51 protein-coding genes and 3 pseudogenes (1 of these 54 running past the window's edge) are annotated in these 56,345 nt (G+C 69.1%); 29 read left to right on the forward strand and 25 right to left on the reverse strand.

Going from position 1 to position 56,345, the window contains the following annotated elements; genetic code table 11:
• The 5 genes from HKK74_RS14485 to HKK74_RS14505 form a co-directional block, all read left to right on the forward strand.
• Positions 1-634, forward strand: partial view of an ABC transporter ATP-binding protein gene (locus HKK74_RS14485; protein ID WP_187243717.1) — the 3' portion only. Its footprint begins 98 nt before the window's first position; 634 of the gene's 732 nt are visible here — the last part of the coding sequence; its start codon lies off the left edge, out of view; its stop codon occupies positions 632-634.
• On the forward strand, positions 631-1,863 hold the full coding sequence (locus tag HKK74_RS14490) for an ABC transporter permease (RefSeq protein WP_187243718.1): 1,233 nt from the start codon (positions 631-633) through the stop codon (positions 1,861-1,863). Before HKK74_RS14485 ends, HKK74_RS14490 begins: the two co-directional genes overlap by 4 nt.
• 185 nt (positions 1,864-2,048) lie before the next feature.
• Complete coding sequence (locus HKK74_RS14495; RefSeq protein WP_187243719.1) at positions 2,049-5,390, forward strand: DUF4132 domain-containing protein; 3,342 nt, start codon at positions 2,049-2,051, stop codon at positions 5,388-5,390.
• A 1,414-nt stretch (positions 5,391-6,804) separates the two neighbouring features.
• Positions 6,805-7,797 carry a helix-turn-helix domain-containing protein gene (locus HKK74_RS14500; protein ID WP_187243720.1) on the forward strand — a complete coding sequence of 331 codons (993 nt, stop codon included), beginning with the start codon at positions 6,805-6,807 and terminating at the stop codon, positions 7,795-7,797.
• 164 nt (positions 7,798-7,961) lie between these two features.
• Positions 7,962-8,426: a hypothetical protein gene (locus tag HKK74_RS14505; RefSeq protein WP_187243721.1), complete on the forward strand. Its 465-nt coding sequence runs from the start codon at positions 7,962-7,964 to the stop codon at positions 8,424-8,426.
• 117 nt (positions 8,427-8,543) lie between these two features.
• On the opposite strand, the gene HKK74_RS14510 is transcribed toward HKK74_RS14505, so the two are convergent.
• Together HKK74_RS14510 and HKK74_RS14515 are read right to left on the reverse strand one after the other, a co-directional pair.
• Positions 8,544-9,308, reverse strand: coding sequence for a translation initiation factor IF-2 (locus tag HKK74_RS14510; protein WP_187243722.1), 765 nt, complete (start codon positions 9,306-9,308; stop codon positions 8,544-8,546).
• Between the two features lie 34 nt (positions 9,309-9,342).
• Positions 9,343-9,606, reverse strand: coding sequence for a hypothetical protein (locus HKK74_RS14515; RefSeq protein ID WP_187243723.1), 264 nt, complete (start codon positions 9,604-9,606; stop codon positions 9,343-9,345).
• Positions 9,607-10,577: 971 nt separating this feature from the next.
• Between HKK74_RS14515 and HKK74_RS40820 the strand changes: the two are divergent.
• From HKK74_RS40820 to HKK74_RS39035, 3 genes and pseudogenes are all read left to right on the forward strand, one after another.
• Positions 10,578-10,715 (forward strand): annotated as a pseudogene (locus HKK74_RS40820) (helix-turn-helix domain-containing protein); the annotation flags it as partial.
• A gap of 12 nt (positions 10,716-10,727) precedes the next feature.
• Complete coding sequence (locus HKK74_RS14520) at positions 10,728-11,309, forward strand: hypothetical protein (RefSeq protein WP_246491592.1); 582 nt, start codon at positions 10,728-10,730, stop codon at positions 11,307-11,309.
• 13 nt (positions 11,310-11,322) lie between these two features.
• Positions 11,323-11,589 (forward strand): ASCH domain-containing protein, encoded by a 267-nt coding sequence (locus HKK74_RS39035; RefSeq protein WP_222722263.1) that lies wholly within the window; start codon positions 11,323-11,325, stop codon positions 11,587-11,589.
• A 13-nt stretch (positions 11,590-11,602) separates the two neighbouring features.
• Here the strand turns inward: HKK74_RS39035 and HKK74_RS14530 are convergent, their stop codons facing one another.
• Positions 11,603-11,854, reverse strand: a complete 252-nt coding sequence (locus tag HKK74_RS14530; RefSeq protein WP_187243724.1) for an rRNA adenine N-6-methyltransferase family protein — start codon at positions 11,852-11,854, stop codon at positions 11,603-11,605.
• Between HKK74_RS14530 and HKK74_RS41885 the strand changes: the two are divergent.
• The 3 genes and pseudogenes from HKK74_RS41885 (at position 11,853) to HKK74_RS14540 (ending at position 13,388) form a co-directional block, all read left to right on the forward strand.
• Positions 11,853-12,262: pseudogene (locus tag HKK74_RS41885) on the forward strand (ester cyclase). The gene HKK74_RS14530 and the pseudogene HKK74_RS41885 overlap by 2 nt on opposite strands.
• 118 nt (positions 12,263-12,380) lie before the next feature.
• The gene (locus tag HKK74_RS40825; RefSeq protein ID WP_281397768.1) at positions 12,381-12,503 is read left to right on the forward strand and encodes a hypothetical protein; all 123 of its coding nucleotides are present in this window, start codon (positions 12,381-12,383) and stop codon (positions 12,501-12,503) included.
• 141 nt (positions 12,504-12,644) lie between these two features.
• Positions 12,645-13,388, forward strand: a complete 744-nt coding sequence (locus HKK74_RS14540) for a hypothetical protein (protein ID WP_187243726.1) — start codon at positions 12,645-12,647, stop codon at positions 13,386-13,388.
• 115 nt (positions 13,389-13,503) lie between these two features.
• On the opposite strand, the gene HKK74_RS14545 is transcribed toward HKK74_RS14540, so the two are convergent.
• The 5 genes from HKK74_RS14545 to HKK74_RS14565 form a co-directional block, all read right to left on the reverse strand.
• Positions 13,504-14,466, reverse strand: coding sequence for a DUF4380 domain-containing protein (locus tag HKK74_RS14545; protein WP_187243727.1), 963 nt, complete (start codon positions 14,464-14,466; stop codon positions 13,504-13,506).
• Entirely contained in the window at positions 14,466-15,530 is a 1,065-nt protein-coding gene (locus HKK74_RS14550; RefSeq protein WP_222722264.1) for a zinc-dependent alcohol dehydrogenase family protein, read from the reverse strand. The genes HKK74_RS14545 and HKK74_RS14550 overlap by 1 nt, the downstream gene beginning before the upstream one ends.
• On the reverse strand, positions 15,527-16,543 hold the full coding sequence (locus tag HKK74_RS14555; RefSeq protein WP_187243728.1) for an ABC transporter permease: 1,017 nt from the start codon (positions 16,541-16,543) through the stop codon (positions 15,527-15,529). Before HKK74_RS14555 ends, HKK74_RS14550 begins: the two co-directional genes overlap by 4 nt.
• Positions 16,544-16,551: 8 nt before the next feature.
• Positions 16,552-18,045: a sugar ABC transporter ATP-binding protein gene (locus HKK74_RS14560; protein ID WP_187243729.1), complete on the reverse strand. Its 1,494-nt coding sequence runs from the start codon at positions 18,043-18,045 to the stop codon at positions 16,552-16,554.
• Between the two features lie 77 nt (positions 18,046-18,122).
• On the reverse strand, positions 18,123-19,118 hold the full coding sequence (locus tag HKK74_RS14565; protein ID WP_187243730.1) for a substrate-binding domain-containing protein: 996 nt from the start codon (positions 19,116-19,118) through the stop codon (positions 18,123-18,125).
• Positions 19,119-19,251: 133 nt separating this feature from the next.
• Between HKK74_RS14565 and HKK74_RS14570 the strand changes: the two genes are divergently transcribed.
• Genes HKK74_RS14570 through HKK74_RS14595 form a run of 6 tightly spaced genes read left to right on the forward strand, consistent with a single transcriptional unit; the run spans position 19,252 to position 24,337 of the window.
• Positions 19,252-20,019, forward strand: a complete 768-nt coding sequence (locus tag HKK74_RS14570; protein ID WP_187243731.1) for an SDR family NAD(P)-dependent oxidoreductase — start codon at positions 19,252-19,254, stop codon at positions 20,017-20,019.
• Between the two features lie 17 nt (positions 20,020-20,036).
• Positions 20,037-20,741: a FadR/GntR family transcriptional regulator gene (locus HKK74_RS14575; protein WP_187243732.1), complete on the forward strand. Its 705-nt coding sequence runs from the start codon at positions 20,037-20,039 to the stop codon at positions 20,739-20,741.
• On the forward strand, positions 20,738-21,883 hold the full coding sequence (gene dgoD, locus HKK74_RS14580; protein WP_187243733.1) for a galactonate dehydratase: 1,146 nt from the start codon (positions 20,738-20,740) through the stop codon (positions 21,881-21,883). The genes HKK74_RS14575 and dgoD overlap by 4 nt, the downstream gene beginning before the upstream one ends.
• 5 nt (positions 21,884-21,888) lie before the next feature.
• Complete coding sequence (locus HKK74_RS14585) at positions 21,889-22,530, forward strand: bifunctional 4-hydroxy-2-oxoglutarate aldolase/2-dehydro-3-deoxy-phosphogluconate aldolase (RefSeq protein WP_222722265.1); 642 nt, start codon at positions 21,889-21,891, stop codon at positions 22,528-22,530.
• Entirely contained in the window at positions 22,527-23,471 is a 945-nt protein-coding gene (locus HKK74_RS14590; protein ID WP_222722266.1) for a sugar kinase, read from the forward strand. The genes HKK74_RS14585 and HKK74_RS14590 overlap by 4 nt, the downstream gene beginning before the upstream one ends.
• The gene (locus HKK74_RS14595; protein ID WP_187243735.1) at positions 23,468-24,337 is read left to right on the forward strand and encodes an SMP-30/gluconolactonase/LRE family protein; all 870 of its coding nucleotides are present in this window, start codon (positions 23,468-23,470) and stop codon (positions 24,335-24,337) included. The genes HKK74_RS14590 and HKK74_RS14595 overlap by 4 nt, the downstream gene beginning before the upstream one ends.
• 153 nt (positions 24,338-24,490) lie before the next feature.
• Here HKK74_RS14595 and HKK74_RS14600 read toward each other — a convergent pair whose 3' ends face one another.
• The 5 genes and pseudogenes from HKK74_RS14600 to HKK74_RS14620 form a co-directional block, all read right to left on the reverse strand.
• Positions 24,491-25,975: an FG-GAP repeat protein gene (locus HKK74_RS14600; protein WP_187243736.1), complete on the reverse strand. Its 1,485-nt coding sequence runs from the start codon at positions 25,973-25,975 to the stop codon at positions 24,491-24,493.
• A gap of 377 nt (positions 25,976-26,352) precedes the next feature.
• Complete coding sequence (locus HKK74_RS41890) at positions 26,353-26,529, reverse strand: DUF6924 domain-containing protein (RefSeq protein ID WP_376771528.1); 177 nt, start codon at positions 26,527-26,529, stop codon at positions 26,353-26,355.
• Positions 26,475-26,597: pseudogene (locus HKK74_RS41895) on the reverse strand (DUF6924 domain-containing protein); the annotation flags it as partial. The gene HKK74_RS41890 and the pseudogene HKK74_RS41895, both read right to left, overlap by 55 nt.
• Positions 26,598-26,892: 295 nt before the next feature.
• Positions 26,893-27,288 (reverse strand): PIN domain-containing protein, encoded by a 396-nt coding sequence (locus HKK74_RS14615; protein WP_187243737.1) that lies wholly within the window; start codon positions 27,286-27,288, stop codon positions 26,893-26,895.
• Positions 27,281-27,517, reverse strand: a complete 237-nt coding sequence (locus tag HKK74_RS14620) for a plasmid mobilization protein (protein ID WP_187243738.1) — start codon at positions 27,515-27,517, stop codon at positions 27,281-27,283. The genes HKK74_RS14615 and HKK74_RS14620 overlap by 8 nt, the downstream gene beginning before the upstream one ends.
• Before the next feature lie 222 nt (positions 27,518-27,739).
• Between HKK74_RS14620 and HKK74_RS14625 the strand changes: the two genes are divergently transcribed.
• The 5 genes from HKK74_RS14625 (at position 27,740) to HKK74_RS14645 (ending at position 36,771) form a co-directional block, all read left to right on the forward strand.
• On the forward strand, positions 27,740-29,254 hold the full coding sequence (locus tag HKK74_RS14625) for a TIGR02677 family protein (protein ID WP_187243739.1): 1,515 nt from the start codon (positions 27,740-27,742) through the stop codon (positions 29,252-29,254).
• A complete protein-coding gene (locus HKK74_RS14630; RefSeq protein WP_187243740.1) occupies positions 29,251-30,489 on the forward strand; it encodes a TIGR02678 family protein in 1,239 nt (412 codons plus the stop codon). The genes HKK74_RS14625 and HKK74_RS14630 overlap by 4 nt, the downstream gene beginning before the upstream one ends.
• Entirely contained in the window at positions 30,486-34,709 is a 4,224-nt protein-coding gene (locus HKK74_RS14635) for a TIGR02680 family protein (RefSeq protein WP_187243741.1), read from the forward strand. The genes HKK74_RS14630 and HKK74_RS14635 overlap by 4 nt, the downstream gene beginning before the upstream one ends.
• On the forward strand, positions 34,709-35,956 hold the full coding sequence (locus HKK74_RS14640) for a TIGR02679 family protein (RefSeq protein ID WP_187243742.1): 1,248 nt from the start codon (positions 34,709-34,711) through the stop codon (positions 35,954-35,956). Before HKK74_RS14635 ends, HKK74_RS14640 begins: the two co-directional genes overlap by 1 nt.
• An 83-nt stretch (positions 35,957-36,039) precedes the next feature.
• Entirely contained in the window at positions 36,040-36,771 is a 732-nt protein-coding gene (locus HKK74_RS14645) for a DUF7873 family protein (protein ID WP_187243743.1), read from the forward strand.
• Positions 36,772-37,278: 507 nt separating this feature from the next.
• On the opposite strand, the gene HKK74_RS14650 is transcribed toward HKK74_RS14645, so the two are convergent.
• Entirely contained in the window at positions 37,279-37,881 is a 603-nt protein-coding gene (locus HKK74_RS14650) for a CGNR zinc finger domain-containing protein (RefSeq protein ID WP_187243744.1), read from the reverse strand.
• A gap of 68 nt (positions 37,882-37,949) precedes the next feature.
• On the opposite strand from HKK74_RS14650, the gene HKK74_RS14655 reads away from it, so the two are divergent.
• Positions 37,950-38,339, forward strand: a complete 390-nt coding sequence (locus HKK74_RS14655; RefSeq protein WP_187243745.1) for a RidA family protein — start codon at positions 37,950-37,952, stop codon at positions 38,337-38,339.
• A gap of 84 nt (positions 38,340-38,423) precedes the next feature.
• Here the strand turns inward: HKK74_RS14655 and HKK74_RS14660 are convergent, their stop codons facing one another.
• From HKK74_RS14660 to HKK74_RS14670, 3 genes are read right to left on the reverse strand one after another with little or no spacing between them, the layout of a single operon-like run.
• Positions 38,424-39,575, reverse strand: a complete 1,152-nt coding sequence (locus HKK74_RS14660; protein ID WP_187243746.1) for an oxygenase MpaB family protein — start codon at positions 39,573-39,575, stop codon at positions 38,424-38,426.
• Positions 39,568-40,557 carry a polyprenyl synthetase family protein gene (locus tag HKK74_RS14665; RefSeq protein WP_187243747.1) on the reverse strand — a complete coding sequence of 330 codons (990 nt, stop codon included), beginning with the start codon at positions 40,555-40,557 and terminating at the stop codon, positions 39,568-39,570. The genes HKK74_RS14660 and HKK74_RS14665 overlap by 8 nt, the downstream gene beginning before the upstream one ends.
• A complete protein-coding gene (locus tag HKK74_RS14670) occupies positions 40,550-40,783 on the reverse strand; it encodes a hypothetical protein (protein ID WP_187243748.1) in 234 nt (77 codons plus the stop codon). The genes HKK74_RS14665 and HKK74_RS14670 overlap by 8 nt, the downstream gene beginning before the upstream one ends.
• A 265-nt stretch (positions 40,784-41,048) precedes the next feature.
• On the opposite strand from HKK74_RS14670, the gene HKK74_RS14675 reads away from it, so the two are divergent.
• The gene (locus HKK74_RS14675; protein ID WP_187243749.1) at positions 41,049-41,894 is read left to right on the forward strand and encodes an AfsR/SARP family transcriptional regulator; all 846 of its coding nucleotides are present in this window, start codon (positions 41,049-41,051) and stop codon (positions 41,892-41,894) included.
• 50 nt (positions 41,895-41,944) lie between these two features.
• On the opposite strand, the gene HKK74_RS14680 is transcribed toward HKK74_RS14675, so the two are convergent.
• Positions 41,945-42,361, reverse strand: a complete 417-nt coding sequence (locus tag HKK74_RS14680; RefSeq protein ID WP_222722268.1) for a GNAT family N-acetyltransferase — start codon at positions 42,359-42,361, stop codon at positions 41,945-41,947.
• 279 nt (positions 42,362-42,640) lie between these two features.
• Between HKK74_RS14680 and HKK74_RS14685 the strand changes: the two genes are divergently transcribed.
• Positions 42,641-43,051, forward strand: coding sequence for a hypothetical protein (locus tag HKK74_RS14685; protein ID WP_187243750.1), 411 nt, complete (start codon positions 42,641-42,643; stop codon positions 43,049-43,051).
• 85 nt (positions 43,052-43,136) lie between these two features.
• Here HKK74_RS14685 and HKK74_RS14690 read toward each other — a convergent pair whose 3' ends face one another.
• Entirely contained in the window at positions 43,137-43,595 is a 459-nt protein-coding gene (locus HKK74_RS14690; RefSeq protein WP_222722269.1) for a hypothetical protein, read from the reverse strand.
• Between the two features lie 190 nt (positions 43,596-43,785).
• Between HKK74_RS14690 and HKK74_RS14695 the strand changes: the two genes are divergently transcribed.
• Positions 43,786-44,208 carry a hypothetical protein gene (locus HKK74_RS14695; RefSeq protein ID WP_187243751.1) on the forward strand — a complete coding sequence of 141 codons (423 nt, stop codon included), beginning with the start codon at positions 43,786-43,788 and terminating at the stop codon, positions 44,206-44,208.
• Between the two features lie 38 nt (positions 44,209-44,246).
• Here the strand turns inward: HKK74_RS14695 and HKK74_RS14700 are convergent, their stop codons facing one another.
• Together HKK74_RS14700 and HKK74_RS14705 are read right to left on the reverse strand one after the other, a co-directional pair.
• A complete protein-coding gene (locus tag HKK74_RS14700) occupies positions 44,247-45,071 on the reverse strand; it encodes a YceI family protein (RefSeq protein ID WP_187243752.1) in 825 nt (274 codons plus the stop codon).
• 16 nt (positions 45,072-45,087) lie between these two features.
• The gene (locus HKK74_RS14705; RefSeq protein WP_187243753.1) at positions 45,088-47,538 is read right to left on the reverse strand and encodes an MFS transporter; all 2,451 of its coding nucleotides are present in this window, start codon (positions 47,536-47,538) and stop codon (positions 45,088-45,090) included.
• Between the two features lie 415 nt (positions 47,539-47,953).
• On the opposite strand from HKK74_RS14705, the gene HKK74_RS14710 reads away from it, so the two are divergent.
• Together HKK74_RS14710 and HKK74_RS14715 are read left to right on the forward strand one after the other, a co-directional pair.
• Positions 47,954-48,493 carry an ArsR/SmtB family transcription factor gene (locus HKK74_RS14710; RefSeq protein WP_187243754.1) on the forward strand — a complete coding sequence of 180 codons (540 nt, stop codon included), beginning with the start codon at positions 47,954-47,956 and terminating at the stop codon, positions 48,491-48,493.
• Entirely contained in the window at positions 48,490-49,761 is a 1,272-nt protein-coding gene (locus tag HKK74_RS14715) for an MFS transporter (protein WP_187243755.1), read from the forward strand. The genes HKK74_RS14710 and HKK74_RS14715 overlap by 4 nt, the downstream gene beginning before the upstream one ends.
• A gap of 78 nt (positions 49,762-49,839) precedes the next feature.
• On the opposite strand, the gene HKK74_RS14720 is transcribed toward HKK74_RS14715, so the two are convergent.
• Positions 49,840-51,108, reverse strand: a complete 1,269-nt coding sequence (locus tag HKK74_RS14720) for a glycosyltransferase (protein ID WP_187243756.1) — start codon at positions 51,106-51,108, stop codon at positions 49,840-49,842.
• 503 nt (positions 51,109-51,611) lie between these two features.
• Positions 51,612-51,923 carry a PGPGW domain-containing protein gene (locus HKK74_RS40830; RefSeq protein ID WP_222722270.1) on the reverse strand — a complete coding sequence of 104 codons (312 nt, stop codon included), beginning with the start codon at positions 51,921-51,923 and terminating at the stop codon, positions 51,612-51,614.
• Between the two features lie 340 nt (positions 51,924-52,263).
• Between HKK74_RS40830 and HKK74_RS14730 the strand changes: the two genes are divergently transcribed.
• Positions 52,264-54,714 carry a metallophosphoesterase gene (locus tag HKK74_RS14730; RefSeq protein ID WP_187243758.1) on the forward strand — a complete coding sequence of 817 codons (2,451 nt, stop codon included), beginning with the start codon at positions 52,264-52,266 and terminating at the stop codon, positions 54,712-54,714.
• 139 nt (positions 54,715-54,853) lie between these two features.
• Here HKK74_RS14730 and HKK74_RS14735 read toward each other — a convergent pair whose 3' ends face one another.
• Entirely contained in the window at positions 54,854-55,735 is an 882-nt protein-coding gene (locus tag HKK74_RS14735; protein ID WP_222722271.1) for a trypsin-like serine protease, read from the reverse strand.
• Between the two features lie 145 nt (positions 55,736-55,880).
• Positions 55,881-56,330, reverse strand: a complete 450-nt coding sequence (locus HKK74_RS14740) for a hypothetical protein (RefSeq protein ID WP_187243759.1) — start codon at positions 56,328-56,330, stop codon at positions 55,881-55,883.
• Between the last annotated feature and the right edge of the window lie 15 nt (positions 56,331-56,345).

A 56,345-nucleotide genomic window follows, 5' to 3' on the forward strand; every position in this document is an offset into this window, starting at 1 on the left:
GTCGCTGGCGATCGTCGGGCCGTCCGGCTCGGGCAAGTCCACCTTGCTGCATCTCATGGGCACACTCGACCGGCCCAGCTCCGGGCTGGTCACGGTGCACGGGCATGACATCGCCGGGTTGCGCGACGAGCGGCTGGCCGCGATCAGAGCGCACTGGATCGGCTTCGTGTTCCAGCAGTTCTTCATGACCGGTCACCTGTCGGCGCTGGACAACGTTGCGAACGGGCTGCTCTACCGCGGCCTGTCGCCGCGTCGACGGCGCGCCCTGGCGAGCGACTGGCTCGTACGGGTCGGCCTCGGCCATCGCCGGCACCACCTGCCCCACCAGCTGTCCGGCGGGGAGCGGCAGCGGGTGGCCATCGCCAGGGCGGTCGTCGGGCGGCCCTCGCTGCTCTTGGCCGATGAGCCGACCGGCAATCTCGACTCGGCCACCGGCGCCCAGATCATCGAGCTGCTGCGTGACCTGCACCGGGACGGCACCGCCGTAGCGGTCATCACCCACGACATCGCGGTGGCCGCCGCCATGCCGCGCCAGGTGGAGATCCTGGACGGTCAGATCCGTTCCGATTCGGGCCCCACCGCGGACGACCCGACCTGCCCCGGCGCAGGACTGGACCTGGAGGCCCATTCATGACGGTCATCACCCGTACCACCGGCGCCGTGCCGCTGCCCGAGCCGGCGCGGCTGCGCTCCGGCGATCTCCTGCGGGTCGGGCTCGGCGGGCTGCGCGGCCGGCCGCTGCGCGCGACGCTGTCGGCGCTCGGCATCGCCATCGGGATCGCGGCGGTGGCCGCCGTCCTCGGCATCAGCACGGTCAGCCGGGCCGGACTGATGCAGCAGATCCAGAGCCTGGGCACGAACATGCTCACCGTCGCGCCGGGTCAGACACTGCGTGGCCAGACCTCGTCTCTTCCCCGGGACGCCATCGCGATGGTGCGCCGGATCCCCGGGGTGACGTCCGCGTCGGGCGTGGGCATGGTGCCCGGCGCCACCGTGCGCCGTACCGACAAAATTCCCGTATCGGAGACCAACGGGATCGCGGTCCAGGCCACCAGGCTCGACCTGCTCGGCACCCTCGGCACCGGCGATGGCCCCGCGCTGAAGACCGGCAGGTTCCTCAACGAGGCGACGGCCCGTTACCCCGTCGTCGTGCTGGGGGCGGTCGCGGCGGATCGGCTCGGCATCCGGCACGTGGGCGACCAGGTCTTCATCGCCGGTCGCTGGTTCACCGTCAGCGGCATCCTCAGCGTGCTCCCCCTGGCCCCCGAGATCGACCGATCGGCGCTCATCGGCTGGCCGTACGCCCTCAGTCTCGGCTTCGACGGGCACCCGACCAGCATCTACGAGCGCTCGACGGACTCCACCGTCACCGCGGTCGGCGCCGTGCTCGCCGAGACCGTCTCCCCCGAACACCCCGAGGAGGTCGCCGTGAGCAGACCCTCCGAGGCGCTCACCGCCCAACTGGCCGCCGAGTCCGCCTTCAACGGGCTGCTCCTCGGGCTGGGGGCCGTCGCCCTCCTGGTCGGCGGGGTGGGCATCGCCAACATCATGGTCATCTCGGTGCTCGAACGCCGCCAGGAGATCGGGCTGCGCCGGGCCCTCGGCGCCACCCGCCGCCAGATCCGCCGGCAGTTCCTGGCCGAGTCGGTGACGCTCTCGGTCCTGGGCGGGTCGATCGGGCTCCTGCTGGGCGTGGGCGCCACCCTGGGCTACGCGGTCTACCGCTCCTGGCCGCTCGTCCTTCCCCTGGAAGCCATCGCCGCCGGTACGGCCGCCTCGGTCATCATCGGAGCCCTCGCCGGCCTCTACCCCGCCCGCCGAGCAGCCCTGCTCCCCCCGACCCAGGCCCTATCATCCCCCTGAGCGCCGCGGCACCTCAGTTTGAGCCGTCAGAACAGGGCCCCGCAGAACCGGGGCAGCGCGATCGGCAGGGCGGGCGCGCGCGTGGCGCTGCGTAAGCCTGAATGACGGCCGCTTGTCATATGCCTGCCCTACGGTGTGGCGTCATGGGTGATCAACGCCCCCCGGCGCGGGATGAGGATGTTCTGATGCTTCCCACCGAGCTGCGGCGGCAGCTGCATCCGCGGCGAGGCGGTCACCCTGGTCCGGCCATCAAGATCGACAAGACCGCCGCGGCGTCGCTGCGGGAGCAGCGCGAACAGAAGTGGCCGGACCCCGAATCGCTGATCGCCAGGGTGGCGCCAGGTCCGGAGTGGGTGAACGCCGCGCGACGGTACCTCTCCTGCGCCGCCGACCCGGCGGGTGCGGCGGTGGTCGCCTTGATCCCGTGGAAGGTCGAGCGGACGGTGCCCGGCAGCGGGTCGCCGTCCGACTGGGACTGGCGGAACGGCGTTTGGGTCAGGAAGCACGGCGTCCCCGACGAGCGGCAGGACGGGGACGACCGCGACTGGGTCCGGAGCCGCTACGGCGGCTGGTCCAAGGGTGGCATCCCCGACGATCTGCCGGAGTTGCAGAGCAGGCTCGTCGACGCCTGGAGCGTGGAGCACGGCTTGGCGTTCGCGGCGTGCGCGCTGGTCGAACTGAGCACAGCCGCGGCGACCTGGATCGACGGCGCGACGATCCGCTTTCGGGCCGGAAAGAACCTCTGGCTCGGCCAGGAGGCCGCACGGCGTCTGCGCACCCTCCTGGCGGCGGCCGGTGACAGCGACTACCGGGAGGCGGTCGAAAGGCTGGCGGAGCACCGCCGGACCCTCCAGCAGAAGGTCGTCGTGTCGTATCTGGTGCCGACACGGCAGGACTGGCTGGAGGAATGCCAGGACTGGCTGGACGATAGCTCGTACGGGCTGGAGTGGTTGCAACTCGCGATCGGCACGCCGGAGCGGCTTGCCAAGGGCAACCTGACCTGGGAGGGCTACCCCATGGGCGCTCTCGTCACGCTGGCCGACACTGCCGGAGCGGACGCCCTCCCGCTGTTCGTCCAGGGTCTGGACGGCCGCGGAACCCTTGATGACGACGAGCGTAGACGGCTGCTCAAGGTGATCGCCCTGATGCCTTTCGACGAGGCGTTCCAGGTGCTGGTCGACCGAGCCGGTGATCGGCTCGTCGAGCCCGCGCTGACCAAGGCGATGACGAGGTTCCCGGCGCGGGCGCTGCGGCTGCTGGCCGCGGCCGGAGCCACCGAGCTGCTCGCCGGTCACGTCCGGGCCCACCCGGAATTGACCGCGACGATGCTGCCCGATCTGCCGGCCGGGTCCCGTGCGGCCGTCGAGGGGGTCGTCGCGACCGACGTGCGGCTACCGGAAGCGGAGCCGGACGACCTGCCCGGGTTGCTGGTCGACCCGCCGTGGACCCGCGAGCGTGCGGTGCGGAAGCCGGTCGTCATCGCGGGCCTGGAACCCCCCGGCGAGCAGAAGATGACATGGGCGCCCGGCGAGCGGGAGACCTGGTCCGTCTTCGCCCTCCACACGTCAGAGTTCGACCCGGCCGACACCGATTGGGAGGCGGCGGCCGAACAATTCAGATCCGGGCGCTTGGCCTGGCGCAAGAAGGTCGAACTGCTGGTGCTGGGGCCCGAAGAGGTGGCCCGGCCCTTGCTCGCCGACTGTGACGGCGATTTCTGGTGGGAACCGCGTTGGATGAAGCGCGTAGCGGGCCGGTTCGGTGGAGACGCCCTGGGAGTGGTGTTGAAGGGCGCCAAGGAGGACCCCGCCGAATGCGGGGAAACTCTCCTCCCGTACCTGAACGCCGAGATCGCGGCGCTGATGGCCGACTGGCTCGCTCGCAAGAAGCCAGCCCGGCAGGCGGCGCTCACCTGGTTCGACCGGCACGGCGCCGACGCCGCACGAATGCTGTTCCCCGCCGCGCTCGGCAAGGCCGGACGGGACCGGAGGCAGGCCGAGAGGGCGCTGCGGCTGCTGGCCGGCCGGACCGGTGCCAACGAGATCGTGGCGGCCGCACGTGACCTCGGCGACGAGGCGGCGAGCGCGATCGAGGCGCTGGTGGCCGACCCGCTGGAGTTCCTGCCGGACCGGATGCCGGCCGTGGGCGACTGGGCCAATCCCGGCGCGCTTCCGCAGATCCTGCTGCGGGGCCGCGAACGGGCGCTGCCGTTCGCGGCGGCCGATCACGTGATCACGATGCTGGCGATTTCCAAGCCGGGCGAGATTTACGCAGGTGTCGGCGTGGTCCGCGAGTTGTGCGACAGCCGCTCCCTGGCCGAATTCGCGTGGGCGCTGTTCCAACGCTGGGAGCAGCACGGCGCACCGGCCAAGGAAGGCTGGGCGCTGGATCAACTCGGCCGGCTCGGCGACGACGAGACCGTGTGCAAGCTGGCCGCCGCGATCGTTGTCTGGCCCGGCGAGGCGGGCCACCACAAGGCGGTGAAAGGGCTGGACGTGCTCGCCGCGATCGGCACTGACCTGGCGCTCATGCACCTGCACGGCATCTCCCAGCGGGTGAAGTTCAAAGGGCTCAAGGCTCAGGCCAAGGACAAGATCGCGGAGATCGCTGAGAGCCGCGGGCTGACGACCGAGCAGCTCGCCGACCGCACGGTGCCGGACTTCGGGCTGGACGATGACGGGAGCATGACGCTCGACTACGGGCCGCGCCGCTTCACCGTGGGCTTCGACGAGGCGCTCGTCCCGTTCGTCCTCGACGAGGACGGGCGGCGGCGCAAAACGCTGCCCCGGCCGGGCGCAAGCGACGACCCCGACCTGGCCCCGGCCGCCTACCAGCGCTTCTCCTCGATGAAGAAGGTGGCGCGGACCGCGTCCGCCGACCAGATCCGGCGGCTGGAGCGGGCCATGGTCACGCAACGGCGGTGGACCGCGGCCGAGTTCCGGGACCTGTTCGTCGTGCACCCCCTGGTCTGGCACATCGCCCGCCGCCTTGTCTGGCTGGCCGAGGAGGACGGCGTGACGACGGCGTTCCGGGTCGCCGAGGACCGCACGTTCGCGGACGTGCACGATGCCCCGTTCACGCTTCCCGGCACGGCGGCCGTCGGCATCGCGCACCCGCTGCATCTGGGCGACGATCTCGCCGCGTGGCGGGAGGCGCTGGAGGACTACGAGATCCTGCAACCGTTCCCCCAGATCGAGAGGGGAACATACGCGTTCACCGAGGAGGAGCGTCGCAGCGAGCACCTCGCCCGCTTCGAGCGTCTCACGGTGCGCACCGTGCGGGTTCTCGCCCTGCGCCACCGCGGCTGGGAGCGCGCCGACTATTCCGGGATCTCCCGCGTGCTGCCCGCTGGCCGGCGCGTCCTGGTCGACCTGGAACCGGGCCTGCCCTTCGGCGGCCCGGACGATGAGCCGGAGCAACGGATCGAGACCGTTCAGCTGACCGATGGGGAAGCCCGCTTCGGTGAGCTGGATCCGGTGACCGCCTCGGAGATCATCGCCGACCTCACCTCGCTGGCCGGCACCGTGTGATCGCCGGGTTCGTTCCAGCGAACACGTTGCGATGAGCGTCTTCGCCTTCGACGATCAGATGCTCGTCACACCGCACCCGGCTCGCAGATCGACATCTGACTCCGAGCCCTCACCACGCCGAACATGCCGTCTCTTCCGGACGCGGCCTTTGCTACGAGTGGGCGAAACTGCGCTCGCGGCAAGGGCCGCTCATCGAATCACGCACGCCCGGCCTGGTGATCACTCCGCACGCGGCCTGAGTGTCGGATCAGTCGGTGCGCCGACCCATCCGGCAGTTCGCCGACGCCCTTCGCGAACTCGACTGATACGGCAACTCGCCGGGTCCAGCGGCACCGGGTGCAACGGGTCATCGGTCTTGTCGGGCAAGACCTCCCGTTAGAGGCCCGCCCTATCGTGCCGCGTCCACAGCGGAACTCCGGCCCCAGGAGCACCGGGACGCGAGGCTTGGCCAGACCAGCGAGACGGAATCGTGGCCAAAAGATCCCGCCCGCCCGCGATCGCGTCCTTCACCACCGCCTCCAGCATCGAGCACTTCCAGCTCGCGGGGCTTCCAGGCTTGAAGTCAGGATGACGGTGGTGACCAGCACAGGTGTGGGGGGACTCCCTCAGTCAGGAAGCTCTCCCGAAACTGTGCCCACTGCCCGGGGTGGTCGAGGAGCAATACCCGGCGGCCTGCCGGCTCGCCTCGGCCTGGGGGCAGTTCCGGCCGTACGGAACCCGGTGTGAGCCCGGCGCGCTCGGCGACCGTTCCATACCGTCGCTACACCATCGCCCAGGCATGCATAGCCCCAGTGGCAGACGCTATTGAGGAACCTCTGGCTATGAAGTTGATCTCTAGGCAAGACCACTTCTGCCAGGGGTTTCACGCATGTCAGCCCCCCGGGCCCCTCCGGCCAGCACCCACGCGCCGCTACACAGCTTCGAGATCTTGCTCGGAAAGGCTCAGTAGTCCGCCCGTACGGGCGGACTCGGGCGCAGCGCAATCATCGGCCGACTCACACGCACTGGTCGATATGCGCACCGTCTTGCTCGACGCCGCTTTGAACGAGCCCAGCTCCACCAAAGGACTCCGGCCGTCGACACCACGCTGACCAAGGCGATTCGCGCGTCGCCGAGGAGGGCTGAGATGCACAGGAGCTTGTTGAAATCCTGGGGCGTCGGACGGTGGCCATATGCGGTCGACAGGGTTGTACTTTAGTCCTCTCACAATCGATGATCATAGGAATGACTCCCTGCTAGCCCAAGGTAGTACTCAAATGAACCTTGAGTGTAGTCAGGTCACGCAGGGCATGTCCGGATTCCCTAGTCTCTGCCGAAGTATCGCCTGATTCGAGACACAACGCCAGGTCGTCCGAGGTGTTACGCGCAACGCATTCCAGACACATCTCCTTGGTATTGGCCCGATGGGGGATCGATGATCGAGACAGTGTTCAACAGTGACGACCTGCCCAAGGCGGAGCGGTTCGCCTACTGGCATGAGATTACTTGCCGCACGCTCATGCCGACACGGGTAAATGTTGACGACGAAGGCAGCTTTCGGGCATCAGTCCGCATACTAGGTTCGGATGCCCTACAGGTGTCTACCGAAACCGTGCAGTCGCTGATGCGCGCCGAGCGCACCCCGAAACTCATCCGCCGATCAGATCCGGAGCAGTACCTGCTCGGAGTCGTCCAGAACGGTAGCTACGAATTCAGCCAGCTAGACCGGGAATCAACCTTCGGCGTCCGCGATTTGATCCTCTTCGATTCGTCGTACCCCTTCCATGTCCGGCACCAAGGCGGTACGCACGTGATGTTTCGCTTTCCCAAGAAGCTGCTGCCGCTGCCTTTCTCAAAAGTGACCCCACTCCTCGCCACACGACTACCGAGGCAGGAAGGAATCGGCGACATACTGGCCCACTGCCTGTTCGAAGTTACCAGGGAACCCTCTCGGTATCGGCCCAGTGAGATAACTCGTCTGCTCAACATTGCCCTAGACCTGCTGACCACCCTCCTGAGCCATGAACTCGACGCACTGGACTCACTGCCACCCGAAAGCTATCGGGAGGCCCTTATTGTGCGCATCCACGCCTTCATCCACCAACGCCTCGGCGATCCAGAACTCTCCCCGATGACCGTTGCCGACGCCCACCACATCTCCCTGCGCTACCTGCAACAGTTGTTTGCTGCCGATGGCACGACTCCAGCGGCTTGGATACGCCGACAACGCCTGGAACGCTGCCGGCAGTCCCTGACCGATCCGCATCAGAACCAGCGTCCCATCCGCGCCATCGCCGCATGCTGGGGCTTCACCGACAACGCCCACTTCAGTCGACTCTTCCGTGCCACCTACGGCGCCTCCCCCAGCGAGTACCGAGCCTCGTACCAAACTTTTGTGCGCGAAACAACAAGCCCACTGCGCGAATAGACAACCTTCGCACCACACCCGTCCGAGATCCTGAACGCGCACAACGTCGCGGTCTTCGCCAGCAGCACGCCGTCCGCCTCAATGATCAGGAAGTCGTCTGATCAACCCCGGTCGACGGACGGACATCGCGCCACGGTACTTTTCCCTCCAGGAACGGATTGCACATGGCTGTCCTCTCCCATCTCACAAGAGTCGGTCTCACCTCCACCATCACGCTCGTCATGGCCACCGGCAGCACGCTGCTGGCCATGGAGTCCAGGGCGAATGCCGATACATGGATACAGCGCGTAAGCGCCAACAACTGCTCAATCGCCGAGTTCGAATACACCTACTCCTGGACTGGGTATAGTCCAGGAGGCAAGAAGAGCTACCGAGTCGTGGCCGAGGGCTACACATACGACGGGTGGACTTGCCGCGGAGACGGCTACGGCGGCGAACTGCAGGCAAAGTTCAACTGGTGGACCGGGAGTCGCTGGTACGACCATCCATGGGTGACAATCGATAACAATGCCGATGGCTCTGTGCGGTCTGATTTCAGGTGGACCGATACGGACCTCGCCGATGTCCGGTTCCGGATGTGCAACTGGAATCCGACCACCGATTACGCGGGAACCTGTGGCTCTTACTGACGTGATACTCCAGCCCATCACCAGGCATTGAGCCTTTCCGAGCAAGATCTCGAAGCTGTGTAGCGGCGCGTGGGTGCTGGCCGGCGGGGGCCTCTCGGCAAATGGCCGCTCATCGAATCACGATGGCGTCGGCGTCGGCCGCAGCGCGTCGTGGGCGTCACAGTTCTTCTCACCCGGCATCCGCCGCGTTCGGGACGGCGTCCACACCTTTGTCTCACCCGGCTTGACGCTGGCCAGGACGCAGTCGAACGCCGCGCCGGGGTGGGAGGGGTCGACGGAGAAAGCCACACCGGCGGCGAAGTCGGACTCGGTCTCGATCTCGATCCTGATGGCGGGGTGCAGGTTCAGCTTCGCGATCGCAGCGCGTACGTCCTTCTCCTCCACACCCCGGCCCGACGGGAGTTCGTTCACCTTGGGCAGGGCACGTTCGATCCGCTCGACCGGGATCGGTGGCGGCTCGAGCCATGGTGAGAACCTGGGCGGCGTCCCTGCCGGGCAACAAACCCGCGGCGGGACGGTGTCCCATTCGACCCAACCGCGACCGAAGGTCAGCTCGAAGCAGCGGGTCACCGTGACTCGCCCGCTCTGCCGGAACCATCCCTCGCCTCGAAAACCGGCGCCGACGACCCGGATGACCACGCGGACGCCCTCTGTGCCGTCGGTGGTGTCGCTGGAGACCTTCAGGACCTCCACCCCTTCGAGGTCGGCGACGTGGTGCGCGATGTCGTCGGCTTTGACCAGGCGGGTGCCGTACATAGCGTTACTGATCTTCCTGGAGTTGCCCCGCGCGCTTTCCTCCGCAGCGGCTTCGGCGCGGTCGGTCCCACAGGCCCCCGCGGCCAGCGCCGTGATGACGAGAGCGGCGATCATGGTGCGTCGCATGCGAACAGCCAATCACTGCGTCAAGAGGCACGGTTCATAAAGCGACGTCGACCCATGCTCCCTGGGTCTGAGCTAAGGCAGTCCGCCGAGCATCAGCGACCTTCGACCCGGCCGCTCCAAGCGCTGGTGATTGCCGGATCCGCGTGTCGTTGATCGCGTTCGCCAGCTCCTGTGGGGTCGTCGCTTCGATCAGCCGGTCGTCGACCAGGGCCCAGAAGTGGCGTGTTGTGTGTCCGAACCACAGGGTGACGGTCGGGAATCGTCTTCTGAGCAGGTGTAGTTCGTAGGGGATGTTCACGTTGGGGTCCTCGCTGGTCTTTGGGTCACCGTCCGGCGGTGAGCTCCGGGTTCGTCGGTTCGGCCACGGATCACCACTGCGTACGTGGGTGGACGGGATCGCGGCCCAGCAGCGCAGCGGCCAGGCGGTCGCGGAGATCTCTGCTACGGCTGCGGCCGCCGGCGGCCGGCGCGGCGATGCGGGAAGCGGTCTTCGGGGGCAGAAGACCGCGGCATCCGCACCGCCGCGCCGGCCCGGGGTCGTACGGCCCGACGGCCTGGCTCCGGCGGGATTCGAGCCGTACGACGTCGTCCGGGCCTTCCCCTGCCCGAGACGATCGGGCGGGCGCGCCGTCCGCGCCATCCGACGCGCCCGCGATCATGTGCCACATCACACCCACGGCTATGGCGCTCCCCCGGCAATCTCGCGCTGTGAGTTACCCCGCTGCCGCGGCGCTTCCTCTCCGGAGGTCTGATGGAGCGGCATGCAGTCGATGGCCTCCCTCACGGCGAGGGACATCTCCTCGAGCCAGGTGCCGGCCGGTCGGGTCTCCTCGTGCCAGACGACCGCACCACTCGATCTGTCGAGTTCTGCACGAGCGATCACTGCCCCGTACACGTAATACGGACCGAGCCAGGACAGCCTGCAGATCTGGATCAAGCCCTGAGAACCCGGGGACATTCGTAATGCGTGAACGAGACCCGTCGCAGCGGACCCTAAGACGGAAGAAACGCCACAAGCGCCCCGCCGCTCATCGGGCACCGTCGCCGTCCAGGCGTACATAGGGGGCTGCTCCCACGCCGACCTCGCGCCCACGGTGAAGCCCTTCTTTGCTGTGATCGCTTGATGACACAGAGCATGACGTCGCAGCTAGTGACGTTGATACAGCGTTCTCGGGACGTCTAGGACGTTTCTTGGCTACCGTCTCCGTACGTCCTGTCCGTCCCGACGAAGAAGGTTCGACTGTGGGCAACGACGCACTACGCCGGGCCATGGCCGATGCGAAACTGACACAGCAAGACCTCGCAGAAGCATGCAATGTGGACGTGAAGACGGTGGCCCGGTGGATGACCGAGAACACCCGGATACCGCATCCTCGGCATCGCTGGGCCGCATGTGAGGCCTTGGGAGTTGATGAAGCCATGCTCTGGCCAGACGCCATCCGCAAGAACATCAAGACCGGCCCAGACCGCGAGATCGTTTCCGTCTACCCGTACCGATCCGCCTGCCCGAAGTCCGTATGGCGGAACCTCATCGGCAACGCCAACAAGGAACTCACCTTCGCCGGCTACACCAATTACTTCCTGTGGCTGGAGCTCCCGAACCTGCGAACCGTCCTACGCCGCAAAGCGGAACGAGGATGCCGAATCCGGTTCCTCATCGGCGACCCAGAAAGCGACGTGACCCGCCGCCGCGAAGAGGTCGAGAACGTACCTCTCAAAGTGAGCACCCGGATCCGGATCACGCTCGATGAGTTGTCGAAGCTCGCGGGCACTCCCGGCATCGAAGCCCGCTACGGAGACGAGCACGTCGCGATGAGCGTCTTCACCTTCGACGATCAGATGCTCGTCACACCGCATCTCGCTCACCTGGTCGGCCACGACTCCCCAATGCTCCACGTACAGCGCTGCCAGGACGACGGGCTGTTCGATCGGTTCGCCTACCACGTCACAGAACTCTGGGAAGCCGGGCGAGAGGTGGAGACGGCCACCATCACCTCGTAGCAGCGTCCGACCGATGGGGATCCGCAAGACCACGGTGAACGCCCTGGTTTGGCTCGTCGGGCGAATGCTCGCCGACCCCAAGCACTTTCGCCGTTCCTACACCACAAAGGAACTCGACAGGATCATGACCGCACGCCCCGCCACCACCACGGGCATCCATGCCCGTGAGATGAACCTCTACCGCCGCTACTTCGACCTGGTCGCCACCGGCCGCAAGACCATCGAGGTCCGCGTGCTCCTGGTTGCCTCCGCATCAGTGCAGGTCAGGGATATCCGTTGATTCTCGGCCCGTACTACTGGGGCCCCAACCGCGGCGCGTACCCGGCCGCAGCGAGGGTCTTCCCGGCCTGCTCCGAGAGCTCCGCGTCCACCTCGACGCTGATGACGTTCCGCTCGCCTACTCGCCACGACAGCCGTGCAGCGGTCGACCCCGTGCCGGTGCCGACCTCCAGCACCCGGTCATGATCCTCCAACACAAGATCCTCGAGGAACCGATACAGGCTGAAGGTCGATGGCTGTGCCGCACTCGTTGAGCATGGTGGCATGTCAGATATTGCCGCGCTCGTGCACCGCTTCTACCTCGACGCATGGAACCGTTGGGACGACTCGGTGGTAGAAGAGATCCTCGCCCCGGACTTCGTCTTCCGCGGCTCGCTCGGTGATGAGGTTCGGGGGCCGGACGGATGGCGCTCTTACCGGGACAAGATCCGCTCGGCCGTGCCTGACTTGAAATCGTCGACCTCGTTACCGACGGAGATCGGGCGGCAGCCCGCCTGTTCTACACCGGCCACCACCAAGGCACGCTCCTCGGCATCGTCGGCACCGGCCAACCCATCGGCTACAGCGGGGCCGCGTTCTTCACCGCCACCACCGGCCGACTGACCGAAGCGTGGGTCCTTAGTGACCTGGATTCCCTGCGCCGCCAACTTGGCCAGAGCTCGTCCGACAACTGACCGGCATCCCCGCAAGAAGAGACCGGCGTCGACATCGAGAGCACAGGCGCAAGCCATCTACAAGATCAAAATAACGAGAAAGTACCCCATCTGCGCAAACGCCTTAGAACGCCATCTCGTGCGCTATTTCTACTACAACGGGCACCACTTCGCCTCGGTCTCGGGCTTCGTCACACTCGCGTTCGACCTGAACGCTAGAACCGTCACGGTCGGTACGGACCTGGAAGTCGACCTCGAGTGATCAGGCGCATACGACGCGCACACACCGTGTTCGATGTGCTCTTGCGCGATACCGCGGTCACTGCCGAGGTCTGGGCGAAATCCGGTTTTTCTGTGATCATGGGCCCTCCGTACAAAGAAGTGCAGGGGAACGGGAGGGTCCGTGATTCGTCGATTCGCCGTTGTGGCCGCGGTGATGCTCGGTGCCGGGTTGATGGCGCCGAGCGCTTCCGCGCAGGAGATTCAGGACATCTATGTCAAAGAGAGCATGGGGCGCATCGCGGCGGAAGGGCCCGGCTTTACGCTCAAGTTGACCAGGAACGGGATCACCACGAGCGTGGTGGACGAGAAGTTCGGCGACCCCAGTACGGGAAACGAGATCGTGCGGCAGGTCATCGATCTGGCCGGGCGCACGTTCAGGCCGTTCGTCTGCGAGAACGGCACGTACACGATCAAGTCGGGCACTTTTAATCGCGCCTGGCGGTTCTCGCTGTTGGAGCGGCGGCCTGCGCCGTATCCGGAGCGGTTCCACACCGGATTCCCCGGCTTCGTGACGCCATTCCTCGGTGATTTCGACGCCACCGTGACCAACGAGGCGGGCGAGACGCTGCGCGTACTGATCTCGGACCTGGCGTACGAGGCGCGGACGGAGGATGGCGGGTTCCGGTCCACGGCACCCATCCACGGGTTCGTGGTGGACCAAGAAGGCGAGATCCGGGACCGCATCTCGCTCTTCGGCCATTTCCGCTCCGGACCGGACGGCGCGAACGCCAAGTACTGGATCGAAGACCGCGGCACCTGCCACCAGACGGCCGACCTTGGCTGGGGCGTGCCGGACACTGACCGTGTGGTGGTGACAGGGCCGCTGCTGGTCTTCCCGTTCAACTCCCCCGTCGTCACGCCCTAGCCTCGATCCACCGACGGAGATCGGTAGCATCCGGGTCAACGAAGCCGTGAGGCCGAAGGCCGCGCCGGGGACGCCCGTCGCGGCCAGGCCGCTGCGCTGAGCATCTGCACCGGTCTCATCCCGCGTCCGGGCCGAACGGCGGCGCGTCCGTCAGCGACCACGTCACACGGTGACGCAGCACCTCACCCGGAACGAGCCGGGTGAGCGGGGACATGGTCTCGGCCTCGACGAGCCGGGCGGTGGGCCGCAGACCTTCCAGCCCTTCCAGGTCCTGTTCCTTGGGGTACTGCATCCAGACGGCGACCTCCGACCCGGAGTCCGGATAGGGAGCGCCGCGCGTCACCTCGAAGCGCTGGGTAAGGGTGGCCCCGCCCGGAGCGACCACGGCGAGCCATCCGGCCGTGCCGCCGATGCCGATCTTGCCGACCACGTCACGGATGGGTACCAGCCCGAGCCCCTCGGACACCCGTTCCAACGTCGGCGCCCCGTCGGGGGCGAACAACGTCACCGGCGCCCGGTGCCGGTCGGTGAGCCCTACCCAGAGCCCCGACCGGCCGTCGCCGTGCCCCTGGAACGACTGCGTCTCGAACTGGGTCACCGACCACGCCGCCCACCGGATCGGCCGATCGGCGACGTTCTGCAGTTCGCTGTCCACCACGAGCATGGCCTCGCCGGCCGACATGGTGATGGTGCGGGTGACGGCCAGCCCGGTGCGGGGGTCGTCGCCGCTGCGCATGCGCACGCGCAGCGCCCCCTGCTCCAGCACCGTGTACGCGCCGCCGTCCAGCACGGGATCGGGTGGTCCCGCCCATTCCCGCTCTGACGACCACCCTTGGGGAGCGGGCCATGTCTTGTCGCCGCCCCAGTTCGCCCAGCCGGCGAAACCGGTGGCGTCCGGGAGACGCCGCGCCGTGGCGGTCGGCGTGAAGGAGTCGTCCAGCAGCTCCGGATTGCGCCAGAGCCACTCCCGGCCGCCGGCGGTGAAGGACATCAGCCGTCCACCGCGACCCGGAAGGACGACCGCGTGCCCCCAGGGGCTCACCAGGTGGACCAGGGGCTCTGTCCCCCCGTTCTCCATCAGCTCAGGGCCGGGACCAGGCACACCTTGCCGGTCCGCCCGGAGTCGGCCAGCCGGTAGGCCTCGTCGGCCTTCTCCAGCGGCAGGACGTCGGTCACCAGCCGCTGTGGGACGGCACCCCACCGGACCAGCGCGCCGGCGAGTTCCTCCATCGCCGGCAGGGAGGTGACCCAGGAGGCGTACAGGGTCAGCTGACGGTGCAGGAGCAGGTCCGAGACCTCCGTCTCGAGCCGGCCGCCCTCTCCCACCAGCGAGACCCGGCCCCACTCCGCCGCACCGCGAATGGCGACGCCGCGGCCGGCGGCCGAGCCCGAGCAGTCCATGGTCACCGAGCAGCCGCGCCCCCCGGTCGCCTCGTCCAGGGCCTCGGCGACGGTGTCGCCGGCGATCAGGACCTCATCGAACAGATCCAGGGTGCGCGCGTGCTCGGCTCGCTCGGCCGAGCGTTCCACACCGAGCACCCTCGACGCGCCCAGGCCGCGGGCGATCATGGCTGCGGCCAGACCCACCGGCCCGAGCCCCACCACGAGCAGGTCGTCGCGGCCGCCGACCCGCGTGCGCAAGAGCCCCTCGTAGGCGGTGCCGAACCCGCACGCGATCAGGGCGCCGTCGATGAAGGACAGTTCCTCGGGCAGCGGTACGCACGTGCTCTCCTCGACGAGGATGTACTCCGCGTGCCCGCCGTCGCGCTGCCAGCCGTACGAGGAGCGGCGCTTCGCGTCGGAGCAGCTGATCATGTACCCGCGGCGGCAGTTCGGGCACAGCCCGCAGCCGGCGATGTGATACACGATGACGCGGTCGCCGACGCCGAACCGCCGGCATCCGGGGCCTGCCTCCACGACCTCGCCGCTCGGCTCGTGCCCGGCCACCACGCCCTTGTAGGCGGGGCCGTCCTGACCGACGTGGGTCTTGTGCCCGCGGTAGATGTAGGACAGGTCACTGCCGCAGATCCCGGACGCGCCCACGCGCAGGAGCAGCTGCCCCGGGCCCGGTGCCGGCACCTCCACGTCGCGCACCACGGCGGTGAAGTCCCCCGGCAGGAAGACACCTTTCATGGTGGTCATGTGGTTCGAGCTCCGTTCCGCCGCGAGAGCAGCACGTTGATGAGGACGGCGCCGACGATGATGACGCCGCGGACCACGTCCTGGAAGAAGGGGTTGACACCGAGCAGCACGAGGCCGTTGCCGATGATGGTGATGAAGGCGACGCCCAGCGCGGTGCCGAGCAGTGAGCCCCTGCCGCCGGCCAGAGAGGTGCCGCCGATGACCACGGCGGCGATGACGTCGAACTCGAGACCGACCGAGGCACCGCCGTTGCCGGACCCCAGGCGCGCGGCCAGCAGGACACCGCTCACCGCCGCGAGGAAGCCGGTCGTCGCGAACAGGATCACGCGGATCCGGGCGACCGAGATCCCCGACAGGCGGGCCGCCTCGGCGTTGCCTCCCACGGCGAAGACCGAGCGCCCGTAGGAGGTGCGGTTCGCCACGAAGACGAACACGGCGAACAGGACCGCCATGATGATGGCCGGCGTGGGGATGCCCAGGATGCTCCCGGACAGCAGGTCCAGCAGCCCATTGGGCGCCAGCGGGACCGGCAGGCCGTCGGTCATGTACTGCGCCAGGCCGCGCAGGGCGCTCCACAGGCCCAGGGTCGCCACGAACGACGGGATCGCCCATCGGGCGCGCAGGAAGCCGGCCCCGGCGCCGAGGAGCAACCCGACGGCGAGGCAGAGCAGAAGCGCCAGAGCGAACGGGAGGTGCCACTCCCCCGTCGCCTTGGCCAGCAGCACCGAAGAGAACGCCACCGCCGGGCCGATGCTGATGTCGATCTCACCGGCCACGATCACGAGCGTCATGGCCCACGCCACGACGCCGATCGTCGCGGCGTCGCGCAATATGGCGAGCTGGTTCGTCATCGTCAGGAACCCGGAGGCCGTGACGGAGAGCACCACGAAGAGCACCACGATGGCCCCGATGAGACCGATCTCATTGAGTCGTTGCGTGTTGCGTCCCAGCGCGCCACCGGTCCTGACACCGGTACTCGCCACGGGCGCACCGGTGGGCTTGGTAGTGCTCATCGTTTCTCTCATTCCTCGGCAATCGCAATGGTCAGGACGCGCTCGAGTTGGATCTCGTCACCGCTGAGCTCGGCCACAGCACGTCCGCCGCGGACGACGACGATGCGATCGCAGACGTCGGCCAGCTCCTCCGCCTCGCTGGAGACGAAGACGACCGCTCTGCCCTCGTCGGCCAGCCGGCGCATCTGGTCGTAGATCTGGCGTTTGGCCTCGACGTCGACGCCGCGCGTGGGTTCGTCGAGCAGCAGCACGGTGCTTCCGGCATGCAGCCAACGGGCGAGAACGACCTTCTGCTGGTTACCTCCGCTGAGGTTGCCGATCGGCGTACCAGGCCGTGCCGTCTTGATCGCGAGACGGTCGATGAGTGCCTGGGCGGCCTGGCCCACGGCCTTACGATCGAGGACGCCGGAACGGCTCACGCCCCGCAGGTCGCCCATCACGATGTTCTCGTCGACTCCCATGAGGGGCACGATGCCGTCCCGCCGCCGGTTCTCGGGCGTGATGCCCAGCCCGCCCCGCAGCATGGCGGTGAACGCTCCGGGCCGGACGGCCTCGCCGCGCAGCCGTACCTCACCGGAGTCCGGGCGGTCCAGGCCGACCAGCGCGCGCAGGGTCTCCGTGCGACCGGACCCGAGCACACCCGCGATGCCGAGGATCTCGCCCGGGCGGATGTCGATGTCGAGACCGTCCAGCTTGTCGCTGCGCAGGCCGCGCGCCGTCAGCACCGGCGGCTCCGAGCTGGGGCGCCGAACGCGCGCGGCGACGGCTTCGGGGGCCGCGCCGAGCATCATCGCGACGATCTCGCGGGTGGACGCCGTGCGCACCGGCAGCGTCTCCACGATCCTGCCGTCGCGCACCACCGTGGCGCTGTCGGCCACCTGCCGGATCTCGTCCATCCGGTGGCTGACGTAGACGACCGCGACGCCCTGCTCCGCGACGCGACGCGCGACGTCGATCACCTGCCGGACCTCGGCGGCGGCGAGAGAGCTCGTCGGCTCGTCAAGAATGAGCAGCGCGGGTTTCTGCCAGACGGCGCGCGCGATCTCCACCAGCTGCTGACCGGCGGCTCCGAGCGAACCGACCGAGCGGTCGATGTCGAGGTCGACGCCGATGCGCGCCATCGCCGCCTTGGCATCGGCCCGCATACGCCGCTTGTCGATCACACCGCGGGAACGCTGCCACGCGCCCATGAACAGGTTCTCCGCGACGCTCATCTCCGGGACGAGGCTCAGCTCCTGATAGACGGTCGCGACTCCGAGACCGGCGACCTCGCGGGTCCCCAGCCCTTTCAGCGACGTCCCCTGCACGAGGGCCTCGCCGGCGTCGAGTTGCTCCGCACCGGAGAGAATCTTGATCAGCGTGGACTTGCCGGCACCGTTCTTGCCCAGCAGCGCACGCACCTCACCGCGTCGCACCGAGAAGTCCACGTCGCTGAGCGCGGTCACTCCTGGGTAGCGTTTGGTGCCGGAGCGCACCTCTGCCACGACATCGGTGTTCGACATGAGAAGCCTCTCTACGGTCTTCGGTACGGGTGGGACGGGGTGCCGCCCGGCGCAGGTCTGGGGCGGCACCCCGCCTGTCACGGGATCCCGTCGGCGTGCTCCGTCAGCCACTTCTCGTTCGTGGCCTTGTCGTCGGCGGTGTAGAGGATCGGCTGCACGGGGATGACGAACGAGGTGTTCTTCTCCCCGTTCGCCGCCTTGCGGGCGGCTTCGTAGGACAGCTTGCCCACCGTCTGCGCGGGGACGTCGATCTCGGCCTTGAGGATCCTGCCGTCGACGAGGGCCTTGGCGATGTCAACGGTCATGTCGCTGCCGAAGACCACCGTCTTGCCGACGCGGTTACGGGTGGTGACGGCCTTGACGCCGGCCAGGGTACCCCCGCCCGCCACCGCGTAGAACGCGTCCAGATTCGGGTTCGCGGTGATGATGTTCTCCGCGACCGGGGTGGCCTTGTCGACGACGGCGCCCTCCTGGTCGGCCACGTACTGGGCGCCCGGCACCGTCTCCTTCAGGCCGTCCTTGAAGCCGCGCTTACGCTCCTTGCAGACCTCCACGAAGTCGCAGTTCAACACTGCGATCTTGGGGTTGGTGATCTTCTGCCCGGTGAAGTACTTCCCGGCCTGTTCGCCGAGCCGCTTGCCGAAGACGTACGGGTCCGAGAGGACGTAGCCCCACACGTACTTCTTGGCGTCCGCGTCGTTGATGCACGTGTTGTAGCAGATGACCGGAATACCGGCCTTCGAGGCGGCCGCGACCGAGGGCACGGACGCGGTGGCCGACACGGCCGAGGTGATGATCGCATCCACTTTGGAGGCGACCATGGTGGACATGAACGAGGACTCCTTGGCCGCGTCGCCCTGCGCGTTGTTGCCCAGCAGCTTGAGATGGGAGTCCTTGGCGGCCGCGGTCTCGATGCCCTTCTTCACGCCGGCGTAGAAACCCTGCGAGTCCAGGTAGATCGCTCCGAAGCGCAGGTTGCTCGCGCCGGAGTCGCCCGGGCCGCACCCGGCGAGCAGCGCGCCGGCGGCCAAGGCGGCGACACAGCGCGCCACCTTGGATCGAACTGATGCCACATGACCTCCCATGTTCCGTCTCTCCCGGTGATGCCACCGGGAGAGTGACCTGCGCCAAGTCCAGATAATGTGCCGCCCGAAACACGCCTGTCAAGATATTGTAATAAAAAAGGACTTATCGTAGGCTTCCGCCGTGAGCGACTCCTGGGAACAGCCCCCGCGCGGCGGACACTGCGCCGTGGTGACCGGTGCCGCGTCCGGTATCGGTGCCGCCACGGCGACGCGGCTGGCGGCGGCGGGGACGCCCGTACTGGTGTGTGACCTCTCCCCCGCCGGAGACGACGTCGCCGCGGCCATCACGCGGGCGGGGGGCGAGGCACGGTTCGTGCGCATGGACGTCAGCGACGAGAGCGCGTGGGCCTGCGTCCGTCGCGCCGCGCACGAGGCGTACGGCCCGGTCCGGCACCTGGTCAGCAATGCCTACGTCGTGGACGTACGGCCCGCGCATGACCTGAGCCTGGCGTCGTGGAACCGGCAGCTGGGCGTGAACCTGACGGCCGCCTATCTCGGCCTGCGGACGCTGCACGAGGACCTGACGGCAACGTCCGGGTCGGTGGTCCTCGTCTCGTCGGTGCACGCCCTCGTGGGCCTGCCCGGCCATCCGGCCTACGCCGCGACGAAGGCGGCGCTGGTGGGCCTCGCCCGCCAGCTGGCCGTGGACTATGGCCCCGGCGTGCGCGTCAACACCGTACTGCCCGGGCCGGTCATGTCCGCCGCCTGGGACCGCGTGGCGGAGCAGGACCGGCGCCTGAGCGTCGAAGCCACCATCGCCAAGCGGTTCGGCGACCCGAGCGAGATCGCCGCCGCCATCGACTTTCTACTGTCCGACGACGCATCCTTCATCACCGCCACCACCCTCGTCGTCGACGGCGGCTGGAGCGCGACGAAGAACTCCGCCTGAGGAGACCTACCGCATCTATGAGTACCTACAACGGGCGTGGCATCCACGGCCAAGTGGTCGAGACCATCGGCCGGCGCGTCGTCACCGGGCAGCTCCCCGAGAACGGCCGGATCGACCTGGTCGAGCTGGAAGCCGAGCTGGACGTGTCCCGCACCGTCGTGCGGGAGGCGCTGAAGGTGCTGGCCGGAAAGGGCCTGGTCGACTCACGGCAGAAGAGGGGCACGGTGGTGCGCCCCCGCAGCGAGTGGAACCTGCTCGACCCCGACGTCATCAGCTGGGAGTTCGAGAACCGCGGCACGGAGATGCTCGGGCAACTGGCCGAGGTACGGCAGATGTTCGAACCGGCCGCCGCGGCCCTCGCCGCCGGCCGCCGTACGGAGGCCGACCTCGCCGAGCTCGAGGCGGCCCTCCAGGACATGGCGCGGGCCCAGACCCCGGCCGAGGCGGTCGTCGCCGACCTGCGCTTCCACCGCGGCGTCCTGGCCGCGACGGGCAACGAGCTCCTGGTCCGCATGGAGGGCGTCGTGGAGTCCGTGCTCGCCGAACGCGACCGGATCGTCCACGACGCCGTCACCACCGACGATCCGGTGCCGAGCCACCACGCCCTGCTCGAGGCCATCCGGGCGGGCGACGGCCAAGCCGCCAGGACCTGTGCGCTCGCGCTGCTGGACAAGGCCGTGGCCGACGTCGACCGCGCCACACACCCTCGGGGGGACGCATGAAGGTGACCCGCGTCGAAACGTTCCTGGCGCCGCCCAGATGGCTGTTCTGCCGCGTCGAGACCGACGAGGGACACGTCGGCTGGGGTGAACCGGTCGTCGAGGGACGCGCCCACACCGTCCGGGCCGCCGTGAACGAGCTCGCCGAGCTGCTCATCGGCGCCGACCCGCTGCGCATCGAGGACCACTGGCAGGTCATGACCAAGGGCGGCTTCTACCGCGGCGGACCGGTCTTCGCCAGCGCCGTCGCCGGTCTGGATCAGGCCCTGTGGGACATCGCGGGCAAGGCCCGAGGCGCTCCCGTCCACGAACTGCTCGGTGGCCCCGTGCGCGACCACGTCCGCGCGTACGCGTGGATCGGCGGCGACGAACCGCGGGAGATCCGGGAACAGGCCCAGCGCCAGGCCGAGGCCGGGTTCTCCGCGGTCAAGATGAACGCCAGCGGACGCATGTCACCCCTCGCCGGCCCGAGCGAGATCCACGCGGTGGTCGAACGCGTCGCCACGGCGCGCGAGGTCCTCGGCCCGGACCGTGACGTCGCCGTCGACTTCCATGGCCGGGTGTCCTACCCCAACGCGCGACGGCTACTTCCGCTGCTCGAACCGCTCACGCCTCTGTTCGTCGAAGAGCCCGTCGTGCCGGAGTCCATGGCCCAGATGCGCAGCCTCGTCGAGGCGTCCAGCGTGCCCATCGCCCTCGGCGAGCGCCTGTACTCCCGCTGGGACTTCATGCCCGCCCTGCAGGCCGGCATCGCCGTCGTCCAACCGGACCTCTCCCACGCCGGCGGCATCTCCGAGGTCCGCCGCATCGCCGCCCAGGCAGAGGTGTTCGGCGCTCTCCTCGCACCCCACTGCCCGCTGGGGCCCATCGCCCTGGCCGCCAGCCTGCAGGTGGTGTTCGCCACCCCCAACTTCCTCATCCAGGAACAGAGCATCGGCCTCCACTACAACGGCGGTAACGAGCTGCTGGACTATCTCGTCGATCCGGCGGTCTTCGCCATGAGCGACGGCCGGTTCACCCGGCCCACCGGCCCCGGCCTGGGCATCACCGTCGACGAGGCCAAGGTGCGCGAGGTCGACCGCGCGGGCCACACCTGGCGCTCTCCCATCTGGCGTTATCCCGACCAGTCCTTCGCAGAATGGTGATCAGCGTGCCCCCCACCCCGGCGACAAACCTGCTCGAGCTCCTCGAGACTCAACGGATCCTGGCCATCGTCCGCGGAAACGACCCGGCGGCGGCGCTGCGCAGCATCGAAGTGCTCGTCGACGAGGGCATCACCCTGATGGAGGTCTCGCTCAGCGGCGCCGACGCGTTGCGCGTCATCCGGAAGGCGGCCGCCTCGCTGGGCGCGGGCGTCCACCTCGGAGCCGGGACCGTCCTCACCGCCGAGGACGCCGCCGCCGCCCAAGACGCCGGCGCGACCTTCATCGTCACGCCCGGGCTCGGAGCCGGGGTCGGCGCGGCGGTTCGCCTCGGCCTGCCCGTGCTCGCCGGCGCGCTCACGCCCTCCGAAGTCATCGCCGCGGTAGCCCAGGGCGTCGACGCGGTCAAGCTCTTCCCCGCCTCCTCCGGCGGCGTTCCGTACCTGCGCGCGCTCCGCGGCCCGTTCCCGACGGTGCCGTTCGTCCCCGTCGGCGGCGTCGACCTCGACAGCGTCGAGGCCTACCTGGACGCCGGCGCCCTCGCCGTCGGTGTCGGCTCGCCACTGCTGGGCGACGCACCGGACGGCGGCGACCTGAGCGGGCTGCGCCATCGCATCAAGGCGGCGCTGGACCTGGCCGGCGTGCGGTGAGGGCCGACGTCCTGACCATCGGCGAGGCGATGGTCGCGATCCGCTGCGCCGGCCCGCTCCGCCTCGGCGGGGTCTCGTACATCTCCGTCGCCGGCGCCGAGGCCAACGTCGCCATCGCCCTGTCCCGCCTCGGCCATGCGGCCCGCTGGGTCAGCGCGGTCGGCGACGACGAACCGGGGGAGCTGATCCGGCGCACCATGCGCGCCGAGGGGGTCCTGGCGGGCCACATCGCCCAGCGCGCGGACGCGCCGACCGGAGTCATGCTGCGCGACGTGGCGCCCGGCGCCCGCGCACGCGTGCACTATTACCGGGCGGGCTCGGCCGCCTCGACCCTGTCCTGGCAGGACGTCCGGCCCGCCGCCGACTGCGGCTACTCGGCCCTGCACCTGACCGGTATCACGGCCGCGCTCGGCGAGGCGCCACTGGAGGCCATCACCACCGCCGCACGCCGGGCACGCGATGCCGGCGCCTGGGTCAGCCTCGACGTCAACCACCGCGCCCTCCTGTGGACCCGTGGCGAGGCCGCGCGGACGCTTCGCCCGCTGCTGCGGTACGTAACCGTGCTGATCGCATCCGACGACGAACTGGACATCGTGGCCGACGGCGAACACGAACGGGATCGCGTCGAGGCACTCCTGCGCGCCGGAGTCGAAGAGGTGGTGGTCAAGCACGGCGCGGCCGGCGCCGGCTATCACGACGCGCAGTCGTCATTCGACGTCCCCGCTCTCGCCGTGCCCGTGGTGGACGTCATCGGCGCGGGCGACGCCTTCACCGCCGGCTACCTCTCCGGGCGGATCGACGGGCTCGACCCACGCGGCCGCCTCGAACGGGCCACCGCACTCGGCGCGAGCGCCGTGGCCTGCGCCGGTGACTGGGAGGGGCTGCCCACCCGCGCCGAACTCGCCCATCTCGTCCTGCCCAGTGGAGAGGCACTGCGTTGACGCGACCCACCCCGCCGGTCGACGCTCCCCTCGAACTCGGTGAGGGCGCACGCTGGCTCGGCGACCGGTTCGTCGTCGTCGACATTCTCGCCGGCGTCCTCTACGAGGTGCCCGGCGAACCCGGGGCGGCGCTGAAGCCGCTCCTGCGCACCGAGGGCCTGCCGCTGGGCGCGGTCGCTCCCCTCGAGGGCCGCCCCGGACACTGGATCGCGGCCGTCGGAGACGGCATCGCCGTCCTCGGGCCGGACGCGGAGCCCCACTGGCTGGCACGACCCGAAGCGGGCAAGAGAGTGCGCTGCCGCATGAATGACGGGGCGGTCGACCACGCCGGCAGATTCTGGGCCGGCAGCATGGCCTACGACGGCACACCCGGCGCCGGCAGCCTCTACCGCGTGGAGCCCGACGGGACCGTCGTCACCGCGCTCACCGGTGTCGGCATCGCCAACGGGCCCGCGTTCTCCCCGGACGGCACGCTGCTGTATCTGGCCGACAGCGCACGAGGCACCGTCAACACGTATCCGCTGGACCCCCGGACCGGTGCGCTCGGCACCCCCGAACTCCTCATCCAGGTGGACTCTGGAAGCCCGGACGGAATGACGGTGGACGACGAGGGCTTCGTCTGGATAGCGGTCTGGGGCACCGCGCGAGTCCTTCGCGTCAGCCCGGACGGCGACATCGAACGCACCGTTCACCTGCCGTGCCGCCAGCCCACATCCGTGGCGATCGGCGGCCCGGGCGGCACGCGCCTGTTGGTGACGTCCGCGTGGTACGGCCTCGCGGAGCCCACGGCCGCGGACGGCGCGATCTGGACCGGCGACGTCCACGTGAGCGCCCCGCCGGCGCGCCCGGCGGTACTGCGGAAGTGAACGCCGCGGTCACCTCCGACGCCGAGCACGGATCGAACGCCTCGACCGGGGACGCTCGGCCGACCTCACGCCGACCGTCGAAAGCCGACCGGGCACAGCGAACGGCGGACACCCGGTGTCGGGTGTCCGCCGTATCGGTCGACCGATGCTCGGTCAGGAAAGGCTCGCGCCGAAGCGGGCACCGCCGGTGGGAATCCCGTCCTGTCCGGGGAGCCAGGTCGATGGAGTTCCGGTTCCGCCACGGAAGAGGGCCATCGGGACGCCGTGCACGATGCCCTCGGAGTGGGTGACGTCGTCGGGAGCACCGATCAGGAGAGTCTGGCTGGACTCGGTGAACGCGGCGCCGAAATGATCCCCGGCCTCCGGCGTGCCACTGGTGATGCCGTCCTGCCCCTGACGCAGCAGTACATCTGCGCTGCCGGGAGCGCCGCTCATCGGGAACACCTGTACGACGCCCGCGCCGGAGTCCTCGCCGGTGACACCGACGGCCACGATGAGCTTGTCACTGCCCTGGCCGACGTTGGCGGCGTGAACGGTCTGACCGAACATGTCGCCGGACTCGGTCTTGTCATCGACCCCCGTGGAGTCCTGGCTGACGGCCAGAACCTCCTTCGCACTGGTTCTGCCCAAGGACAGCCCGTGGACCATCCCGGCGTCCTTCGCGGCTCCGAGATCCTCGCCCGGAACGCCGATGGCGAGCCGGTCGGAGAGATCCGGACCCCAGTCCGGCTGGGTGACCGAGAGGGAGGCGCCGAACCGATCGCCTGACTCGGCGGCGCCGCTGACGGTGCTCAGGTCCTGAGAGACGACGTATTCATCGAGGGTCGGACCCATGCTGCGGAAGACGTGCACCACGCCCGCGGCCGATTTGCTGCCGATCGCCTCGCCCGGTGCGCCGATCACCGAGATCCCGGCCACTGAGGCACCGAACTGGTCGCCTGACTCGGCGGCCCCGTCCACGCCGGCCGTGTCCTGGGTGAGGGCGAACGTTCCCAGAACGGTACGACCGTCCGAGGCCCGGCCGTAGTGGTGCCGGGAGTACGCCATCCCGGCGTCCTTCTTGCTGCTGAGGTCCTCACCAGGCACACCGATAAGGAGGTGCGGGTATCCGACACGATCCTTGCCGTACGAGATGGCCGCGCCGAACCGGTCTCCGGCCTCGGCGCCGCCGGCGAACCCGCTGCCGCCCTGCTTCCAGACAGAGGGCGCCTTGCCCTTGCCCAAGCCGGCCGGTGACCCATGGACAACGTGGACCACTCCGGCGTCTTTGGCCGTACCGACGTCTTCCGACGGAACACCCACGATCAGGTCGACGCACTGGTCCCAGTCGATGTCACCGAGCTGCACATTCGTGCCGAAGCCGTCGCCGGTTTCAGCGGTTTCGCCGACCATGCCCATACCCTGGGTGAAGGTCTGCGGGGCCACGCCGTGGCCGTAAATCAGGCGCACCGCGCCCGCCTGTGCCTTCCCGTTAACGGTCGCTGCCGGGTCACCGATGGCGATGTCGGTGAAGCCGTCGCCATTGAAATCGTTCCAGCCGCCTTCACAGCCGTCCGCGGACGCCGGAACCGCGCCGTAGATCGGGATCACTGAGCCGAGCGTGAGCGCCGCCGCTACCAGGGCAGGGCGAAGTCGCATGTAAATTCTCCGGGGATAGCAGATCATGGGCGAGCGAAATCTAGCTGAACGGAGTAGGGCGGGAAAAGTGAATTAGGTGTGACCCAAGTCACATTCGTACACGTAAACCATCGACGCGCCTTTCGCGTCAGCCACTTTGGCTGCTGCGATTCACGGCTCGCGAATAACGCCCGCGGTAGCAGCGCGAGACCGCATCCTGAACGAGATCCGGAACGAGCCGCCTTCGCGGGCATGGAAGTTCGTGTACGTCGCTGTGCATGCCGGCCGGCACCCGCCATTTCGCGATCACGTCCGGATCGAGGAGCGCCCGATAGACAGGCGCCGCGGATGACTGGCTCGTCGCCTGTACAAGACCGGAGCAACGGGGGAATGTGCCCTCAGAAACCTCGGAAGATGCCTTCTTCATCGACGGCGTCGGCGAACTCATGAAAATCCATGTTGGAGAGCGAGAGGTTGTTCTCGATCGACCAGAACTCGGTGGCAATGACACGCTTGCATATGCCATGAAGCCGTCGTCGTTGGGTGTGCCGATGGTCGCGCGTATGGCCTCCCAGGCCTTGTGGTCGGAGAAGTCGGTGCGGACCAGCAGCGTGGCGTTGGATCGAGGCAACATCTTCATCATCGGACCTTCCTTCAGCACGGCTTGCGTTGCTGCGCCTTGTCTAGCGTGTCTGTCTGACGATTTGGGATGCCGAGGTCGATGGTGGCCGAGGCGCGGGTGCGCCGGTCGATCTGAGCGAGCTTGTCTTCGGCGCCGACCTGCTCTTCCAGGTGTTGACCGAGCGTGAGGAGGGAGACACCCTTCCAAGATCGCTAAGTGGGGCCAACCCGAGCTCGTATCCGGAGCCACGTGCCGTTCGTGAATTCAAAGCCCGGCACACGCACCCCACTCGGCGCGGAGGCAAGGCGAGCCTGCGTCACACCGTGATCAATTCGAGGTGCGCTAGGAGCTTCGTGAGGTCGCCGGGATCAGACGTGATCACCGGAGCGTGCAGATGGTCCGACAGCACGGCGACGTGTGCGTCAACGACGTCGGCAGTTCCGGACTCCCGAAGCAGTTCGCCTACCCGGCGAGCGTCGTCGTGATGCAGTGGGGCTTCGACCAGACCCGGGTTGCGCAACGCACGGGCCAGCAGCGCCTGCCGGGATCCATCGCGCCAGACCTGCGCCAGCACCGCCGACGGAAGGACCAACTCGATGCGGTTCGCAGCCGCCAGCTTGACGAGCGCGGCGACGCGCTTGCTGCGCTTCTCATACGCAATGAGGGCACCCGCGTCGAGAATGTACTGACGGTGCAGCGCCTTGTCAGACATCCGCGTCCAGACCAAGCGCCTCGGCCGCCCAGGCAAGGTCGGTGTCCGTGACCCCGACCTCCGCGGCGATCTCGTCGGCGATCTGCTTCGCGACGGCCCATCGAGCCTCCTCGCGGGCCGCGTGCACCATCCACGCGGAAACCGAGACACCGGCCGTCTTGGCAGCGGCCTCGATGAGGGCTCTGTCGCTCGGTGTCATGCTGATCGACATGCGTTCGAGGGCGGACATCGCACCATCATAACCCGGCGGTGCAGTTCAGTAATACTCTCTGGGTGCTTGCGCCCCCAGAGGCGGTTTTGAAGGCGACACAGCCTCCTGGAGACCTGGTCAGCCGCAGGGTGATCTTCGATCGTGTCGTCGGCCGAGTGGGGACTCCGTGCAGGATGTGACGTGCGCATCGGGCTTTCCGGCAAGTTCGGCCGGGCGTCTGCGGTTTACTTGACTGTCGTTATGGCCGATTCACCTTCCCGCCCGTTCGCGCACGTGGACGCTCCCAACGCGGAGCTCTACCGGCGCGTCATGAACGTCTTCACCGCGAGCAAGCGCCGCTTCGTCGTACACCTTCGTCCCGAGGACGTGATCGGGGCGCTGCGCGGCGACGGCGGGCCCGCGGTCACCCAGGAGCAGGCCGAGGACGCGCTCAAGAGCCTGGAGGGCTGGGGGAATCTGCGGGCGGACCCGGACACCAGCCGGGTCACCACGGTCGAGGACTTCTACCGGGCACGATTCCTCTACCAGCTGAGCCGCGAAGGGGAGGCCGCCGAGCGGGCGCTCGCGGTGTACGAGCAGGAGATCGGCAGGCGCGGTGAGCTGCAGGCGGTGGCGCTGGAGGACATCCGGGTGCGGCTGCGGAACCTGGCCGACCAGCCCGCGCATCCCGATCCCGCGGTCGTCCACAACCTGCTGCTGGAGCTGATCGGCAGACTGGACAGCCTGGCCGCGAACGCGAGCGCCTTCATGGGCTCGCTGCAGCGCACCATCGACCTGCACGAGATCGACGAGGAGGCGTTCCTCGCCTACAAGGACCGGCTGATCGCCTATCTGGAGCGGTTCGTCTCCGAGCTCGTCGTGAAGCACTTCGAGATCGCGAAGACGCTGCGCGCGTTCCCGGAGGGCCGGGTGACCGCGCTGCTGATGCTGGCGGCGGAGCGGGAGGCTGCGGACGCCGCGCCCGGCGAGGAGGTGCCGCCGACCGGACAGCGGCTGACCGAGTGGCGGGATCGCTGGTCCGGCCTCGGTTCCTGGTTCCTCGGCGACCGCGTCCACCCTTCGCAGGCGCACCTGTTGCGGACTCGGGCCCGCAAGGCGATCCCGGATCTGCTGGCCACCGTCAGCGTGCTGCAGGAGAGGAGGGCCGGCCGCAGCGACCGGTCCGCCGACTTCCGCGCCCTCGCCCGCTGGTTCGCCCAGGCCGAGACGGACGAGGACGCGCACCGGCTGTGGCGGGCCGCGTTCGGGCTGACCACGTCCCGGCATCTGACCCTGGACCCCGACGCGGCCCCACCCGACGCGCCCGCCGCTACGAGCTGGCTGGACGCACCGCGAGTGGAGATCGCCGCGCGGCTCCGGACCAGCGGCCACTACCAACGGCGCGGCGGCGCCAGCAAGATCGTCGACCGGTCGAAACAGCGGGAGCGGCTGGCCGTGCAGGTCGCCGCCGAGCGGGAGCAGACCGAGGCCGCCAAGGCCAGGCTCGCGACCGGTGCGCCCACCCGGCTCAGCGAACTCGGTGCACTGGACCGGCAGGAGTTCGGGCTGTTCCTGCGGCTGCTCGGTGACGCGCTCGCCGCCGGCCCGCCAGGGCCGGACGGCACGATCACGACCAGGACGGGTGACGGAGCGCTGGAGATCAGCCTCACCCCACTGGGCGGGTTCGCGCAGATCGTCACCGACGACGGGGTGCTGCACGGGCCCGATCACGAGATCGTCATCGTGGATCTGAACGCAGCAGTGGCAAGAAGATGAGCGACGCGCTGAACGATGTCCTGGACACCCAGCGGGACGAGGAACGCCGCAAGGCCGTACGAGCGCTGCTGCGCAGCCCGCTGCTGACCCCGCGAGGCAGGCAGGCCGCCGAGTACGCCCTGGTCCGCCGGCATGCCGGCGTTCTGGCGGAGTGGTTCGCCAGAGAGACCGGCTGGTCCCTGCACACGGACTCGGGCGTCGCCCGCCTGCGTAAGACGCCGGGCCGGCTGGATGACGGCAGCCGGGCCGCCACCGCCAGGTCCAAGGGCCCGTTCAGCCGCCGCCGCTATGTGCTGGCCTGCTTGGCGCTGGCGGCACTGGAGCGATCGGAGAGCCAGGTCACGCTGGGCTGGCTGGTGGACCGGGTGATGGCCTTCGCGCAGGACGAGGAGCTGACCGGCGCGGGCATCGTCTTCGCGCTGGACAAGCGGGACGAGCGCGCGGACCTGGTCGCCGTCGCCCAGCTCCTCCTCGAGATCGGCGTGCTGGTCAAGGTCGCGGGCGACGAGCAGTCGTTCGTCAACCGCAGCGGCGACGCCCTGTATGACGTGGACCGCCGGGTGCTGAGCGTGTTGCTCGCGACCCGCCGGGGCCCGTCGATGGTCGCCGCCGCGCAGGACGGTCCGCAGGACAGGCCACAGGAAATACTGCGGGACAGGCTGCGGGCGATCACCGAAGAGCTGACGCCGGACACGGGCGACGGCCGCAACCGCCAGATCCGGCACACCATCAGCCGGCGACTGCTGGACGACCCGGTCCTCTACTACGCCGATCTCACCACGGACGAGCGGACATACCTCGAGCGGCAGCGCGGCCCGCTGCTCAAACGGCTCACCGAGGCCACCGGGTTCGTCGCCGAGGTACGGGCGGAAGGGATCGCGCTGCTCGATCCGACCCGTGAGGCCACCGACCTCGGCATGCCCGACGAGGGCACCGACGGTCACGCCACCCTGCTCCTCGCCGAGTTCCTGTCGGACCGGCTCCGCGCGGGACTCGACACCGTCGGCGTCGAGGCCGCCGAACAGCACATGAAGAAGCTGATCGGCGCGCACAAAGCGCACTGGCGCAAGAGCGCCAAAGACCCGGGCGCGGAGCGGGAACTCACCGCACTGGCCCTGCGCAGGCTGGCAGCCCTCGGGCTCATCGCCCTGTCCGGACAGACCGTACGGCCGTTGCCCGCGCTCGCCCGATTCGGCTACGCACCAGCGAAGATCACGGGGAAGAACCGCGTATGACCCTGCCGACCGCCGCGACGACCCGGTGGCAGCCGCTGCGCACCGGCCTTGTCGACCTCTTCTACTACGACTACCAGGAGTTCTGGTTCCGGGACGGCCGGGTGCTGTTCCGCGGCAACAACGGCACCGGCAAGTCCAAGGTGCTGGCGCTGACGCTGCCGTTCCTGCTGGACGGCGACCTGACGCCGAGCCGGGTGGAGCCGGACGGCGACCGCGCCAAGAAGATGGAATGGAACCTGCTGCTCGGCGGGAAGTACGAGGAACGGCTCGGTTACAGCTGGCTGGAGTTCGGCCGGATCACCGAGGACGGCGAACGCGCCTATGTGACGATCGGCGTCGGCCTGAAGGCGGTCGCCGGGCGGGGCATCGCCGACCGTTGGTTCTTCCTGACCAGCCAGCGGGTCGGCGAGGACCTCTTCCTGATCGGTCCGAACGGCACGGCCCTGACGCGGGACCGGCTGACCGAGGCGATCGGACAGTACGGCCAGGTCACCCAGCGCGCCGAGGCGTACCGCCGGATGCTGGACGAGCACCTGTTCCACCTGGGCCCGGAACGCTACGACTCGCTGATCAACCTGCTCATCCAGCTGCGCCAGCCGCAACTGTCCAAGCGCCCGGACGAGAACCGGCTGTCCCAGGCTCTGTCGGACGCGCTGGCGCCCGTGGACCAGGCGGTGCTGGCGGACATCGCGACCGCCTTCCACGACCTGCAGCAACAGCGCGAGGAGCTTGACGGGCTACGGGACACGCGGGCGCACGTGGCCCGGTTCCTTGACCGCTACCGCCGGTACGCCTCCGTCGCGGCCCGCCGCCAGACCCGTGAGTTGCGCAGCACCCACGCCGCGTACGAGGGTGTGCAGCGGAACCTGGCCGACGTACGGCAGGTCATCGGCGACGCCGAGGCCGAGGAACGCGCGGCGCGCGCGGAGCTGGAGGACAGCCGGACCGAGCAGGCCGAGCAGACCGCGATCCGGGACGAGCTGAGCTCCGACCCCCGGCTGAAGAACTTCGCCGACGCGCAGCGCTATGCCGAGGCCGCACAGGACGCCGCAGGCAAAGCCCGCCAGGCGGCGCGGCGCGCCACGGCCAAGCGAGAGGAACGCCTCGCCCGGCGCGGCGAGGCCGCGCGAGCCGCCGAACGCAGCCGCGAAGCCGTCGCTCTCGGGCCCGCGCGGGCGTACGCGGACCAGGCCGGTCTCACGGACGGGCACACCGCGCTGCTGGAACCGCTGCGGTTGCCGGACGGGCCCCCGCCGGGCGAACAACTGCATGATCACGGGAGTGAGGGAGGGCTCCGGCCCGGCACACCCGGTCGTGATCATGCAGTTGTTCGCTCTCAAGATCACGGCGGGGGGAACGGCTCGCCGGCTGACGGCTCGCTGCCGTACGGCCCGCTGCCGGACCGCTCCCTCCGCAGTGCCGAACGCGCCGCCAAGGACCTCGCCGGCGCGCGGCTCGAGGCGGTGGCGCATCTCACCCGGCTCGCCGAACGCGCCGCCAAGGAGCAGGCCGAGCTGCTGCAGGCACGCCGGGTCCTCACCGAACGGGAAGCCGACCGGGACACCGTACGAGATCTCCTGGGCGAAGCGCACGACGCGGTCGCCGCCGCGGGCGAGCACCACGCCGGCGAGTGGCGAGCGTTCCGGCGCACGCTGACCGTGCTGGACCTGCCCGATCCGGACGAGACCGGCCTTGCGGCGTGGGTGGAGACCCTCGACGGCCCCGACCCGATGCGGGAGGCGCTGCGTGCCGCGGCGGCGGACGCGCAGCAGTCGCTGGCAGCGGCCCGCGCACAGGCACGGCACGCGCTCGACCAGGCTCGCGAGGAACTACGCGAGCGCACCGAGGAACGGGATCTGCTGGCGTCCGGCGTGGCCGAACGGCCCCGCGCACCGCACACGCGCGGCGAGGGGACCCGTCAGGGGCCCGGCGCCGCGCTGTGGCAGGTTGTGGACTTCGCACCCGGCCTGGGGGCCGCCGAGCGGGCGGGGCTGGAGGCCGCGCTGGAAGCGTCCGGTCTGCTCGACGCCTGGCTCACCCCGGATGGGCGGCTGGTCGACGGGCATGACACCGTCGCCGTGGCGGGCACTCCGGTCGCCCGGAACCTGGCCGGGGCGCTGGTCCCCATAGTGGACCAGGAGGATCCACAGGCCGCAGCGCTCACCGCACAGACCGTACGGCTGATCCTGGAGAGCGTCGGGCTCGGCGAGCAGGACGGCGCGGTGTGGGTGGACACCGACGGGCGATGGCGGCTGGGGCCGCTGAACGGCGCCTGGGCCAAGGACGCGGCGGCGTACGTCGGCCACACCGCCCGGGAGGAGGCGCGCCGGCGACGGCTCGCCGAGCTGGCCGCACAGATCGAGGCGGCCGCAGCCGCGGTCGAGCGGGCCGAGGAGGCGGTCGGGCGGATCGAGCAGCGGCAGGCGACGCTCGCCGGGGAGCTGCGCCGAGAGCCGGACGATCAGCCGCTGCGTGACGCGCACAGCGCGGTCGGCAGCGCCCGCCGCGAGCTGGAGCGGCTGCAGGCCAGAGTGGACGACCAGGCGAACCGGGTCGAGTGGGCGCAACGTGACGTCGACCAGGCGGTACGGGAACGGGACGACGCCGCGGCCGATCTGCGGCTGCCCGCCGACCTGGCCGGTCTGGCAGACGTCCGCGAGGCGATCGGCGGATACCGGCACGCCGTGAACGAGCTGCTGTCGGCCGCCCGCGCCCACGCCGACCGGCTCAGGGACCTCGCGACGTGGGAGGCCGAGCTCGCGGCGGCCCTCAGCGAAGAGGCGGAGGCCGACGCGGACGCGCGGGACGCCGAAGTGCGCGCCGCCGAAGAGCGGAGCCGGCTGGAAACGTTGCAGGACGCGATCGGCGCGTCCGTCGAAGAGCTCCAAGACCGGCTCGCCGCCGCCAGGACACGGCTCACCGAGCTGGCCAGGGAGATCGAGCGGCTCGACGCGGCGCACCGGGGCGCCGAGCGGAAACGCGCCAAGGCCGAAGGGCTCGAGGAGGGGTTGCGCACTCAGCTGGCCGAAGCTCAGGGACGCCGGGACGCCGCCATCGAGGACCTGCGGAGATTCACGGCCACGGGCCTGATGGAGGTCGCCTGCCAGGTCGAGATCCCAGAGGCCCCATGGGCGGCGGCGCCCGCGGTGCAGCTGGCCCGCCGCGCCGAGGAGCAGTTGAAGGACGTCGACGACGGGGACGAGTCGTGGCGGCGGATCCAGGACGAGATCACCCGGCGGTTCGCGGAGCTGTCCGAGGCGCTGACCCGGCACGGCCACCACGCCATGGCCGGGCTGGACGACTGGTTCGTGGTGGCCATCCAGTTCCAGGGCAGGGAACGGCCGCCGGCCGAGCTGACCGGCCTGCTCGACGCTGAGATCGGCTACCGCGAGCGCATGCTCACCGCCAAGGAGCGCGACCTGCTCGAGGAGCATCTGGTCAACGACGTGGCCAGCCACCTGCAGGAGCTGATCAGCGAGGCGGAGGCACAGGTCGGCCATATGAACGCCGAGCTGGAGGATCGGCCGACCTCCACCGGGATGCGGCTGCGGATGCGCTGGGAACCACACCCCGACGGGCCCGCCGGACTCGCCGAGGCCCGGCGGCGGTTGCTGCGGCAGAACTCCGACCTGTGGTCGCCGGACGACCGGGCCGCCGTCGGCGACTTCCTGCAACGCCAGATCGAGGCCGTACGGCTGGACGACGAGCACGGCACCTGGCAGGAGCATCTGCGCAAGGCCCTGGACTATCGCGGCTGGCACCGGTTCGTCATCGAGCGCTTCCAGGACGGCCGGTGGCGCTCCGCCGTCGGACCCGCCTCAGGCGGTGAGCGGGTGCTGACCGTGTCACTGCCGCTGTTCGCCGCGGCCTCATCGCACTACCGGTCGGCACACCCGCACGCACCCCGCCTCGTCACCCTCGACGAGGCGTTCGCCGGCGTGGACGACGACTCCCGGGCCAAGTGTCTCGGTCTGCTCGCCACCTTCGACCTGGACGTCGTGATGACCTCCGAGCGCGAGTGGGGCTTCTACGCGACCGTGCCCGGCATCGCCGCCCACCAGCTCGTACGGCGGGACGGCATCGACGCGGTCCATGTCACCACCTGGGAGTGGGACGGCCGGACGTCCGAACAGGTGGACCGCGAGTTCATCGCCCGTGAGCCGGCGCCCGCCGTCGCCCCGGCACCTTCTCCGCCGGCGGAGGAGGATCCGCTGTTCTGATGCGATTCCCCGCCGACCCGTCACAGGACGCCGTCGACCTGCCACGGCTCCGGCGCACGCTCGGGGCGCCGGCTCTGTCCGGGCTGGTGGACCGGCTCGTACAGCGAATCCGGCTCGGCCGCCCGCTGTCCGGATCGCTGACGCTGTCCGGCATCAGCGATGCCGAACGCAGGGCGCTGCGTGGTCTGCTCGGCTCCCGGTACGGCGGGGCATCCGTCACGATCAACCTGGACGCGCTCGCCGAGACCCTGCGGGCGGCGGGGATCGCCCCGGATCTGGAATCCGCGCTCCAGTCGCTGGCCGGGCCGATCGTGTCCCGCGCGGACCTTCAGGCGGCCGAGGCGGAGGCCCGGTCCCTGGCACTGGCCGTACTGGACGGCTGCGTCCACGCCGGCGAACCGTGGTTCGCCGATTGGGTCGTCCAGCTGAGCGCCGGACCGCTCACCCGGCTGCTGCGCTCCGACGCGGCCGAGCTGATCGCCCAGGCCGTGGCGGTCCTGGACCGCCTGCCCGGAGTGAGTCTTCCGCTCTCCGTTCTGGCGGAACGGGCCACCGGAGACACCAAATCGCTGGCCTCGGAAGAACCACTGTCTCGGCTGGTGCTGCGCGCTCTCGCTCTCCGAGCCGGCACAGCACCCCCTGTCGGCTCGGAGGCCCGACGCGCACTGTGGGCCTCCGCCGGTGTGATCGTCGACGACCTGGCGTCGCAGGTACTGCTGCTCAACGTGCGCGCCCATCCGGGCGCGACCGTGCCTGATTGGCTGAACGACGCCGCCGATCTGGGCATCCCGTTCCGGCTGACCCTGCAGCAACTGCGGCTGCAGCCCGTCGTCCCGGTCGTCCCGGAGATCTTCGTGTGCGAGAACCCGGCAGTGCTGCGCGCCGCGACCGCCGAACTCGGCCGGGGGTGCGCGCCCCTCGTGTGCACCGAAGGAGTCCCCTCGGCGGCCTGCCATGCCCTGCTGGAGGCCGCGGCCACCGCAGGTGCGCGGCTGCGTTGGCGCGCCGACTTCGACTGGGCCGGACTGCGTATCACCGGCGCGGCGCTGACGCGGCACGGGGCCGTACCCTGGCGGATGGGCAGCGAAGACTACGCCGCGGCTCTCGAAGCGGGCGCGTCAGAGCCGTTGCGCGGTACACCGGCCGACAGCTCGTGGGACCCGGCACTCGCACCGCTACTCGCCGAGACGGGCCAGGCCGTAATGGAAGAACGTCTCATCCCGCACTTGCTCGCCGATCTCCGCTGACCACGGGGCCCCATCGAAATTCCATCGCCGCCGCTTCATGATCGGTGCTAGCGTTCGGGTGTTCCAGGCGAAAGGGGGCGACAGTGGCGAAGCTCAACCAGATCATCGCCGTGGAAAAGGGCGTGAAGAGCAAGTCCTTTCACGACATGACCGAGGCTCATCGTTCGGTGCAAAAGCAGGCACTGTTGTCGGGTATCTCGCGGACCTATCAGCCGAAGGACGAAGAGGGCGAGCAGCTCCCACCGGAGTCCACCCGGGTGCAGGTCAAGGCCGAGGAAGTTCTCCGAGAGACAGCCAAGACCCTGACGCGTCTGTTCGATGTGACTGCCACGAAGGATTGGGCGAACTGCTTGGCGAAGGCCGATGTCATCGTGGATGGGCAGACGCTTGTGCGCGACGTTCCGATCCCGTACCTGCTTTTCCTGGAGAAGCAGCTGGTCGATCTGCATACGTTCGTGAAGAAGCTGCCTGTCCTGGACAGCGCCGAGTCCTGGAACCTGGACGCCTCTTCCGACTGCTGGAAGACCGAGGCGGTCCGGACCATCAGGACGAAGAAGGTCCCGCGCAACCACGTGAAGGCCGAAGCGACCGACAAGCATCCCGCGCAGGTGGAGGTCTATTACGAGGACATCCCCGTCGGTTACTGGACGACGGTGAAGTTCTCCGGTGCACTGCCGGCAAAGCAGGTGAACGAACTCCTTGGGCGGGTCGAGAAACTCCAGCACGCAGTGAAGTTCGCGCGCGAGGAGGCCAACGGCACCGACGTCACCGACGAGCGGGTTGGTGACGCGATATTCGGCTATCTGCTCGGATAGCCCACGGACCCCCCGTGGGAGCGCGGGGGTGCGCCTAGCGCACAGCGTGACGCGCGGGCGCAAAGCTGATGCTGAAGCCGAAGCTGAACAGGTGGTGACAGTGAGGGTTCGAGTCCCTCTCCCAGCACAGCGCGCTGGGATAGCCCAACAGGTAGAGGCAGCCACCTTCAATCTCAGATTCTCGCTCCAGATTCAGCATTCGACACCGAACACCGGATCGAACGAGTACGGACGGCGCTCGTCGAGGTTGCCGGTTCGACCCCGGCTCGCCCAACCACCGATGGGCGATAGCTCAATAGGTAGAGCACGACGACCTGAAAATGATCCGCACTCTTAAACGTGCCGGTGTGCGCAAGTGGGTGTCACAGCGGGGGCCGGGAGATGGTCAAACTCCCGGCCTCCACCAACTCCGGGCCCGATCGCTCGCGCCATCGAGGCCCGACGCGGCCACCTTGTCCCACACTTACCGGCTGGGGTAACACAGGGTTCGCCGTGCTTGAGGCTGCGTCACGGGTCCGTGGCCCGCCGGGCGCGGAGAGCCCGGAGCTTGTGGCGGTTGCCGCACCGCTCCATCGCGCACCAGCGCCGGGCGCCGGGGCGGGACGAGTCGACGAACACCAGCGGGCAGTTGTCGCCGGCGCATTCGCGGATGCGCCCGGAGAGTGGCCCGGACAGCAGCTCGATCATCTCCCGCGCCAGGGTCGACAGCGCCTGCGTTGCCCGCACCGGCGTCGCCCACCCCGCGGTCGTGTCGGCGGCGGCCAGTTCGGGGATCAGCGGTGCCGCGGCCGCGGCCCGGTTGATGGTGGTTACCGCCCCGGCGGGGAGCGGGCGATGCGCCGCCCGGGCGTGCGCCGCGTCCCAGATCGCCTGGCGGAGGGCCTTGGCCGCCGCCAGCTCGCGAGAGGTCACGGGGACCGTCATGACCGCGGCCAGCGGCGGCTGGGCCAGCCATTCGCCCAGGTCGGCGGGCTCGTGGAGGGTCTCGAACACCGCGTACCGGCCCTCGCCGCCCGTGTGGGCGAAGTCCAGGCAGACGGCGCCGGCGTCGAACCGGAACGACCCTCCCTTGGGATCGTGCAGTACCCGTCCGGTTGCGCTCGCTCGCATGAAACCACTATAAGTGGTGCCGCGCACGAACCACTATAACTGGTGTCATCATCAGAGGAGGACGACACATGAGCACGCGGCACATCAACCCCGAGGGGCTCCACCGCAGCCCGGCCTTCAGCCAGGCCGTCGTGGTCGAACAGCCGGCGAAGACCATCTACATCGGCGGGCAGAACGGCGTCGACGCCGACGGCAAGGTCGTCGGCCCCACGGTCGGGGAACAGGCCAGGCAGGCGTTCCGCAACCTCGCGACCATCTTGGAGAGCGAGGGCGCGAGCCTGGCCAACATCGTGCACTGGTCCATCGCCGTGGTGGACGGCCACACGTTCGACGAGGGTGTGGCCGCCTTCCAGCAGGTGTGGAACCCGGCCGACCCACCGCCGGCCATCACGGTCCACGTCGTCGCCGGCCTAGGCCCCGGATTCCTCGTCGAGATCGACGCCATCGCCGTCGTGTGACACCCCGGGGGGCTACTCCCGGGGGGACCGTCCACCCGTCGTCGGATTGGCTCGGTGCGCCCGCGCGCCATGTCCTCCGTTGAGCTATCGGGCCTTATGGCTGGGCGGAGGCGGGGTCCAGCGCGCTGTCGGTGCAGGTACTCCAAAGTCGGCTCTGAGCTCTTGGGGGATGGCGTAGTGCATGACACGTCCCCGGGTCAGCGACGACAGTTCCAGCATCGTGACCAGGTGGCCGAGCCGATCGGACAGTTGCGCGGCCCACGGGCCGCGGTCTTCGAACCGTTCGAGTGCGCCTAGGAGCGCCGGCCCGATCTTGATGACCGAGTCCCAGCGGGACCGGGGCACCTCAAGCCAGTCGGCAGGGGTGTCGCCGATCAGGTAGCGGATGAGTGCGGGTACGACGGGGTCCAGGAGTGTTCCGGGTACGACCTGTTCGTACATCTCGATCAGCTGCCGGGTCAGGTGCGCCCCTTCGGGAGAGGGGCCCATGTGGCGGGTCATGTACTGGTCGGAGAAGTGACGGGCCGCCTGCAGGTCCGCGGGGATGGTCTCGGGGTCACAGCCGAGGATGACGCCGACGACGCGCCAGGCGTAGTAGTAGGCCTCGGCACCTTGCGGGGTGATGTGGACACCCATCCGGTGGAGAGCGTCCAGGACCTGGAGGCTGAACATCATCAGCCCGCCGAGCATGTCCTCCTGGCAGATCGGGACGGGCTCCGGCCACCGGCCTTCCTGCCGCAGGTGACGGCGGATGGAGGCGTGCAGCAGCCGGACCTTCTGCGCCGCCGGCAGGAACCGGCCGCCGGCCTCGAAGGCCCCCGGCTGCATGAGGTAGACGGTGAACTGCCCGGTCTCGGCCATCCGCCGGGCCGGGTAGTCGAGCGAATGCGTGGCCGACAGCAGTCTGGACACGTGCGGGATGACGTAGCACGCCGGCATCGCCGCGAACGACAGGGCGGTAGAGATGTGCACGTTGTTGTCGATGAAGAACTGCCGGGCCTGCTCCATCACCCCCCAATCGACCCAGTCCGGCGGCGTCGTGGTCGCCTCCAGGTAGTCGCGGGCGGCGTCCGGTAGCCCCTCGGGCAGCGCCTGGCCAGAGGTGGTGAACCAACGCATGAGGGTGTTGAACCTGCCCACCTCGCCGCCGGTGAACAGGGCATCGACGGTCGCGTCGGCGAGCGGGTCGCCCTTGAGCCGCAGACCGTCCATGTACTCATCGGTGTAGTCATCCATCCGCGGTCACCTCACAGATCAGTCGAGTCAGAGCATCGGCGGCACTCGATTCCAGCCGGGACTTTTCAATCGCCGCCTGCGCGCTCCGCGCGCGTTCGGTGATCATCTGGTGGACTCCCGCACGCGCACCCGACCGCTGCATGATCCCCCGGATCTCCGTGGCGTCGGCTGGGGTGAACGGCCCGTCGAGCAGGTCACGTAGTCGCCGCCGGTCGGGCTCGGACGCCCCGGTCAAGGTCAGGGCCAGCAGAGCGGTCGGCTTGCGGCCCGCCAGGTCGTCCAGCTGCGATTTCCCGGTTCGTACCGGGTCCCCGAACACTCCCCACAAGTCGTCTCGTAACTGAAACGCCTCCCCGAGCGGACGCGCGTAGGCCGCCAGCGCGTCCAGAGTCGCGGGGGACGCGCCCCCGAGCACCGCACCGATCTGCAGGGGCCGTTCGACGGTGTAGGAGCCGGTCTTGAACCGCACGATCGTCAGGGATCGGGCCATGTCAGAGGCGGCTCCTGTGCGCAGGATCTCCAGGCATTCACCTGCCACCAGCTCACGGCCCATCGCCGTCCACAGCGGCACCGCCCTGGCCAGGAAAGCCCTTGGGAGGCCGGAAGTGTGGAACAACTGGCCGGCCCATGCCATCAGCAGGTCACCGATCATGATGGCCAGGGCGTCGCCGAGCTTCTCGTGTGCCGTGGGCCGGCCACGTCGCATCGGGCTGCAGTCGATGATGTCGTCATGGACGATGGCCGCGGCGTGCACCAACTCCAATGCCGCCGCGGCGCGGATCATGGCGTCGGTGTCGGGCTGCCCCGCCGCCCGCCAGCCCCAATAACAGAACACCGGCCGTATTCGCTTGCCCCCCGTGACCGAGATCCGCATCTGGTCGGCGACGGGCTCGAGCTCAGCGTCCAGCGCCAGCAACTCGGCGATCTCGGTCTCGACGAACGCCTCCAACGCCCGGTCAACACGGACCCGAAGGTCAACCATCGAGTTTCCGCATGGCGACCTGCCGGGCCAGCACCTCCATGTGCGCCTCCGGTGCCGTACCGGTGCGCCGCAGCGCGAGCTCGCCTCGTGCCCGCAGCTCCTGACGGACCTCCACCAGACCAGGCAGACGCCGGAACAGGCCCCGCATTCCCTCTGCCATCAGATCGGCCACCCCGGCCGCCAGATAGAGCACTTCGTCGCCCGGTGTGTTCTCACCCTGCGCCATGGTCACCTTCTGTTCTTTTGACGGCACAGATAGTGATATCAGGATGATCTTTGCATGTCACCGATGTCGGCCATCAGAGCTACCTCGCTGCTACGTAATGGAACAATCGCCAACTGGGGCCTTATGCGGGGCGACGCAAGACGACGCCTCACTGCAGTTGCGCCGTACGGTCGCGACCGACGAGGTACGCCGTCTCGCGGACGACGCGCCCCCGGCCCGTCGCGCACCGGCCTGTACCACCAAGAGTTAGGACAGAATCTCGACCATGCGGTTCGGGATTCTCGGAGCGGTCGAAGTCTGGGACGAGGCAGGCGCGCCGATCACGGTCGGAGGGCACCGCGTGCGGGTACTGCTGGCCCTCCTGCTCCTGAACGCGGGAAAGGTGGTGCCCGCCGAGTTCCTCATCGACACGCTGTACGGCGACAAGCCGCCCGCCGGAGCCGCCAACGCGCTCCAGTCACAGGTGTCGCGGCTGCGGCGCGGGCTGCGTGGCCTCGCCGAGGTCAAGCTGCTGCCCGCCGGGTACCGGCTGGTCGTCCCGCCGGATCAGGTGGACGCACACCGGTTCCTGCGGCTCGTGGCGGCGGCGGCCGCTGAGGCACCCGCCGGGAAGGCCGCGCTGCTGGACGAGGCACTCGGGCTGTGGCGGGGGCCGGCACTCGCCGACGTGCCCGAGGTGCGGGCGCAGGCCGTACGGCTGGAGGAGGCGCGCGTCACCGCCGTGGAGGACCGCGCCGAGGCCGGGCTCGCCCTGGGCGGCCACCGGGACCTGGTCGCGCCGCTGCGGGAACTCGTCGACGCGCACTCCCTGCGGGAACGGCCGCGCGCGCTGCTGATGCGCGCGCTGTACGGCACGGGACGGCAGAGCGAGGCGCTCGAGGTGTTCGAGCAGACCCGCCGGATGCTCGCGGAAGAGGTGGGCACGGACCCGTCGGCCAAGCTCGCCGCCGTTCACCTCTCCATCCTGCGGGCGGAAGGCGAATCGACCGTCCCGGCGTCCGAGCGCCGTCATCTCGACATGAGCGACACGAAAGCCCAGATACCGAGCGGCATTCAGTGTCGGCGGAACCACCACCGAGCGGCTCATGGGTGGTGGTTTCGCCGACACTGAACACCCTTCGGTGATGCGGGACGGCAAGCACGAGACCCTTGCCGACGTGGTCAGGACTCGTCGAAGGTCCAGGAGAACACCGCCTGGCCGTCCTCTTCTTCCTTGGCGAAACGTTGGTAAGTGCGGCGGGCCGCCGTGTTGCCCTCGTCGGTGATGACCCACATGCCGTAGCAGCCACGTTCCCGCGCCAGGTCGGCAAGTGCCGCCACCAGGGCCGCAGCGATGCCCCGCCTGCGGTACGGCTCGTCCACGCCGAGCTCGTAGACGAACATCTCGGTGCCCTTGTCGGGATGCGTCATCTCGACTCCGGTGATCATCCCGGCCGGCACTCCGTCCTCGTACGCGAGAAGGAGATGGTGCCCAGCGTCAGCGAGGAACCGTCTGGTGGGCTCTTCGAGGGGCGGCTCGTCGAAAAGGTGGCCGGCGGCCTCGACCGCCTCGAACCGGGTGATGCGGCGGCTGTCCACGCCGCGAGTCTGACATCGGTCGGTCGAAGGGCACGCTTCCTTTTCTCTGAAGGCGGATCGCATCTCGCGGAAGGCCGATCGCAGCGACACTGCTGTCCGTGACGATCAACGAGAACGACGGCCCGCGAGACCACCGCATCGCGACGAGGCTCCCGCCCGGTCCTCGCCATCGGCACCTGGGGCCTGGAGACCGTTGATCTGCTCACCGACCCCGACCCGGCCGTCCGCGTCTGCGCGGCGCTGGCCCCCGCCTGCGCCGACGATCGGCGCGCCACACAGGTGCTCCTCGAAGCGCTGACCGATCCCGAGGAGGTCAACGGCTGGTTCCCCGAACGGTTGCCCAACGGTCAATTGCTCCGCGTTCTCACCCTGGTGAGGACCGTCGCCGAACGCGCCGAGACGTTCGAGGAGGTGCTGCCGACCCTGCTGGCGTTGCTGCCCTACCTCACGCCCGCGGCGCGGAACGGCTTCGCTTTCTCCGACGGATTCGGCATGTTCGCCGCCTTGCGGGCGAGGGCCTTCCTCCACGGCGTCACACCCGGAATGACACTGACCGCGGCTCAGCGGAGCTTCCTTCTCGCCGTCGTCGACCGCCTCGGCGACGCCGACACGGCGCTCAACTGGTGGTACCAGGATCCCTGGGACGCCACAGAGGACCGTGCCGTGCTCAGGCGGCTGCTGAGCACCTGAAGCTCGCCCGACGGCGGGAGTTATAGGTGATCGAGAAGTCCGAGCGCCGCAGATCGTGCAGTTGTTCGCGCGAACAACTGCATGATCACGGCGGGGGTGCTGCGATGAACACGAACTCGCGACCTGGGCGGTCGGGGGCTTCGCGCACGTCCAGCACGCGATAGCCGTCCGCGACCAGGTTCGTCTCCACCTCGTCGCGGTTGCGGAACCGAAGGGTCGAGTCCGACGTGACGACCGCGCCGTCCGCCACGAACCTGTAGGTGTAGCGGAACGAGACGAACGGAAGGCTCACGTCGGTGAGTTCGAAACGCCGCTCCACTGGCCCGATCCCTGGGACATCGAGGGTGACCTGAGCGGTATCGGCCGCCCATTCCTCCCAAGCCCGAAACTCAGGACGCCTGGTCTCGAACACGAGGTGACCACCTCGGCGAAGTACGGCGTGGATGCCCCGGAGAGTCTGCGACCAGCCGTCATCGGTGAGGAAGACCTGCGCCACGCTCCTCACCGCCCGCTGCTCTCTCTCCGTCCCCGCGGTCGCCGTCATCACGACATGAGCGACACGAGTAATCGACGAGTCGCGCAGCGGGCCGGCCGGCCACCGATGTGTGTCGCCGGCCCGCCGGGCCACGGATTCCTCCACGCTTCCACCCTGGTGAGGCTGCCTGCGGGCGAAATTGGCGGCAGCGGCTGCTCGGCCTTATCACGGCGCACGGGGGTTGCTAGCATCTTGGTCCATGTCAGAACGGCGAATCAGCAAGTTCGGCCCGCAGATTCAAGGGTATCTGGATTCCGGTGAACGACTTCTCGATGTGACCATGGCCATCGCCGTCAAGACGGCTCCCAAAGGTTTTACTCAGAAGTACGCCGGCCCGATTGTCGGGACGGGAGCCCAAACGGCAAACCGGCTACTAAATGACATGCCGAAACGGACATCCGGGGTGGTCTGCGTGACCGATCAGCGGATGCTCTTTTTCGGCATCACCGCATTCTCGAAGGTCAAGAAGATGTGGTGGGGGGTTCCGCGCAATGAAGTAGGCGGAGTCGAGCCCGGGGACCTCTTGTTCGCCGTGCGTTTCACTGATGGCTCAATGGCGTGGTTCGGTGGTAACCGCAATGACTATGAGGCCATTGCCTCCGCTCTCGACCAAACTGTCTGACCTAAACCTGGACCGGGAGCTCGCTGGCGATCCTGACCTCATCCCTGTGGCAGGCGCTCGCCCTGTACGGCCTGGATGTCGAGTTCGACCCGGAGCGTGGTACCGATGGCCACGGTCCCGGCGGACAGGATCTGGTTGTAGGTGATCGAGAAGTCCGAGCGCCGTAACTCGGTCGTCGCGCGGAACGCGGCGCGGGTGCCGCCCCATGGATCGGGTCCCGTGCCGAGATAACGCAGGTCCAGCTCCACCGGGCGCCGTACGTCCTTCAGGGACAGCTCGCCGTGAACCGTCCAGCGGTCGTTGCCCGCCGGCACGACGTGCGTGCCGGTGTAGGTGATGAGCGGGAACCGCTCGACGTCCAGGAAGTCCGCGCGGCGCAGGTGGTCGTCGCGCATGGTGTTGGCGGTGTCGACCGTGGCGGCCTTGATCTCGGCCGCCACGCGGGAGTGCTCGACGTGCTCGGCGACCTCGATGGTGCCACCGAACTCGGTGAATCGGGCGTGGATGCTGGACAGGCCCAGGTGCCGCGCGGTCACGACGACGCTGGAGTGCGCCGGGTCGATCGTCCATGGTCCCGGCGGGGGCGGCTCGGCGCCGCCCTGGTGGGCCAGCGTGACCCTGCCGAGCTCCGCGGCCCCGCCCTGCCCGACCATCGCGGTGGAGACCGATGGCATGTAGCCCACGGCCGTGACGATCGCCGTGTACGACCCGGGCGGCAGCGGTCCGGTGCGCGCCACGCCGTCGGCGTCCGCCCGGTCGCGGGCGATCTGCTGTCCGGTCAGGTCGGTCACCGTGATCACCGCGTGCTGGATCGCCCAGCCGTTCTCGGTGACGACCCGTACGCGAAGGCCCGATGTGTCCATTGCCGATCCGCTCCCCTCAGGCCTCGTCCGGGTGACCGAGCGTGAGACCGAACCCGTTCTCATCGGTCCCGTCGAGCGTCAGCGCGGCGGCGACCGGCGGATAGCCGCTCGCGACCAGGGTGTAGTGCCCCGGGTCCAGGTCCATGAAGGCGTACTCGCCGTCGGGTCCGGTGGTGGCCGTGGCGACGACGTTCCCCATGGCGTTGACCAAGGTGACCCTGGCGTCGGCCAGTGGCAGGTCGTAGTGTCCGGCGCGGACGATGCCCTGCACCCGGGCGCCGGGCCGCAGCTCGACATCGCACTGTGTGGTGCCCTGGCGGGCGACCTCGATCGGGACCGCCCCCGGCCGGTGGCCGCTCGCGCTCACCGCGATGACGAAGGAGCCGGGGACCAGGTCACTGAACGAGAATCCGCCGTCCTCGTCCGTCCTGGCCGAGGTGACGACCTCGCCCCGGACATCGGTCACCACCACCATGGCGGTCGCGACCGGAGCGCCGGTCACCGCGCTGCGGACCACGCCCTTGACGCCGGCGCCGCCGGACAGGGCCAGGTCATAGGACAGCGGGTCGTCGCCGACCACGACCGCGGCCACCTGCGGCTCGTACCCTTCCGCGGCGGCGATCAGCATGTACGTCCCGCCGCCGGGAGCGGTCAGCGCGTAAGAGCCGTCCCAGTCGGTAGTGGCCCGGCCGAGTTGATGTCCGAGCGGGTCGATGAGGGTGAGGGCGGCACGGGCGACCGGGATGCTCTCGCCACCCCGTACGTGTCCGCTGATCCGGGAGCCCGGGCGGCCATCGCCGTCGCCGCCCACCGTCGCCATCGCCGCGTCGGCGAGCGGCGGACGTCCCAGGGCCTCCAGGCCGTCGTCCTCGAACAGATGAGCACGGGCGCCGACGGTGGCGAACCGCCGGGTCGGCATGCTCTCGGCCGACATGCTCTCGGTCGGCATGGCTTCGGTGGACATGGCTTCGGTGGTCATGGTCTCTGTCGTCACCGGCGGGACGACCACCGGCGGGACGACGGTCCGGCGACGCCGGGTGTCGACCAGGACGGTGACGGTGAGGGCGGCCAGGACGAGTACGCCGACGGCCCACCACAGGGCGACGTTGAAGCCGTGTACGAGGCCGACGGCCGCGATCTGTGGCGTTGGGGTGCCGTTGGTGTGTTCGGTGAGGTAGTCGGCGGTGGCGGTCGCGGCGATGGTGTTGAGGAGTGCGGTGCCGATGGAGCCGCCGACCTGTTGGGAGGTGTTGACCATCGCCGAGGCCACGCCCGCGTCGCGCGGGTCGACGCCGGTGGTGGCGAGGTTCATCGCGGGCATGAAGGTCACGCCGAGCCCGAGACCGAGCATCAGCTCGGCGGGCAGCAGCAGGTGCGTGTACGGGGTGTCGACCTCGAGCTGGGTGAGCAGCGCCGTACCTCCGGCGGCCACGAGCAGGCCGGGGGCCATGAGCACCCGCGGCGGGACACGGTCCGCCAACCGCGCGGAGATCTGTGTCGAGCCGACGATCATGCCGGCCGTTATCGGCAGGAAGGCCAGGCCGGTCCGTACGGGCGAGTAGCCCTTCACGGTCTGCAGGTAGTACGTCATGAACAGGAAGAGGCCGAACATCCCGATCACTGCGAGGCCCACCGCCAGGTAGGCACCGCCGCGGAACCGGTCGGCGACCACTCGCAGCGGCAGCAATGGGTGCTTGGTCAGGCTCTCGACGATGACGAAGGCCATCAGGAGGGCGCCCGCCGCCACGAACAGGCCGACCACACCGCGCTCGCTCCAGCCTTCGGACTCGGCGCGGGTGAAGCCGTACACCAGGGAGACCAGACCCGCGGTGACCAGTACGGTGCCGGGGACGTCGAGACGGGAGCGGTTACGGGAGGCGGGTTCCCTGATGAACACCAGGCCGCCGACGAGGCCGATGACGGCGATCGGCACGTTGACGTACAACGCCCAGCGCCAGTTCAGGTACTCAGTCAGCACGCCGCCGAGGATCAGCCCGATGGCGCTGCCGCCACCCGCGATCGCACCGTAGATGCCGAACGCCTTCGCGCGCTCCTTCGGAGTGGTGAACGTGACCGCGAGCAGTGAGAGCGCGGCCGGGGCGAGCAACGCGCCGAACGCCCCTTGAAGAGCGCGCGCGCCGAAGAGCACGCCCTCGGCCTGTGCCGCACCGCCGAGCGCGGATGCCCCGGCGAAGCCGATCAAGCCGATGAGTAAGGCCCGTTTCCGCCCGACGAGATCGCCGACCCTGCCGCCGAAGAGGAGCAGGCCGCCGAAGGCGAGGGTGTAGGCGGTGATCACCCACTGGCGATCGCCGTCGGAGATGCCCAGTGCCGTCTGGGCGGACGGCAGGGCGATGTTGACGATGGTCGCGTCGAGGATGACCATCAGCTGCGCGAGGGATATGAAGATGAGAGCGATCCAGCGCCGGGGAATGGGGGCGCCGGGGGTCGGTACGGTCGTCGACATGAGGAACGTCCTCCGGTGTGGGGGGCGGCTCAGCACCTGGACGAACGAGCGGCCGAACGGCGCCGCCGTGGATCGGTCCCAGGTGCGAGGAGGTCGGGGACTCCACTGCTCCCGCGTGCGATGTGCGCATCACCCCCTCCGCGCGCGGATCAGTATGTCGCCGAACGCACATGCTTCATCACTTAGAGTACGAACACTGTCAGGCACCGCAAGAGGAGCGAAAGCTCGACTTGTCCCCTCGGCCGACAGTGGCCACCGTTCGACCGGTCCTCGCCGGTCCTCGCCGGTCCGCGCCCGTCATCGCGGCGCTCGTCACCGCGGCAACTGTCACCGCTCGGCGTCAACCGATCGCCGTGCCATCGAACCTCAAAAGAACCATTTGACGGTAGCCTCACCTTGCCGCATAGTCGCGACCATGCTCACCTCCGACAACCGCGCCGACGTCAGCGGGCTGCGCGCGCTCGCGCATCCAGTGCGCGTGCGCCTGCTGTCCATGCTGACGGCACGCACAATGAGTGCCACCGAGGCCGCCCGCGAGTTGGGCCAGACGCAGGCCAACGTCAGCTACCACATGCGTCAACTGCATGCCGTGGGGCTGTTGGAGCTTGTTGAGGAGACCTCCGTACACGGCGGCCGGGCCAAGCGTTACCGTCACAACCCCGGCAGCGGCGAGGCCATGTCCACGGGCTCCACCGACGACTACGTCGCCCTGGCCTCCGTACTCGCCGAGGAACTGTTGCGCCGCAGCCTCGAGCGGCAACCCGGCTCGCGAGGAGGCTTCACGGACGCCGAGATGTGGCTGCCCGCCGAAGCCTGGGAACGCGTGCTCCACCTCGCCTCGCAACTGGGCGAAATCCTCCATTCCGAAGCCCGCGCCCCGGGAACGGCAGGAACCGTCCACGCCAGCGCAACGCTCATGTTGTTCGAGATGGCCCAGAAGGACCCCGGGGCGTGACCGCTACGTCCGCGGAGGGCGCCGTCCTGCGGCCACTACGCCACAGCGGCTTCCGCAATCTGACGCTCGGCCGCACGATGACGCACTGCGCCAACTCCATGGCACCGGTCGCCCTCGCCTTCGCGGTCCTCGACATGACCGGCTCGGCCATCGACGTCGGGCTGGTCGTCGGCACACGATCGGTCGCCAACATCCTCTTGGTGCTCTTCGGCGGCCTTATGGCCGACCGACTGCCCAGGGCGCTCATCCTGCAGGGGGCGAGCCTGTCGGCCGCGGCGGTGCAGGCCGCGGTCGCGGTGACGCTGCTGACCGGCAGCGGCTCGCTCTCCGTATTGATACTGCTGAGCGCGGTCAATGGCGCGATGGCGGCCGTGTCCCTGCCCGCCTCCGCATCGCTGACGCCGCAGACCGTGCCGCAGGAGGACCTGCGCGCCGCCAACGCCGTGGCCCGCATGGGCGTCAACATCGGCATGATCGCCGGCGCTTCGCTCGGCGGCATGATCACGGCAGTGTTCGGCCCAGGCTGGGGCATCATGGCCAACGCCGTCGCATTCACGATGGCCGCGCTCGCGTATCACGGTGTTCGGGTGCCCCGGGCGGCGAACACCGCAGCCTCCTCAGCCCGGCCGTTGCACGAACTCCGGGAGGGCTGGAGAGAGTTCACCGCACGTGCCTGGGTGTGGGTCGTCGTGCTGCAGTTCTTCGTCATCAACGCGGTCATGGCCGGCGGCATCCAGGTGATCGGCCCCACCATCGCCGACAGTACCTACGGGCGTACGGCCTGGGGTCTGGCGCTGGCCGTACAAATGGCGGGCGCGCTCGTCGGCGGCTTCCTGGTGGCGAGGTACCGCGCCCGGCACACCTTGCGCATCGGCGTGGCACTGGTGGCTCTGGACGCGTTGCCGCTGCTCACCCTCGCCGATGCCGCGCCTCTCGCACTCCTGATGACAGCGATGTTCATCAACGGTCTCGCCCTCGAACAATTCGGAGTCGCCTGGGATCTGTCGCTGCAGGAGAACATCCCCGCCGACCGGCTCGCACGGGTCTACTCCTACGACGTGCTCGGCTCCATCCTGGCAATGCCCATCGGAGAGATGACGGCCGGCGCCCTTTCCGAACGGTTCGGCAACCGTGCGACGCTGCTCGGCGGAGCGGGCCTGATCGTGGGGGTCACCGCACTGGCACTGTGCAGCAGGCAGGTCCGCTCGCTCACCACCGGCGCCGCCCATGAAGACATTCGTCCCGTCGGGGCGAAGAGCAGAATCTGAGGGACGCTGCGGACGCGGTCGCCGCCAAGCCACCGGAGCGCGGCCGGTGGCTTGGCAACCGAGAACCGGTAGTGCGGGTCAGCGAGCGGCGTCCGCCTGCAGGGCGACCTCGACCCGTCCCCGCGTGCCCCATTTCGCGTCGCGCATCGTGGCCAGCGAATACAGCCGAAGCGGGATGAGCAGCGTCAGATTCATCAGCGAGTAGAGGGGTGCCACGAGGAACGTCAGGACCCGGTCGAGCGGCGGCACCCCGGCGGCGCCGCGGAGATAGTGCAGCGACCGCAACCAGCTGGCGGCGCACACGTACACGACGTACGCGACCGCGCCGGCCCACCAGTGCGGCTGGACGACGACCGTCGCGACTCCCACGACCAGAGCACTGGTGAAAGCCACCCATGTGACCAGCTCGACCAGGTTCAGCCACCAGCACACCCGCCGTGGCGACGTGAGGGTCATCAGCAGCCCCTCGCGGATGAACGACTTGGTCCACCGCGCCTGCTGCCGCAGGTAGTGGGAGAGCCGCTCCGGGACAGCCGTCCACGCGACCGCCTGTGGCTGGATGACGGCGCGCCCTTCCAGCAGGCAGTAGTAGGTGAGGCGACGATCGTCACCGGCGGTGGCGGGCACGCCGAGCCACGTCTGGTTGAGGAAGTCGTCAAGGTGCCGGCGGACCACCCAGCCCCGGTAGAGGGCCATCGATCCGCAAGCGCACAGCACCGATCCGAGCCGCGAGTAGGCGACGCGCTCGCCGAGGAAGGCGTTGACGTAGCGCATGTCGATCAGCCGGGTCAGCAGGTTCATCGACCGGTTGAGCGCCAGCACGAGGCCGGTCACGCACATGATTTTCCGGGAGGCGAACGGCCGGAGGGCCAGCTCGGTGGCCTCCGGCGCGAGGACGGTGTCGGAGTCGACGCAGAGGTAGATGTCGGCCTCCCAGCTGGAGGCGAATCCGGCGGCCAGTCCGGCCCGCTTCCCCCGGTTCTCGGGGAATCGGATGACCTCGAAGCGCACCCCGAGCGCGCGGAAATAGGGGGCGACGTACTCCGCGAGGTCGGCGGCGTCCGGGGACTCCGACCCGTCATCGACGACCGTGATCGAGTCCGGGCGGCGGGTCTGCGCCATGAACGAGTCGAGGCAGGCGTGCAGGACCCGCGGGTCCTCGTTGTAGACGGTGATGACCGCGGCGACGTTGAGCTTCGGGGTGGCCGGCTCCCAGGTGGGAGCCTTCCGCCGGCCGAGCGGGATCGACATCAGCAGCTTGACGGACAGCAGGGTGCCGACGGCGAGGCCGTACCACCCGAGGTGATGAGGGAGCACGTTCGCCGCTCCGGCGAGCATGCCGGTCATCGGTCGTGCCCCTGCCGGGGGCTCGGATCGGTCGTCCGCCCGCCGGCCGTCGCCTCGCGCGCGAGGAGAGCCGTGGTGACTATCGGGTCATGCGGTTCGGTCGTACGAATCGTGGCCATGGGCCCACCTCTTCCGGGAGGTTGCAGTGGGTTCCAGGCCCCGCCCAGGCGTTGAGAGCGTCGCGGTGGGGCCGCCTCTGTCCCGGGGGGCGGACAGGGAAGAACTTGAAGGTCTGCGGACGCTCAGTCCCCCCGATTCCGCCCGCCGGAACAGCCAATAACCGCCAACCATACACAAAGTAACCAAACAGCAAAATACTAGGACAGAAGGTAATTTTTCGGGCATGTCACACCGGTCACAAATGCCTCAGCAGAACAGCGCGTCGCCCTTTTCACGGCTTAATGTGCGTCACCGAGTGCGCCCCGGGCGGCACGTCGAGCACCCGCCGAACCCTCCCGGCCCGCGCCGGCGGCCGGTCAGTGGCCCCCTGGACCTACGCGGGGTCAGGCGCTCGGACGGTCCTTCTTGGGCGGCCGGACCTTGTGCCAAGCGGTACGGACGTAGCCCTGCAGCCGCTCGCTGACCCGGCGCGCGGCGGGGAACTCGGTGCCCAGCAGCCCGAGCCCGGCGAGGATCGCGACCACACCAGGGCCCGGCAGCACCATCATCACGACACCCGCGAGGATCACGACGACCCCGGTGACGGCGACCACGACCTTGCGCAGCACCCGGAGGCGCGTCCGGGGGCGGGCGTCCGGGGCCGGTGCGATAGCGGCTTCGGTCTCGCCGACGAGCCGGCGGGGCACGGTGGTCACTTGGCCTCCTACTGCGCGGCGGATAAGCCCTCGCCCCTTCAGACGATCGAGACGCCCCCGACGGCTCCGGACCCGGTCCACTGTGACCGTCGCCATAGCCGAAAGGCGGCGGGCCGCAACAGCCCCGCGAGCGTCATTGACGCCAATTCTCGGCGTATTTCTTGCGGTGTTTGAGGTCGTCCTCGGCCTCGATGAGCACCATTGCCCGTCGCTCAGATCTTCCGCTGTCGGGCCTCGACTCGAACGATCACGTTTGTCCGGTATTCGTCTTGCCGTCACCACCTCGACCTAGCGTTCAGCGCGACCGACGGTCGTTCGAGATGTTCGCAAGGGCGGGAACTTGTCATTCACCAAGAGACTTTTCATAACGCTGGCAGCGGTCGCCGTGGCCATCACCCCGGTGGTGACCCCCGCCGCCCAGGCGGCCGGCCCCGAGCTAGAGCGGATCACCCCGGCCGCGGATCCGAGTAAGCCGGTACAGGACCAGTTGGTCCTCGCAGTGATCGGTGACTACGGCGGCTGCGGTGCTGATCGCACGTGCGCCGAGGAGAACCAGGTGGCCGACCTGGTGCGTTCGTGGAATCCCGCGGCCATCCTGACCACTGGCGACAATACGTACCAGCAGGGCCGCCCCGACGAGATCGTCAAGGCCCAGGCGCCGTACAAGGCCGATATCGACGCGGGCAGGCTCTTCCCGATCATGGGTAACCATGACTACGGCAACGGCTGCAACCCCGAGAGCATCCAGCCCAGCGTGGACTTCTTCAAGGTCCCGGTGGCCTTCGCGGCCGGCTTCGGCAACGGGTTGGTCGACTTCCTCAATCCGGACGCCAACTGCCAGCAGTCGTCGGGCACGACGATGCCGCCCATCTACGACAAGTACAAGAACACGGTCACCGGCAGTACGGCCGAGTGGGTCATCACCGGCGGCCACCAGCCCATCTACTCCTCCGGCAAGGCCGGCAACAACCCGGACCGCGCGTGGCTGATGACGCCGGGCGTCGACCTGATCCTGGCCGGTCATGATCACCACGCCGAGCACATCGTCACCTCCGGCGGCCAGAACATCGCGATCAGCGGTAACGGCGGAGCCGGACTCACGCCCCTGTTCAGCACCGCGCCCGGCAGCCTCTTCCGGGATGACGAGCACTTCGGCGCGATGCGGCTCACCATCACCAAGGAGTCGCTGAAGGCCGAATTCGTGTCACTTGGTGGCCGGGTCGACTACTACTTCATCCTCAAGAAGGACGCCCAGGGCAAGGCATACATGGCGGAGCGCTCCGACTGGGTCGATCCCGATCCGGATCCCGGACAGCCCCCGGTGCCGGGCAAGGACAACGTCTCGTTCGACGTCGCGGCTGACAAGAGCGACGGGCTGACGTACAAGAACTACGAGGACGGCCCCTACCTCGAGACCACGGTCGACGGCCGCAAGGCGCTCGAACTGCAGCAGAACCCGTTCGGCGGCGCCAGGCAGTTGTACATGTTCGTCGACGACGCGGCGGTCTCCGGTGGGCCGTACCCGGTCAAGGCCACGATCACCTATCGCGCCACGGCGGCCGGCTCGTTCAGCCTGCAGTACGACTCCGCCACGAGCGGGTCGGCGTACCAGAAGTCGGCGGCGGTCACGATCGGCGCGGACCAGGTGAACCAGTGGCGGACGGGCACGATCGACATCCCCGACGCGCGGTTCACCAACCGGCAGAACGGCGGGGCCGACCTGCGCCTCTCGGTTCCGGGCAACCTCCCCCTCGCCATCTCGGCCGTGAAGATCGACGTGGTTCCACCCGGGCCGACCGTGACCCGCGTGTCGATGGACTTCTCCGGCGAGCCCGATGGCCTGAACTGGATGCCGTACGAGAGCGGCCCGGCCCACGAGATCACCATCGACGGCCGTCGCGCCCTCCAGGTCGACCGGAACACCTTCAACAGCGGCAACAACCTCTATCTCGTGGTCGATGACGCCTTCATCTCCGGAGGCCCCTACGACGCCGAGGCGACCATCGAGTTCCGGTCCCCGGTAGCCGGATCGTTCGTCCTGCAGTACGACTCCGCGGCCACCGGGTCGGCGTACCAGAGCACCCAGCGGGTGCAGATCACCGCCGAGCAGGTGAACACCTGGCGGACCGTGACGCTCGACATGCCACAGGCGATGTTCCGCAACCGTCAGAACGGCAACGCCGACATGCGGATCGTCGGTGCGAACAACCTGCCCCTCGTCATCGGATCGATGGCCGTCGTACTCGCCGGAGACGAAGAGCAGGAACTGAGGGACGCGCAGACGGCGGTCGCCGCCGCCGAGGCCGACCCGTCCGCCCAGACCGTCCAGGCCGCCGAGTCGGCGATCGCCAAGCTGAGCGAGGGCTCCGACCGCGACGCGCTCACCGAGCGGCTCGACGTGGTGAAGAAGATCGTCCAGGCGCGGGATCTGCTCGCGCGGATCGCCTCCCGCGACCTGGCCGCCCCGGCCGAGATCGACGCCGCCATCACCGATCTCGCCGAGGCGCAAGCGATCATTGACCGGCTGCCCGCCGACCGCCGTGGCGCCCTGCCCGAAAGCGCCGAGGCGGCCAGGCGACGGATCGCCGACGCCATCGCGGCGGACCTCGACCGTCCGCACAACGGCAAGCCGGCCCACGTCGCGGGCCCCTGGCTGGATCTGCTGATCTCGGACATCCACCACCGGTACGGCGCCGACGACCTGCAGGGCCGCGTGATGCGGATCGTGGCCGGCCACGCCACCGGCAAGGAGGTCGAGGCGGCCATCGAGGAGTTCCTCGCCGAGCAATGACCGCTTGAATGACCCGTCCGCCCGCCGGATGGGCGACGCCGCCCATCGGGTCGGCCCGCCACGCCGCTACGACGTGGCTCCGGCGGCGGGAATGGTGACGGCCGGGTCGGAAATACCGACCCGGCCATCCTCATCGCCGTTACGGCAGGGCGACGAACCGCTCGAGGAAGTTCCGGGCGCTGTCGCTGTCGGTGCGGTACACCACATTGGTGGCGTAGCAGGGGGTGTCACCCGTGATCGTCGTGGCGGCGAGCACGCGCTTGCCGTCGAGGGTGACGAAGTTCGGGCCGCCGGAGTCGCCGTAGCAGGCGCCGCCGAGGTCGCGACTCTCGTTCATGGCGAGGCGGACCCAGGTCTTGTTGAGGGCGTTGAAGTCGACCGTCGCCTTCATCCGTACGCCGCCGCCCGGATGTGTCTGCCCACCAGGCCCGTTCACCGCCTCCTGTGTGCCGTACCCCATGACCTGCCACTCCGCGGCGTCGAGCGCACGCGAGCCGAGTTCGGACAACTGGTCGTGGCGTGGCAAGGTGGCGGGAACGAAGGACCCCCGCTGCGCGAGTTCGGCGGCCTGCCCGCCGTCGAGCTTGATGACGGCGATGTCGTGGCTGTCGGCCTGGTTGCCGGGGTAGCCGGGATCGGCGTGTGCGACCCCCTGGACACCGACTCGGCCGGCGATCTGCTCGGGCGTCCCGCCGAGGGCGTTCGAGGCGTCGATCGCAGCCTGCGCGTTCTGGGCGAGGGTCACGTAGAACTTGGTGCCGGCCGGCCGGCCGACTGTGCAGTGTGCCGCGGTGAGGAAGACGTCAGCCGAGATCATCGTTCCCGAACAGCTCCACCGAACGGCGTCCGGCGTGGCGGGGTCATTGTCGCGGTCGGACTGTACGACGAGCGCCCCGACCTCGGTACGTTCAGGCGCCGGCTTCGCGTTGTACGAATTGATCGCCGAGGCGGGCCCGGCGACGGTGACCATGACCGCTGCGGCCGTGGCGGTCAGTGATGCGAGTAGAGCTGGACGACCCACGTATCTCTCCACAGTCTGAGGGGAATCGGGTGCCAGTAGCCGATCACATGGGCCAGAGAAACGGAATACGACGGTACGCCGCGGTTCTGGTGCCACGTCAGGCAACATTCGCCCTGTTAACCGCTTTGCGCAGGCGGTAGGCGGGTCAACGGCGGGTGAGCTCCATGATCCAGTTGGTCACCCAGGTCTTCTCCCCGTCGACGGAGAACGCCTGCTCCCATCGGGCGGAGTCCGCGGTGATGTCCGACCAGACGAAACGCGCCCGGATCTCCTTGCCCGCGTGGGCGTCGTCCCCGTAGAACTCCCCCCGGCCGCCGGTGAACCGGCCGACGACCGGGGGGAACAGCGTGCCAGTACGCCTGCTGGCCCAGTACAGGGACCACTCCTCGCGCGCGGGGTCGTACAGGCGCAAGGTGAGCCCGGCGAAGCCCTTCGTCGGGAACTCGATCTCGTCGAAGCTGGCCGCGCCCTCGAAATGCCGGGACGCTCGGCCGACGGCCGGGAACTCCTCCCACTCGCTCTTCTCATCGAGGAAGTCCATCCGCCACCGGTTGGCGACGTCCCAGTCACCGGCGAGGAAGTCGAAGTCGTTCATGAGCGGTCTCCTTCA

It is taken from the genome of Actinomadura alba, from assembly GCF_014323705.1.
Classification (GTDB): Bacteria; Actinomycetota; Actinomycetes; order Streptosporangiales; family Streptosporangiaceae; genus Actinomadura_C; species Actinomadura_C alba.

What these genes read in the sequence shown, in the direction of transcription:
- HKK74_RS14695 (WP_187243751.1), top strand. Translation starts at nt 43,786, where the DNA reads ATGTCAGAACGGCGAATCAGCAAGTTCGGCCCGCAGATTCAAGGGTAT.
- HKK74_RS14530 (WP_187243724.1), bottom strand. Translation starts at nt 11,854, where the DNA reads ATGCCACCATGCTCAACGAGTGCGGCACAGCCATCGACCTTCAGCCTG.
- HKK74_RS14635 (WP_187243741.1), top strand. Translation starts at nt 30,486, where the DNA reads ATGACCCTGCCGACCGCCGCGACGACCCGGTGGCAGCCGCTGCGCACC.
- HKK74_RS14490 (WP_187243718.1), top strand. Translation starts at nt 631, where the DNA reads ATGACGGTCATCACCCGTACCACCGGCGCCGTGCCGCTGCCCGAGCCG.
- HKK74_RS14625 (WP_187243739.1), top strand. Translation starts at nt 27,740, where the DNA reads ATGGCCGATTCACCTTCCCGCCCGTTCGCGCACGTGGACGCTCCCAAC.
- HKK74_RS14720 (WP_187243756.1), bottom strand. Translation starts at nt 51,108, where the DNA reads ATGACCGGCATGCTCGCCGGAGCGGCGAACGTGCTCCCTCATCACCTC.
- HKK74_RS14545 (WP_187243727.1), bottom strand. Translation starts at nt 14,466, where the DNA reads ATGGAGAACGGGGGGACAGAGCCCCTGGTCCACCTGGTGAGCCCCTGG.
- HKK74_RS14705 (WP_187243753.1), bottom strand. Translation starts at nt 47,538, where the DNA reads ATGTCGACGACCGTACCGACCCCCGGCGCCCCCATTCCCCGGCGCTGG.
- HKK74_RS14665 (WP_187243747.1), bottom strand. Translation starts at nt 40,557, where the DNA reads ATGGTTGACCTTCGGGTCCGTGTTGACCGGGCGTTGGAGGCGTTCGTC.
- HKK74_RS14690 (WP_222722269.1), bottom strand. Translation starts at nt 43,595, where the DNA reads ATGACGGCGACCGCGGGGACGGAGAGAGAGCAGCGGGCGGTGAGGAGC.
- HKK74_RS14505 (WP_187243721.1), top strand. Translation starts at nt 7,962, where the DNA reads ATGGCTGTCCTCTCCCATCTCACAAGAGTCGGTCTCACCTCCACCATC.
- HKK74_RS14650 (WP_187243744.1), bottom strand. Translation starts at nt 37,881, where the DNA reads ATGCGAGCGAGCGCAACCGGACGGGTACTGCACGATCCCAAGGGAGGG.
- HKK74_RS14640 (WP_187243742.1), top strand. Translation starts at nt 34,709, where the DNA reads ATGCGATTCCCCGCCGACCCGTCACAGGACGCCGTCGACCTGCCACGG.
- HKK74_RS14500 (WP_187243720.1), top strand. Translation starts at nt 6,805, where the DNA reads ATGATCGAGACAGTGTTCAACAGTGACGACCTGCCCAAGGCGGAGCGG.
- HKK74_RS14660 (WP_187243746.1), bottom strand. Translation starts at nt 39,575, where the DNA reads ATGGATGACTACACCGATGAGTACATGGACGGTCTGCGGCTCAAGGGC.
- dgoD (WP_187243733.1), top strand. Translation starts at nt 20,738, where the DNA reads ATGAAGGTGACCCGCGTCGAAACGTTCCTGGCGCCGCCCAGATGGCTG.
- HKK74_RS14510 (WP_187243722.1), bottom strand. Translation starts at nt 9,308, where the DNA reads ATGCGACGCACCATGATCGCCGCTCTCGTCATCACGGCGCTGGCCGCG.
- HKK74_RS14550 (WP_222722264.1), bottom strand. Translation starts at nt 15,530, where the DNA reads ATGACCACCATGAAAGGTGTCTTCCTGCCGGGGGACTTCACCGCCGTG.
- HKK74_RS14560 (WP_187243729.1), bottom strand. Translation starts at nt 18,045, where the DNA reads ATGTCGAACACCGATGTCGTGGCAGAGGTGCGCTCCGGCACCAAACGC.
- HKK74_RS14620 (WP_187243738.1), bottom strand. Translation starts at nt 27,517, where the DNA reads ATGTCCGCCCTCGAACGCATGTCGATCAGCATGACACCGAGCGACAGA.
- HKK74_RS14740 (WP_187243759.1), bottom strand. Translation starts at nt 56,330, where the DNA reads ATGAACGACTTCGACTTCCTCGCCGGTGACTGGGACGTCGCCAACCGG.
- HKK74_RS14575 (WP_187243732.1), top strand. Translation starts at nt 20,037, where the DNA reads ATGAGTACCTACAACGGGCGTGGCATCCACGGCCAAGTGGTCGAGACC.
- HKK74_RS14630 (WP_187243740.1), top strand. Translation starts at nt 29,251, where the DNA reads ATGAGCGACGCGCTGAACGATGTCCTGGACACCCAGCGGGACGAGGAA.
- HKK74_RS14495 (WP_187243719.1), top strand. Translation starts at nt 2,049, where the DNA reads ATGCTTCCCACCGAGCTGCGGCGGCAGCTGCATCCGCGGCGAGGCGGT.
- HKK74_RS14520 (WP_246491592.1), top strand. Translation starts at nt 10,728, where the DNA reads ATGCTCTGGCCAGACGCCATCCGCAAGAACATCAAGACCGGCCCAGAC.
- HKK74_RS14655 (WP_187243745.1), top strand. Translation starts at nt 37,950, where the DNA reads ATGAGCACGCGGCACATCAACCCCGAGGGGCTCCACCGCAGCCCGGCC.
- HKK74_RS39035 (WP_222722263.1), top strand. Translation starts at nt 11,323, where the DNA reads ATGGGGATCCGCAAGACCACGGTGAACGCCCTGGTTTGGCTCGTCGGG.
- HKK74_RS14710 (WP_187243754.1), top strand. Translation starts at nt 47,954, where the DNA reads ATGCTCACCTCCGACAACCGCGCCGACGTCAGCGGGCTGCGCGCGCTC.
- HKK74_RS14700 (WP_187243752.1), bottom strand. Translation starts at nt 45,071, where the DNA reads ATGGACACATCGGGCCTTCGCGTACGGGTCGTCACCGAGAACGGCTGG.
- HKK74_RS14600 (WP_187243736.1), bottom strand. Translation starts at nt 25,975, where the DNA reads ATGCGACTTCGCCCTGCCCTGGTAGCGGCGGCGCTCACGCTCGGCTCA.
- HKK74_RS14670 (WP_187243748.1), bottom strand. Translation starts at nt 40,783, where the DNA reads ATGGCGCAGGGTGAGAACACACCGGGCGACGAAGTGCTCTATCTGGCG.
- HKK74_RS14675 (WP_187243749.1), top strand. Translation starts at nt 41,049, where the DNA reads ATGCGGTTCGGGATTCTCGGAGCGGTCGAAGTCTGGGACGAGGCAGGC.
- HKK74_RS14615 (WP_187243737.1), bottom strand. Translation starts at nt 27,288, where the DNA reads ATGTCTGACAAGGCGCTGCACCGTCAGTACATTCTCGACGCGGGTGCC.
- HKK74_RS14555 (WP_187243728.1), bottom strand. Translation starts at nt 16,543, where the DNA reads ATGAGCACTACCAAGCCCACCGGTGCGCCCGTGGCGAGTACCGGTGTC.